35 protein-coding genes and 5 pseudogenes are annotated in these 42,833 nt (G+C 60.9%); 12 read left to right on the top strand and 28 right to left on the bottom strand.

Going from position 1 to position 42,833, the window contains the following annotated elements; translation table 11 throughout:
• The 7 genes from E4Q08_RS16890 to E4Q08_RS16860 form a co-directional block, all read right to left on the bottom strand.
• Nucleotides 1-202, bottom strand: a 202-nt coding sequence (locus tag E4Q08_RS16890; protein ID WP_372703758.1) for a hypothetical protein, incomplete at its 3' end; no start/stop codon positions are given.
• A gap of 82 nt (nucleotides 203-284) precedes the next feature.
• Nucleotides 285-1,244, bottom strand: a complete 960-nt coding sequence (locus E4Q08_RS16885; RefSeq protein ID WP_169071231.1) for a tetratricopeptide repeat protein — start codon at nucleotides 1,242-1,244, stop codon at nucleotides 285-287.
• Nucleotides 1,241-1,603: a hypothetical protein gene (locus E4Q08_RS16880; RefSeq protein ID WP_169071230.1), complete on the bottom strand. Its 363-nt coding sequence runs from the start codon at nucleotides 1,601-1,603 to the stop codon at nucleotides 1,241-1,243. The genes E4Q08_RS16885 and E4Q08_RS16880 overlap by 4 nt, the downstream gene beginning before the upstream one ends.
• Before the next feature lie 15 nt (nucleotides 1,604-1,618).
• Nucleotides 1,619-2,266: a zinc ribbon domain-containing protein gene (locus E4Q08_RS16875; protein WP_034910309.1), complete on the bottom strand. Its 648-nt coding sequence runs from the start codon at nucleotides 2,264-2,266 to the stop codon at nucleotides 1,619-1,621.
• A 151-nt stretch (nucleotides 2,267-2,417) separates the two neighbouring features.
• A complete protein-coding gene (gene fdhD / locus E4Q08_RS16870; RefSeq protein ID WP_034910307.1) occupies nucleotides 2,418-3,323 on the bottom strand; it encodes a formate dehydrogenase accessory sulfurtransferase FdhD in 906 nt (301 codons plus the stop codon).
• Nucleotides 3,324-6,101 carry a formate dehydrogenase subunit alpha gene (gene fdhF, locus E4Q08_RS16865; RefSeq protein WP_169071229.1) on the bottom strand — a complete coding sequence of 926 codons (2,778 nt, stop codon included), beginning with the start codon at nucleotides 6,099-6,101 and terminating at the stop codon, nucleotides 3,324-3,326.
• Complete coding sequence (locus E4Q08_RS16860) at nucleotides 6,094-7,794, bottom strand: NAD(P)H-dependent oxidoreductase subunit E (RefSeq protein WP_169071228.1); 1,701 nt, start codon at nucleotides 7,792-7,794, stop codon at nucleotides 6,094-6,096. The genes fdhF and E4Q08_RS16860 overlap by 8 nt, the downstream gene beginning before the upstream one ends.
• Before the next feature lie 187 nt (nucleotides 7,795-7,981).
• On the opposite strand from E4Q08_RS16860, the gene E4Q08_RS25335 reads away from it, so the two are divergent.
• From E4Q08_RS25335 to E4Q08_RS16845, 3 genes are all read left to right on the top strand, one after another.
• Nucleotides 7,982-8,638 carry an ISAs1 family transposase gene (locus E4Q08_RS25335; protein WP_252396616.1) on the top strand — a complete coding sequence of 219 codons (657 nt, stop codon included), beginning with the start codon at nucleotides 7,982-7,984 and terminating at the stop codon, nucleotides 8,636-8,638.
• Nucleotides 8,536-9,144 carry an ISAs1 family transposase gene (locus E4Q08_RS25330; protein WP_169071226.1) on the top strand — a complete coding sequence of 203 codons (609 nt, stop codon included), beginning with the start codon at nucleotides 8,536-8,538 and terminating at the stop codon, nucleotides 9,142-9,144. Before E4Q08_RS25335 ends, E4Q08_RS25330 begins: the two co-directional genes overlap by 103 nt.
• Nucleotides 9,145-9,279: 135 nt before the next feature.
• Nucleotides 9,280-9,882 carry a MarC family protein gene (locus E4Q08_RS16845; protein WP_034909841.1) on the top strand — a complete coding sequence of 201 codons (603 nt, stop codon included), beginning with the start codon at nucleotides 9,280-9,282 and terminating at the stop codon, nucleotides 9,880-9,882.
• A gap of 8 nt (nucleotides 9,883-9,890) precedes the next feature.
• Here E4Q08_RS16845 and E4Q08_RS16840 read toward each other — a convergent pair whose 3' ends face one another.
• Genes E4Q08_RS16840 through E4Q08_RS16820 form a run of 5 tightly spaced genes read right to left on the bottom strand, consistent with a single transcriptional unit; the run spans nucleotide 9,891 to nucleotide 16,167 of the window.
• Nucleotides 9,891-10,442, bottom strand: coding sequence for a hypothetical protein (locus E4Q08_RS16840; RefSeq protein WP_169071225.1), 552 nt, complete (start codon nucleotides 10,440-10,442; stop codon nucleotides 9,891-9,893).
• Nucleotides 10,439-11,926, bottom strand: a complete 1,488-nt coding sequence (locus E4Q08_RS16835; protein ID WP_169071224.1) for a serine/threonine-protein kinase — start codon at nucleotides 11,924-11,926, stop codon at nucleotides 10,439-10,441. Before E4Q08_RS16835 ends, E4Q08_RS16840 begins: the two co-directional genes overlap by 4 nt.
• On the bottom strand, nucleotides 11,926-12,759 hold the full coding sequence (locus E4Q08_RS16830) for a Stp1/IreP family PP2C-type Ser/Thr phosphatase (RefSeq protein ID WP_169071223.1): 834 nt from the start codon (nucleotides 12,757-12,759) through the stop codon (nucleotides 11,926-11,928). The genes E4Q08_RS16835 and E4Q08_RS16830 overlap by 1 nt, the downstream gene beginning before the upstream one ends.
• Before the next feature lie 7 nt (nucleotides 12,760-12,766).
• Nucleotides 12,767-14,020: a serine/threonine-protein kinase gene (locus tag E4Q08_RS16825; protein ID WP_169071222.1), complete on the bottom strand. Its 1,254-nt coding sequence runs from the start codon at nucleotides 14,018-14,020 to the stop codon at nucleotides 12,767-12,769.
• A 29-nt stretch (nucleotides 14,021-14,049) separates the two neighbouring features.
• Nucleotides 14,050-16,167: an FHA domain-containing protein gene (locus E4Q08_RS16820; protein ID WP_169071221.1), complete on the bottom strand. Its 2,118-nt coding sequence runs from the start codon at nucleotides 16,165-16,167 to the stop codon at nucleotides 14,050-14,052.
• Nucleotides 16,168-16,418: 251 nt separating this feature from the next.
• On the opposite strand from E4Q08_RS16820, the gene E4Q08_RS16815 reads away from it, so the two are divergent.
• A complete protein-coding gene (locus E4Q08_RS16815) occupies nucleotides 16,419-16,895 on the top strand; it encodes a hypothetical protein (RefSeq protein WP_034913434.1) in 477 nt (158 codons plus the stop codon).
• A 12-nt stretch (nucleotides 16,896-16,907) separates the two neighbouring features.
• On the opposite strand, the gene E4Q08_RS16810 is transcribed toward E4Q08_RS16815, so the two are convergent.
• Nucleotides 16,908-17,450: a DUF2062 domain-containing protein gene (locus tag E4Q08_RS16810; protein ID WP_169071220.1), complete on the bottom strand. Its 543-nt coding sequence runs from the start codon at nucleotides 17,448-17,450 to the stop codon at nucleotides 16,908-16,910.
• Nucleotides 17,451-17,527: 77 nt separating this feature from the next.
• Nucleotides 17,528-18,403 carry a DMT family transporter gene (locus E4Q08_RS16805; RefSeq protein WP_034913432.1) on the bottom strand — a complete coding sequence of 292 codons (876 nt, stop codon included), beginning with the start codon at nucleotides 18,401-18,403 and terminating at the stop codon, nucleotides 17,528-17,530.
• A gap of 491 nt (nucleotides 18,404-18,894) precedes the next feature.
• Between E4Q08_RS16805 and E4Q08_RS16800 the strand changes: the two genes are divergently transcribed.
• Together E4Q08_RS16800 and thrC are read left to right on the top strand one after the other, a co-directional pair.
• Nucleotides 18,895-19,545: a GGDEF domain-containing protein gene (locus tag E4Q08_RS16800; protein WP_034913429.1), complete on the top strand. Its 651-nt coding sequence runs from the start codon at nucleotides 18,895-18,897 to the stop codon at nucleotides 19,543-19,545.
• A gap of 133 nt (nucleotides 19,546-19,678) precedes the next feature.
• The gene (gene thrC / locus E4Q08_RS16795; protein WP_169071233.1) at nucleotides 19,679-21,154 is read left to right on the top strand and encodes a threonine synthase; all 1,476 of its coding nucleotides are present in this window, start codon (nucleotides 19,679-19,681) and stop codon (nucleotides 21,152-21,154) included.
• A gap of 41 nt (nucleotides 21,155-21,195) precedes the next feature.
• On the opposite strand, the gene E4Q08_RS16790 is transcribed toward thrC, so the two are convergent.
• Nucleotides 21,196-21,333 carry a hypothetical protein gene (locus E4Q08_RS16790; protein WP_169071219.1) on the bottom strand — a complete coding sequence of 46 codons (138 nt, stop codon included), beginning with the start codon at nucleotides 21,331-21,333 and terminating at the stop codon, nucleotides 21,196-21,198.
• A gap of 156 nt (nucleotides 21,334-21,489) precedes the next feature.
• On the bottom strand, nucleotides 21,490-22,350 hold the full coding sequence (gene nadC / locus E4Q08_RS16785) for a carboxylating nicotinate-nucleotide diphosphorylase (RefSeq protein WP_169071218.1): 861 nt from the start codon (nucleotides 22,348-22,350) through the stop codon (nucleotides 21,490-21,492).
• Nucleotides 22,351-22,409: 59 nt separating this feature from the next.
• Between nadC and E4Q08_RS16780 the strand changes: the two are divergent.
• A pseudogene (locus E4Q08_RS16780) lies at nucleotides 22,410-23,886 on the top strand (FMN-binding glutamate synthase family protein).
• A 2-nt stretch (nucleotides 23,887-23,888) separates the two neighbouring features.
• On the opposite strand, the gene recQ reads toward E4Q08_RS16780, so the two are convergent.
• From recQ to E4Q08_RS16755, 5 genes are read right to left on the bottom strand one after another with little or no spacing between them, the layout of a single operon-like run.
• Entirely contained in the window at nucleotides 23,889-25,703 is a 1,815-nt protein-coding gene (gene recQ, locus E4Q08_RS16775) for a DNA helicase RecQ (RefSeq protein ID WP_169071217.1), read from the bottom strand.
• A gap of 34 nt (nucleotides 25,704-25,737) precedes the next feature.
• Nucleotides 25,738-26,469, bottom strand: coding sequence for a UDP-2,3-diacylglucosamine diphosphatase (locus E4Q08_RS16770; RefSeq protein ID WP_034915291.1), 732 nt, complete (start codon nucleotides 26,467-26,469; stop codon nucleotides 25,738-25,740).
• Nucleotides 26,470-26,500: 31 nt separating this feature from the next.
• The gene (locus E4Q08_RS16765) at nucleotides 26,501-26,992 is read right to left on the bottom strand and encodes a peptidylprolyl isomerase (RefSeq protein ID WP_034915295.1); all 492 of its coding nucleotides are present in this window, start codon (nucleotides 26,990-26,992) and stop codon (nucleotides 26,501-26,503) included.
• Complete coding sequence (locus tag E4Q08_RS16760; RefSeq protein ID WP_169071216.1) at nucleotides 26,989-27,555, bottom strand: peptidylprolyl isomerase; 567 nt, start codon at nucleotides 27,553-27,555, stop codon at nucleotides 26,989-26,991. The genes E4Q08_RS16765 and E4Q08_RS16760 overlap by 4 nt, the downstream gene beginning before the upstream one ends.
• Nucleotides 27,556-27,585: 30 nt before the next feature.
• Nucleotides 27,586-28,662: a L,D-transpeptidase Cds6 family protein gene (locus E4Q08_RS16755; protein WP_034915299.1), complete on the bottom strand. Its 1,077-nt coding sequence runs from the start codon at nucleotides 28,660-28,662 to the stop codon at nucleotides 27,586-27,588.
• Between the two features lie 142 nt (nucleotides 28,663-28,804).
• On the opposite strand from E4Q08_RS16755, the pseudogene cysS reads away from it, so the two are divergent.
• A pseudogene (gene cysS, locus E4Q08_RS16750) lies at nucleotides 28,805-30,191 on the top strand (cysteine--tRNA ligase).
• Between the two features lie 11 nt (nucleotides 30,192-30,202).
• Here the strand turns inward: cysS and E4Q08_RS16745 are convergent.
• The 4 genes and pseudogenes from E4Q08_RS16745 to grpE all read right to left on the bottom strand — a co-directional run bounded on the left by E4Q08_RS16745 (nucleotide 30,203) and on the right by grpE (nucleotide 35,279).
• On the bottom strand, nucleotides 30,203-31,345 hold the full coding sequence (locus tag E4Q08_RS16745; RefSeq protein ID WP_169071214.1) for an ABC transporter substrate-binding protein: 1,143 nt from the start codon (nucleotides 31,343-31,345) through the stop codon (nucleotides 30,203-30,205).
• Nucleotides 31,346-31,512: 167 nt separating this feature from the next.
• Nucleotides 31,513-32,634 (bottom strand): molecular chaperone DnaJ, encoded by a 1,122-nt coding sequence (dnaJ, locus tag E4Q08_RS16740; RefSeq protein ID WP_034914591.1) that lies wholly within the window; start codon nucleotides 32,632-32,634, stop codon nucleotides 31,513-31,515.
• Nucleotides 32,635-32,700: 66 nt separating this feature from the next.
• Nucleotides 32,701-34,630, bottom strand: a pseudogene (dnaK, locus tag E4Q08_RS16735) (molecular chaperone DnaK).
• Between the two features lie 91 nt (nucleotides 34,631-34,721).
• Nucleotides 34,722-35,279 (bottom strand): nucleotide exchange factor GrpE, encoded by a 558-nt coding sequence (gene grpE, locus E4Q08_RS16730; protein ID WP_034910138.1) that lies wholly within the window; start codon nucleotides 35,277-35,279, stop codon nucleotides 34,722-34,724.
• Between the two features lie 177 nt (nucleotides 35,280-35,456).
• Here grpE and E4Q08_RS16725 point away from each other — a divergent pair, with 177 nt between their 5' ends.
• Entirely contained in the window at nucleotides 35,457-36,806 is a 1,350-nt protein-coding gene (locus E4Q08_RS16725; RefSeq protein WP_169071212.1) for a serine/threonine-protein kinase, read from the top strand.
• Between the two features lie 42 nt (nucleotides 36,807-36,848).
• On the opposite strand, the pseudogene hslU reads toward E4Q08_RS16725, so the two are convergent.
• From hslU to E4Q08_RS16710, 3 genes and pseudogenes are all read right to left on the bottom strand, one after another.
• Nucleotides 36,849-38,181 (bottom strand): annotated as a pseudogene (hslU, locus tag E4Q08_RS16720) (ATP-dependent protease ATPase subunit HslU).
• Between the two features lies 1 nt (nucleotide 38,182).
• Nucleotides 38,183-38,720: pseudogene (gene hslV, locus E4Q08_RS16715) on the bottom strand (ATP-dependent protease subunit HslV).
• Between the two features lie 21 nt (nucleotides 38,721-38,741).
• Entirely contained in the window at nucleotides 38,742-39,938 is a 1,197-nt protein-coding gene (locus tag E4Q08_RS16710) for an STAS domain-containing protein (RefSeq protein ID WP_169071211.1), read from the bottom strand.
• A 333-nt stretch (nucleotides 39,939-40,271) separates the two neighbouring features.
• On the opposite strand from E4Q08_RS16710, the gene eno reads away from it, so the two are divergent.
• The 3 genes from eno to E4Q08_RS26205 all read left to right on the top strand — a co-directional run.
• Nucleotides 40,272-41,681: a phosphopyruvate hydratase gene (gene eno, locus E4Q08_RS16705; RefSeq protein WP_248594973.1), complete on the top strand. Its 1,410-nt coding sequence runs from the start codon at nucleotides 40,272-40,274 to the stop codon at nucleotides 41,679-41,681.
• 390 nt (nucleotides 41,682-42,071) lie between these two features.
• Nucleotides 42,072-42,383, top strand: a complete 312-nt coding sequence (locus tag E4Q08_RS16700; protein ID WP_034917455.1) for an ArsR/SmtB family transcription factor — start codon at nucleotides 42,072-42,074, stop codon at nucleotides 42,381-42,383.
• Between the two features lie 212 nt (nucleotides 42,384-42,595).
• Nucleotides 42,596-42,833 (top strand): transposase (locus tag E4Q08_RS26205; protein WP_211203465.1); only part of this gene is annotated, 238 nt, incomplete at its 3' end.

Here is a 42,833-nt window from a genome sequence, read left to right as displayed (position 1 = left end):
ATCCCGTCAGAATCTCCTGGCCCGTCCCGCGGAGAATTTCTATCACGCGGCGCTCGGCTTCATCGGCCCGACGCAGATCCCCTTCGGCGTTCTCCACCAACTCCAGCATCTCTAGCACTTTCGCCAGTATCTTTGGATTAGCCTCCAAACGGGCCACCAAGTCTCTGGAATCGCAAGGTTCGATGTGGGAAATCTTAGGCATGGCTTCTCTCCGTGGATGGGTTCCCTACTCTATCGCAACTCTCCGCTAATTTCCTTACGTTTGCTCACGTCGCTGACAATTATCAGAGCGGGACTCGCCCAACACTTTCGTTCGCACCCCACTCCTGAGGCTCTGTTGCTTTCCCCAAACATTGTGCAGCCTCGGGGATGCCCAGATCCGCCGCCAGTTCGATCCACTGGCGGCCCGCGCTGGGGATGCCTCTACCGTCATCGAGGGAACGGTAGTACTCGAACAAGTGCCGCGCGGCGTCTCGTTGCCCCATCTGCGCTGCCTGCTGCAGGAAGTCACGGCCTTCATCACTATCGCTGCCGAGCAGATCGCCAAGCTGGTACTTGGCATCGGCATCTCCCTGATCAGACAAGACTCTCAGCCGAACGAGATTCCTGAGCCTGGCAGCGGCAGGAACGCCTTCGCCGCCGGCACGTTCGTACCACTCGATCGCCTGCTCCTCGTCGCGTGCCACAGCCTCCCCCTTTTCCAGCAGGGAAGCCAGGCGCAACATGGCATCACGATGACCGCGCGCGGCGGCTTCTGCATACCAGCGCAGCGCCTGCTCGGTATTCCGGGGGAATCCCGGCTTGCCCTCCAGCCAGAAGTTGCCCAGGTGGTGCATCGCCGCAGCTTCGCCATTGGCCGCCTCCTGGGTGAGAAACTCCTTCTCCCAATAGGCGGCTCGATGGAAATCCCGCGCCACACCACGACCCAGCGACAACAAGCTGCTTAACTGTTTCTGCGCGTGTACCAGGCCCTGCTGAGCCGCCTTTTCCGTCCAGAGATAGGCAGCGGAATCATCCGGCTGCCCTACCAATCCGCTTTCGTAATAGCAGGCAAGCTTGAATTGCGCGTGTACATGGCCGTTCTCTGCCGATCTTCTGATCCAGCACATGGCTTGGGCAAGATCGATGACATCGAATTCGCCGTATTCATAGGCTACGCCCAGATCGTACTGGGCCTGCGGGTCATTGGCTTCGGCTGCCAGGATCAGCACCTGCAATTTCTTGTTGGAGCCTGGGAGTTTCATGATGATCGGATCTCCTGACAACGAGGTGTAGGGAGGAAGACAGCATTAACGTGCTGATAGGCATTGTTTCCCATCACCAGGGCAACGCGGCGCTCTTGCACGGGCACGGCAACGGTGCGCGCAGGGGCTGGGGAGGACTCGGCGAGCGGAGCAGGCTCGGTGGGGGGAGTGGCCGATTTCGGAAGCTTGCCGAGGGCCTCGAAAAGCCCCGGTTCGCCGGACTCGGCGTGCACGACGGGCATGCAGACGGAGAGGGACAGCACCGCCACAATCGCCCAGCGCACCAAGAGGGAGGGAAGAAGGGTGTACGGCATGTCTGGCAGATCCTTTTCGGCCGGTGCGAGGTCGAACGCCGCCAAGCGGATGCAACAGACTCAGCCGCTCGTCCTGGCACCGCATTCGGGGCAGAACTTCGCGCCCGCTGGGATCCTCGTTCCACATGCGCACACACCAGGGACGCCAAGGCGCTGGCCGCAGTCGGGGCAGAACTTCGCAGCGTGCGTTTCTGCTCCGCAGGCCGGACAGACGAGTTGCCGACCTCGCCCGACTTCGCGCTGGCTGCCGCGGCGGACACCTTCGGCAACCGCGTTCTCCGTCGCACCCTGGACCTCGCCCTGATTGCGCGCGGCCTCGATCTCTACCTCGACGTCCGGCGCGCAGTTGTAGCAGAGGCCGCTAGCGGAGTTGAAGCAACGGTCGCAGACGTAGGCGTGACACTTGCCGCAGCGGTGAAAATGCGCCTTGGCCTGCTCGATCGCGCGCCGGAATTCGCCATCGCGGGCCTCGCCGAAACCATGTTGCGCGAGTCCATCGATCGCCGAACCGACGCTGCCGAGGACTCCGCCGAAAATGCTCGCGGCCTTGCCGACCCAGCCTGAAGCCTGGCCGCTGCGATAGGGAGCGAACTCCGAGCGCCAGGTATCTGAGCAGCGCTCGCAGTAGAACTCGAACTGGAAGCCTGCATCGACACCCTGAGCGTGTGACAGGTCGTTGAAGTTTTTGGCGAACTGGATTTCGGCCATGTGTCTGTCCTCAATATGTCGGTGCTTCGGCGTTTTGCACCGTCAGTGTCGTGATTTCACACTGGAATGAGCGACCGTATATTGATCCAGCGCAATACTTGCACTGGCGGCACTGCTGGCGGCACGAGCACAAGCCTGGGAATGCATGGCGTCATGGCGCCGAATCTGCCGATTTTTCCCCGGATCGCTTGCTTCTGCCTTGTTCCCGCGGATCGAGGCCATCGTCGGCCGCTGCCTTGGCGAAATCGAGGTCGTAGACCAGCCTTTCGCCGCCGGACAGGACGATGAAGCGCTGCCCCCTGGCGCGCCCGATCAGCGTCAGTCCGGCGCGCCGGGCAAGGTCCACGCCCCAGGCCGTGAAACCCGATCGCGACACCAGGATCGGGATCTCCATCTGAACCGTCTTGATCACCATTTCGCTGGTCAGGCGTCCGGTGGTGTAGAAGATCTTGTCGCGGCCGCCGAGACCGTGGCGGTGCATGTAGCCAGCGATCTTGTCGACGGCATTGTGCCGTCCGACATCCTCCATATAGACGAGTGGGCGGTCACGCTCGCAGAGGACGCAACCGTGAATCGCGCCGGCCTTCTGGTACAGGCTCGGTTGCCGGCCAATCTGCAGGAACAGGCTCTGCAGCCATGAGCAGCGTACCTCGGCGGCAGTGTCGAGGCGGATGTCGTCGAAGCGCTCCATGATGTCGCCAAAGATCGTCCCCTGCGCGCAGCCCGAGGTGCGAATCTTGCGCTGCAGCTTCTGTTCGTAGCTCGACTCGCTGCGCGTGCGAACGACGACCACGTCAAGGTCGCCGTCATAATCCACGGCGGTGACCGCATCGTCGCCGGCAAGCATGTTCTGGTTGAGGAGAAAGCCCAGGGCCAGCAGCTCGGGGTGGTCGCCGATGGTCATCAGCGTGACCACCTCGGTACCGTTCAGATACAGGGTCAGCGGTCGCTCGACGACGACACTCAGCGCCACCGCCTGGCCGCGGTGGTCGCAGCCTTCGACCTTGCGTGTGAGTTCCGGATCGTCGGGGTCGGGCGCCAGTGCGAAGGTGCTCATTCAGGCACGCTCCAGGCGTACCGCACAGTACTTGAATTCGGGAATCTTGCCGAAGGGGTCGAGTACCGGGTTGGTCAGGCGGTTGGCGGCGGCTTCGTGGAAGCAGAATGGCAGCCACAACGATCCGGGCGCGACGGCCGGATCGGCGCGGGCCGTGGCTTCGATTGCACCGCGCCGGGTGCTCAGGCGGACACGCTCGCCGTCGGCAAGTCCCAGCCGACGCAGGTCTTCGTCACTGACGGTCACCACCGCTTCGGGTTCGAGTGCGTCGAGCGTGGCGCTGCGTCTGCTCATCGCGCCGGTATGCCAATGCTCCAGCAGGCGCCCGGTTGACAAGATCAGCGGATACTCCTCGGACGGCTGTTCGTCGGGTGGCAGCAGGGCGGCGGGAACGAAGCCGGCACGACCACTGGGCGTCGGGAAACCATTCTCGAAAACGACGTCGGCACCCGGCACGTCGTCGCCGGCGCAGGGGTAGCTCACCGAACCCTCGCGCACGAGACGCTCGCGTCTGATGTTGGCCAGCGAGGGCATCGCCATGCGCATCTCGGAATAAATCGCCGTTGGGCTGTCGTAGCGCCAGTCGAGGCCGAGCCGGCGTGCCAGCTCCTGGATGATCCACCAATCGGGCCGGGTATCGCCGGGCAAGGGCAGCGCCTGCCGACCGAGCTGCACCTGGCGATTGGTGTTGGTCACGCTGCCCTCCTTCTCCGGCCAGGCCGAAGCCGGCAGGACGACGTCGGCGTAGATTGCGGTTTCGGTGAGAAACAGGTCCTGCACCACCAGATGTTCGAGAGACGCCAGCGCTTGCCGCGCATGCCCGAGGTCCGGGTCGGACATCGCCGGATTTTCTCCAAGGATGTACATGCCGCGGATGTCGCCGGCGGCAGCGGCGTTGATGATCTCGACCACTGTCAGCCCCGGCCGTGGATCGAGAGTGGTGTTCCAGAGCTGTTCGAAACGTCGGCGATTGGCGGCCACCGAGATCGGCAGGTAGTCAGGCAGGACCATCGGGATCAGACCGGCGTCCGATGCGCCCTGGACGTTGTTCTGCCCGCGCAGCGGATGCAGACCGGTGCCGGGACGGCCGATGTGTCCGGTCATCAGCGCCAGAGCAATCAGGCAACGCGCGTTGTCGGTGCCATGCGCGTGTTGCGAAATCCCCATCCCCCAGAAGATCATCGACGCTTTCGATCGGGCGTAGAGTCGCGCCACCGCGCGGATTTCGCTGGCCATGATGCCGCAGACTGCGGCCATCGCTTCCGGGCTGAAAGCGGCAAGGTGCGTGCGCATCTCGGCAAAGCCGCTGGTATGGCGGGCGATATACGCCGGGTCGAACAAGCCCTCGTCGATGATCGTGTGCAGCAGCGCGTTGAGCAGCGCGACATCGGTCCCGGGCCGGAACTGCAGCGTCTTGTCGGCAAAGCGCGCCAGACCATGGCGGCGCGGGTCGATGACGATCAGGCGGGTGCCCTGGCGTGCGGCGCGCTTGAAGAAGGTCGATGCGACCGGGTGGTTGGATTCCGGATTGCAGCCGATCAGGATCGCCACCTCGGCGTGGTCGATCTGCATGAACGATGCCGATACCGCGCCGGAACCGACGCCTTCGATCAAGGCCGCGACCGACGAGGCATGACAGAGGCGAGTGCAGTGGTCGACATTGTTGGTGCCGAAACCAGTACGTACCAGCTTCTGGAACAGGTAGGCTTCCTCGTTGCTGCACTTGGCCGAACCAAAACCGGCGAGTGCGCCGCCACCGTGTTGCTGGCGAATCGACCGCAGCCCCGACGCGGCCCGCAGCAGCGCCTCTTCCCAGCTCGCTTCACGAAAATGTGTGCCGGGCCTGGCCGGGTCGAAAGCTGCGTCGGCGACCTTGGGCGCGTCTTCGCGGCGGATCAGGGGTTTCAGCAAGCGCTGTGGCGAGTGCACATAGTCGAAGCCGAAGCGCCCCTTGACACACAGGCGCTCCCGATTGGCCGGCCCGTTGCGGCCGCTGACGGCGATGATCCGATCCTTGCGAATCTGATAGTCGACCTGGCAGCCGACGCCACAGTAAGGACAGACGCTGGGAACGACGCGGTCGACGGTCTCGCCTGCCCCGAGCAGGCCGCTGCCATCGTCGGCAAGCATCGCTGTCGGCAGCAGTGCGCCGGTCGGGCAGGCCTGCACGCATTCACCGCAGCCGACACAGCTCGATCGGCCCATCGGGTCGTCGAGATCGAAAACGATCCTCGCCGCTGCGCCGCGACCGGCCATGCCGATCACGTCGTTGGCCTGGATGTCGCGGCAAGCCTGCAGACAGAGCTGGCAATGGATGCAGGCGTCGAGCCGCACGCTCATCGCCGGGTGGCTGCGGTCGGCGCGGGCAACTCTTGTGCGTTGCGGAAAGCGGCTGGCATGCACACCCGACTGCCCGGCCCAGTACCAGAACGCCGAGTTACGGTCGTACGCCTGCGCGCGTGGCGGCTGTTCGGTGAGCAGCAGTTCGATCACCATGCGCCGGCTTTGCCGGGCACGCTCGGAAGTGTCGCTGCGCACCTGCATCCCCTCGCTGACCTTGCGGCTGCAACTGGGGGCGAGATTTCGCTCGCCGTCGATCTCGACCATGCAGGCGCGGCAGTTGTTGCCCGGCTGATAGTCTGGCGCTGTGCGCGTACACAGGTGAGGAATCGTCGTGCCGGCACGCCGCGCTGCCTGCCAGATGGTTTCGCCGGGCAGCGCCGTCAACGGGCGGCCATCGAGAACGAAGCGAAGCTCTGCCGATCCGGTCTCAGTCATCGCCGTGGCCGGTCATCAGGTGCTGTGGCAGATAGCGCAACGCGGTAATGAGCGGATTCGGCGCCGCCTGGCCGAGGCCGCAGATCGACGCATCGCGCATCACCGTGGCCAGTTCCTTGAGCAGTTCCAGGTCCGGTTCGGGTACACAGAACAAGGCCAGCATCTTTTCGGTGCCGACCCGGCAGGGCGTGCATTGGCCGCAACTCTCGTCAGCGAAGAACTCGAGCAGCGCCTGCACCGCAGCGCGCAGGTCGTCGTGGTCGGAGAGGACGATTACTGCCGCCGAACCGATCAGGCAGCCGACCTTCTCGAGTTCGCCGAACTGCAACGGCAGATCGGCCATGCTCGCCGGCAGAATCCCTCCCGAGGCACCGCCGGGCAAGTAGGCCAGCAGTTGATGACCCTCGGCCATGCCGCCGCAGTAGTCGTCGATCAGGCGGCGCGCGCTGATTCCCGCCGGCGCCTGCTTTACCCCTGGCTCGCGCACCCGGCCAGAGACCGAGTAACTGCGCAGACCAGCAAAACCCTCACTGCCCAGCGCAGCGAAGCGGGCGCCTCCGCCGGCGACAATTCCCGGTACCAGCGCCAGCGTCTCGACGTTGTTGACCAAGGTTGGTCGCCCGAAAAGTCCGGCCTCGGCGACGTAGGGCGGACGCTGTCTCGGGTAGCCGCGTTTGCCCTCGATCGACTCGAGCAGCGCCGACTCCTCGCCGCAGATATAGGCGCCGGCGCCGCGGCGTAATTCGATGAAGCCCGCTTCGACAAGTTTCAGCCGTTCGAGCAAGGCGATCTCGCGGGTCAGTATGGCGTGCGCGGCAGGGTATTCGTCGCGCAGGTAGATCCAGCAACGGGCAGCGCCAATGCAACTGGCCGCCAGCAGCAGCCCTTCGAGGAACTGGTGTGGCTGCTGTTCCAGGATCAGGCGGTCCTTGAAAGTTCCCGGTTCGCCCTCATCGGCGTTGCAGACCAGGTAGCGTGGTGCCGGCGCCTTGCTGACCAGTCGCCATTTTCGAGCGCTCGGAAAGCCGGCGCCGCCCATCCCGCGCAGCCCCGCCACTTCGACTTCGTCAAGTAGCGTTTCGGTCGGCAACACGCCGTTGCGCAGCGCCTGCAGCTGCTGGTAGCCGCCGCGTGCGCGGTAGGCGTCGAAACTCTCGCTGGCGACCGGGAGCGGTGTCAGGACCGCGGCCTCGATCAGGGCGAGCACCTCTGCAGTGCTCGCCCGATCGGCATGGCGCTTGCCGACCTGGACCACGGGTGCGAGGTCGCAGCGACCCATGCAGGGTGCCCGGAGAACCCTGGCACGCACCGGCGGGAGCAACTCGCGCAGCGACGCCGTCAATTGCAGCGCACCCTGCAGTCGGCAAGCGAGGCCGTCGCAAACCCGGACCGCAAGCGCCGGCGCTGGATCGCCATCGTCACAAAGATCGAAGTGAGCGTAGAAAGTGGCCGTCTCATAGACTTCGGCGACGCCAATCCGCAGCAGATCGGCCAGCGCCAGGAGGTCTCCCGAGCGCAGGCAGGCGTGCTCGTCCTGCAATCGATGCAGATGTTCCAGCAACAGGTCGCGGCGCAGGGGCAAGTCGGCGAGAAGCTTCGCGACGGCGTCACGCCGTCCGGCATCGACCCGTCGGCCCTGGCGCTGCCCATACCCCTTGCGCCGCCCTGCGACGGGCTCTTCGATGTTGTGCATGCCCTTCCTTCCCGATTTGAAGTAGCGATGCTAACAAATCGGCAGCGGAATGGGCGAACTCAGGGCAATCGCTTACGCAGATGTCGTACGCAGCTGAGAATATTCTTTTACTATCATGCATTTATGCCATAGTATTGATTTGCAAATAGCAATGGGGTCTACTCTCTCCTTTTCGGAGGGCGGTTTGATGACGCTTGTAGAAACGTTTTCGGGATTGCCGGACAAACGTCGAGGTCCGGCCAAGCGCTACGTCTTGATGGAAACGGTGGTGATGGCGGTTTGCGCGACTCTGTGTGGCGCCGACAACTGGGCGGAGGTCGCAGACTGGTGTCGGGATCGACAAGAGTGGTTGCGGGAGCAATTTGGTTGGGCTCTGAAGGGAGGGACGCCCTCCCATGACACGTTTGGCGATATCTTTCGGGTGCTGGATGGGAGCGTATTTGAGGAGCGCTTTCGGCAATGGGTCGCGGGATTGGTCGGTGTCGTGGAAGGAGTGGTCGCTTTCGACGGGAAGACCTTGCGTGGTTCGGGGAAGAAAGGAAGCAATGAACTCCTCCATAGGGTGACGGCCTACGCGGTAGGAAGTGGCCTTTGTCTGGCGCAGGAGGGAACTTGCGGCAAGGGACACGAGTTGGCGGGGCTCAAGAACTTGCTTGAGGTACTCATATTAAAAGGATGTATTGCCACAACAGATGCTCTGGGTTGCCAAACCGAGGTGGCGGAGAAGATCGTCGACCGGGGGTGGGGATTACGTCCTGCAGGTCAAAGACAACCAGAAGAACTTGGCCGAAGCGATTCGGGAGTTTTTTTGAGGAGGGCAACCAGGCCGGCTTTGGTCGCCTGAACGTTCAGCGTTTTGAGGAAATCGAGAAGGATCACGGCCGGATCGAGACACGCCGCTACACGTGGATCCATGACGTCTCCTGGATGGACAAGCCGATGCGCCAGGCGTGGAAGAAACTCGGGGGTGTGGGCATGATCGAGTCGGTGCGGGAAATCGGCAATACCGTCCATACCGAGCATCGTTACGCCATTGGTTCCAGCGGCGTCCAGACCGTCGCCATGTTCGCCAATGCGTCTCGCAACCATTGGGGCATCGAGAACGGTTTGCACTGGACACTCGATGTGGTCTTCCGCGAGGATCACTGCCGTGCCCGCAAAGGTCACTCAGCGCGGAACTTCTCCGTTCTGCGCAAGTTCGACTTGGCGACCTTGCGCAAGGATGAGGATTCGAAGATGGGTTTGCGCCGCCGACGCGTTCACGCCGACCGGCATCAGGATTACCGCGAATCCTTGATCAGTCTCGCTTTCTCGGCGACGGCGAGCGAAGACATCATGCTATCCGTGTAAGCGATTGCCCTGTGGGCGAACTGGCGCAGGCCTGCTATTCTGCGCGGATGCGCAGCCGTGCTGATGCAGTCCTGCCGATTTCACCCCCCCCCATCCACTGCTGCCAGCGGCGTGCTCCACGGGAACTCCTGAGTCATGAATTACACCTTTGCCTCGGCCACGATCCTGCTGATTCTGATCACCGACCCGATCGGCAACATCCCGATCTTTGCCAATGCGCTCCGACACGTGGCGCCGGAACGTCGATCACGGGTGATTCTGCGTGAGGTATTGATTGCCTTCATTCTGCTGCTGACCTTCATGTTCATCGGTGAGGGTTTTCTGCGGCTGATGAACTTGAGCGAGCTGTCGCTGCAGATCGGCGGCGGCGTGATCCTGTTTCTGATTGCGCTGCGCATGATTTTTCCACCACCCAGTGCGGACACCCCCGACCCCGCGGGTGAACCGCTGATCGTGCCTCTGGCCATTCCGGCGATTGCCGGGCCCTCGGCGCTGGCCACCGTCCTGTTGCTGGTCTCGCAGGCGCCCGACCGGCGCATGGAATGGATCGGCGCACTGAGCATCACCATGGCGATCAGCGCCATCATCCTGGTGCTCGCCGAACGCATTCAGCGCGTCGCCGGCGATCGTTTCGTGGTGGCGCTGGAGCGTCTGATGGGACTGGTGCTGGTGGCGATGTCGATTGAAATGATGTTGCGGGGAATCAAGACCTTCGCGCTGCAACTCGGACGCGCCTGAGCCGCCGGCTAGGGCCGGATGACCACCAGACTCGCGCTGCGCTGGAAGCGCAATGTGCTACTCGAAAAAGCGACTTCCAGGGAATAGGCACCGGCTGGGGCCGCTGCCGGTATACCGATGAAGGCATCGAGCTGCCACTTTCCGGGTCTGATCTCGAAGCGACGCGAAACATCTTCGAAAACCGTATTGCCCTTGAAGAGGATGCGACGGGAAAGGTCCCCCACCACCACTTCCGCAGTGCGTATCGGACACATCGAATAGATCATGCGGTGATTGAACTCTTCCCCAGCGGTGACACGAGATGGCAGGACCTCGTTCAAGTCGATGTCGATATAGGGACGTTGCAGCCTGGCGCAGTTGCGTTCCTTCCAGACGACATCGGCAGGGCTGACGAGCTTTTCACCGGGCTGGCGCGTGCCTTTCTCCATACGCGAGAACCAGGACTGAATGGCGCCGACCGGGGAGGAACCCTGACCGGTGGCACAGGCGACCAGCAGGAGCGTGCCGAAACTGAGCAGCAGAGCGCGCAACCGCGAGGTGGTTCGGAAGGCATTGATCATTTTCGTATGGTCCATCCGCCCGCCGAACCGGAATCGTCACGCTTGACGACCGGCGGGTTTGGGTCGCTGCGGACGCTGGGCTGTGGAGAAGGCGCTTCCCTTACCCTCGACTTGACTGCGACCTTTTCTCCCGAACCAGAACTGGCTCGTTCGCGACTGACGGGCGCGGGACCAGCAACAGGACCTGCTAGCGGCGCCGGGATTGAAGAAGGCGGGACCTCTGCCGGACTGCCCGGAGCAGCCGGGACGGATAGTGGGGCACTCGCCGGCAGCACTGGATCGCGCAGCGTTGGTGCGCTCAGGGCGGCAGCTGGGGACTCGCCACGCGGCGGCGAAGCCGCAGGCGTTACAGCCACCGGGGGTTTCTGTGCCAGCTCGCCAGACACCTCGGCCGGTGTCACTGGACTCTTCTTGCTGCTGCTCCACCAAGCCAGAGCACCCAGCACCAACAGCGCAACAAACAGGGCCACGATGCCTGGGTACTTTTTCCAGAGCACCTGCCCTGGCGATGCGCGTATGCTTCCCTTGGCGGCATCGGCCGAGATCCGAGCCAGCGCTGGCTCCGCGACGCCGGCAGTTCTGCCGGCGTCTGCGGCGGCGGAAGTGGCATCCTGCGGGGTGAACAGGCGCGTCGTGGGAACCAGACGGGGCAGCGTGTCGGGCATCGGAACGTCATTGAACAGCGCTCCCTCCAGCGCCCGGCGAAACGCGCCGGCATCCGGGAAGCGCTGCGCCGGATCCTTGGCCAGCGCTTGCGACAGGATGCCCTCAAGCACTACCGGCACGCCGCCGGCAAACTGGCGCAGTGGCGGCGGCGGCTCCTCGAGCTGCGCCTTCATGATTTCAAAGTCGGTCCCCTTCGAGAACGGGACACGCCCGGTCAGCAGTTCGAAAAGAACCACGGCCAGCGAGTACAGATCCGAGCGGGCGTCCACATCCCTGCCCTGAACCTGTTCGGGCGACATGTACTCGAGCGTTCCGATCAGATGACCGCTACGCGTCAGGCGCATCTTCTCGAGGATTCGTGCAATGCCGAAATCCATCAACTTCAGCGACCCGTCCACTGCCACCATCATGTTCGCGGGCTTGATGTCGCGGTGTACCACGCCGGCACGGTGCGCGTGCTCAAGACCACTCAGTGCGGCGATTGCGTAGCGTATCGCTTCCTCCCAGGGTAACGCGCCGCGTCGGGCGACGAGTTGGTCCAGCGTTTCGCCGGCGACAAATTCCATGACCATGTAGTACTGGTCAGCATGACGGAAAAACCGATAGACGCCGGCGATGTTCGGGTGATTGAGGCGGGCCAGAGCCACCGCCTCGGTTCGAAAACGTTCAAGGATATCCGCGCGCGCAGCAAATTCCGGGCGCAGTGACTTGATCGCGACATCTCGCTCAAGCATCGTGTCGCGGCCCTTGAAGACCTCGCCCATACCCCCTTCGCCAATCTTGGCGACGAGTTCGAAATCACCGATGAGATTGCCCATTACCTGCCCTCCGCCGGGTCCAGGATCATCTCACGCGTCACCGGTATCGGCCTCTCCTCGGCCTCGGGAGGCCGAACGGCAATGACGCCGACGGAAATGTTGTCGCTGCCGCCCCGCTCGCGCGCCAGTTCGATCAGCCGCCGACAGGCATCCTGTGGGTCGCACGCTTCCACCACCTCGGCAATCTCGCGCGCTTCGACACTGTCGTACAGGCCATCCGAGCAGAGTACGAAGGTGTCGCCAAGCTGTGGCGGGTCGCCGCCCTCGGCTGTAACACGCAGATCCGGATGCGTCCCCAGAGATCGCAACAGGATATTGCGCTCGGGGTGGTAGCGTGCTTGTTCGGCCGTGATCAGCCCTTCGTTCACCATCTGTTCCACGAGGGTGTCATCCTTGGTCAATTGCGTGAGCTGGCCATCCGAGCAACGGTAGAGCCGGCTGTCACCCACATGCCCAAAGCACATGCGCCGACCGATCAAGGCCAGCACCGTTGCCGTGGTTCCCATCCCCGAGAGTGCTCGATCGGCCTCGGCGTAGCGAAAGATCGCGGCATTTGCCTCGAGTAGCGCCTGCTCGATGGCACGCAGAGGGTCGTCATCATGGCTTGCGAAATATCGACGGCAGATCGTTTCCACCGCAACCCTGCTCGCCACCTCGCCGCCATTGTGCCCACCCATGCCATCTGCCACTACCGCCAGCACACCCCGCCTCCTGAGTTCCTCGGGGTCGCCCGGAGAAACGAAAGCGATCGAATCCTGGTTGCTGGTTCGCACGCAACCGATGTCCGTGGCCATGCAGGTCTCGATGGTATAGTACACAGGCGCTTCACTCATCGACGAATCACTGTCGCCCTTTCGGTCGGAGCTGCCAGGCCAGAAACTCGTTACCGCTCTGGCGAACCTCGAACTCCACTCGCTCATCTTCATGTCCTTCTCGCTTGAGCATCAATGCGACATGGGCCCCTACCGGATACGGCTTCTCGAACACCCTTGCCGTCGTGCCAAGCAGTTTGCCTTCTTCGTAGATATCTGCAGGCCCGTCGATCGTTCCAATACGCACCACCCGCAGCGCGGCACCCGGCAAGCCGGCGGGCGCCGCATGCTCCAGGCTTGACCTGGGTGGAGCGTCCACCGCGGTTTCCGGCCGCATCTTCCAGAAGAACCCGACAAACAGCACGCCAGCAAGCAAAAACCCGGCGCCGATCAGAGGCCAGTTTCCCCGCCAGGTCGACCACCCGCCTGATCGAAATCCACGCTCCGCCGCCGGAGTCAGCGCCGGCGGCGATTGCCCGATCTGCCCGAGATCGTCGAGCAGTTCGCGGGCGTCATGATAACGTTCGGCCGCATCGCTGCGCAGGCAGCGCCCGATGATGCGCTGCAGATCCGCGGACAGCGGGGAGGCCAGAGTCGGAGTACGGTACTCTGCGCGGCTAATGCGTTCACAGAGCACACCCACCGAATCGGCGGCGAACGGCATGTTGGCGGTCAGCATTTCGTAGAACAGGACGCCCAGCGACCAGACATCTGCCCGTGCATCCGCAGACTTGCCCCGGATCTGTTCGGGAGCCAGGTAATCCATCGTGCCGACACAACCGCCGACCATCGTCAGGCGCTTGCTGCCGGGATCCTTGGCAATTCCAAAGTCCAGCAGCTTGACCTGTCCACTCGAACTGAGCTTGATGTTCGAGGACTTGATGTCCCGATGGAGAATGCCGCGTCCGTGCAGATAGGCAATGGCTTCGACTACGGCACGAAAGACAGTCAGCGCTTCGGATGCCGGCATGCCGCCACGAGCGCGCTGTATCCGATCATGGAGGGTAATGCCATCAACATACTCCATGATGATGCAGGGACGTCCATCGAACTCGACGAAATCATAGAGTTCGGCAATGTGCGGATGGTGCAGCCCGGCCTGGATGCGCGCTTCGTTGATGAAGCGCTCGGCCAGACCTGGTCCCGGTTCGGCACCCGAGAGAATCTTGACTGCAACGACGCGCCCGATCCTGGAATGTATCGCGCGGTACACTTCGCCCATGCCCCCGGCACCAAGCGATTCGAGCAGACGATATTCGCCGATCGCTGCGTTGGCGAGCATGGTATGGGCCGCCGACACCGGAGGCAAAACTACTGGAGCACGGCCTTGACTTCCATCAGTTCCTTGGCGAACTTGATGGGTACCGCAAAGGTGATGGTCGGATTGCCGGCGTAGAAGAGACCGATTACCCGCCCACGATCGTCGAAGACTGGCCCGCCGCTGTTACCGGGTCCGGTGGCGTTGGCCGTCAGTTGATAGGAATCCGAGGCACTGTAGTAATCGTCTTTGCCGCCGCTGGTCGTGGTCACCGTACCACGTATGACCTTGCCGATGGCCCCTGGGGTGACGGTCGGCACCGGAATGTCCACAATATTCATTCCGCCTGGGTCGAGTATGTCTTTCGATTTGCCGGCGAAGAATACCTTGGGCGAGACCCCGGGATAGCCCAGCACGGTGATCGTATCGCCCGGCCTGACCTCCTCGTAGCTCGACTCGGGTGCGAGTACGGTCGGTTTGACTGCTGCCGGCGTGTCCACCTTGATCAAGGCCACGTCATGCTCGTCCGAGACGCGGGCGAGTTTGGCGGGAATGCGCAGCTTGTTGTTGGCGAAAGTCACTTCCAGCCGGTCATGTCGTCCGGCAACGGGTTTCTGCTCGCCGAGAGGCGTCTGCGACCAGACGCTTCTCTCGGGATACCAGCGGTGCTGTGGAACATTTTCGACGGCGATTAGTTGCTTCTTCTGGTTCAATTCGAGTCGCACTCCTGCTGGTAACACCTGGTAGGCTTTCCAGGGCGCAGCTACATGGCGATTGGTCAGGATGAACCCGTTCTCGGTGACGGCGAATCCCGAACCAGAGTGGCTGCCGCCAATCGGCGCAGCGTTTTTCTGCGCCTGTGGCGTCAACACAGGCTCCAGATCCCCCTTGTTCGTCCGCACATAGGCCGGCTTCCCCTCCCAGGATTGGTGATACAGCGGTTGCCCAGAAGCCAGGTCGATCAGCTTCCAGTTCACCTCGATGTACACCGTAGACCCCGAATACGCAGCAGCAATTTCCTTCGGCGTCATTACATTCTGCATCGCCTTGACCGTCGACGCAGTCGCTTCCGATTGCGATTTGGCCGCCTGAACCTGCGATGTCGTGGCCTCGATCTTCTTGTCCGTTTCCCTGCCCATGAAGACGAACACACCAGCCACCACTGCCACCAGAGCCAGCAACGCCGCAACGATGTTGACCATGGACTTGCGCGACTCCACCCTGGTCTCGGTAATCAGCCTTTCCACCGTTTCCTTGCCTACCCCGCGCGTGCCTGCCATGGTCGCGGAGGGCGCGGCTGTTTCGCTGCCGGCTGCAGCCGCCAGCGGGGCCACCGTCGCCTCACGGGTCTGCGCCGGCGGCGCCTGGCGCGGGTCGAACTGACGCGTCGCCCGGAGGGCGTCGGCAGGCGGCGGATCCAGTTGGAACGAAAGCTCGGGCCCTCCCGCTCCGAACTGGATGAGGTCATTATGGTGCAAGGCGACACTGTCGCGGATGCGCGCGCCATTGACAAACACGCCATTGCGACTGTTGAGATCGACCAGCGTGAAGCCCTTCTGCTGGGAATCGCGCTCGATCTTCGCATGATTGCGGCTTACCGTATCGTCACGCTCGGCGTCGTAGGACACACTGGCTGCAGGGTCGCGACCAAAGCTGATCTCCGTGGTTTGTGCGACCGGAAAAGTGACCTCCTGGTTCGCCTTCGAGCCGGTCAGGTGTCTGAGCACGACGCGTTGCGGTCGTACATCGGCATTCGCCGCCGGCCCCAGGGAAATCTCGCGGGTAGGTGCCGCCTGCCTCAGATCGATCTGGCGCGTCGCCTTCGCAGTGAGTGCCGGTGGCGGATCCATCTGGAAGCTGAATTCCGGGCCCCCGGCACCAAGCTGCACGACGTCCCCATGATGCAGCGCCGTGTTGCCGGTGATCCTCGACTGGTTGACGAAAACACCATTGCGGCTGCCGAGGTCGGTGAGGATGAAGACCGTGCTCTGTGCGGGGTCACGAGTGATCCTGGCATGGTTGCGGCTGACGGCATCGTCACGTTCCATGTCATAGGCAACGGTCGATGCGGCATCTCGTCCGAGCGATATTTCCGGCACTTGATCGAGGGGAAAGCTGATCTCCTGATTTGCTTTGGAGCCCGAAAGGTGCTTGATGACGATACGTTCCATCCGACCATCCTTCCTGTGAGTGCCACCCGATTGTATTGACTACCGATACATCACCCTGTGTGCCAGTCTACCCCAAGGCTCATCAACCTTCAATTCAATCCTGCGACATCGATGGCAGAGTTCCTGGAAACGCCTACAAACGACGTTATAATGTTATTTAAAACGTACGTTTAGACTGATCTGTAGGCTCCAGTCCCGATTGTTTCACAAGCTCTGGGCGGCGATTAGCGCTCGATGAAAGGAAGATGAATATGTGCAAAAGAACATCCTTCTGTGGCTGGCGGAGCAGCGTGTTCCTGGCTGTGGCGGTCAGCACCTCTGCCTGTTACGTGGTGCCGGCGGCAGGGCCCGATGGCACGGCTCAGTACAGATCTTACCCCTTGCCACCCGCAGGAACGCCGCTGCCACCGCCTGCAGGCGCCACGCCAGCGACGCTCACGGTCAGGCTCTATCCAAACAATGAACTGGCGACCCCCACCGGTGTCGTCAGCGGCAGCGTCACCAACATGATGACCGGCAAGGGCCGCTTCGTGGTCAACTATCTTGGCGAGGTACTGAGCGGAGAAGCGACGCGCATATCGAACGATGAAAAGCGCGGCGTTGCGAGCGCCTTCAGTTCTGGCGGCATGTACATGTCCTGTGAGTATCAGATGAACACGCCGCATCAGGGTGCCGGAACTTGTTCGTTCGCCAACGGTGCCAAATACCAGATGCACATCGGCAACTGAGCAGTCCGGCGGTCAGCGCTTCCAGGATCCGGATCTACGGCGCCGCCTGGCGTTGGCCAGGTACAGGCGCCAGGCGACCTGGGTCGCCAGATAGCCCAGGACCGCGAGAATGATGGCGAGAGCGACCAGTCCCGCTGCCAATGGTTTGCCGACGGCGAACATCCAGAGCCACACCTCCTCAGCCCAGCCGGTGATGGCGGTGATCCTGAACTCCGGCGGAACGATGAAGCCGGTAGAGTCGCCGGTCAGCAGACGGCCAAGCTGGTAGGCCAGCAGGTAGAGCGGGATGATGGTCAATGGGTTGCTGTACAGCGTGACCAATAACGCCAGTGGCAGATTGACGCGCAGGATCAGCGCGCCGATTGCCGCTCCGATCATTTGCAGCGGCCCCGGAATCAGCCCGCAGAACAGTCCGACCGCCACCGCGCCGGCTGCCGAGTGGCGATTGAGATGCCACAAGCGCGGATGCAGCAGAGATGCCTGAAACGGTCGCAAGTAGAGGTTGCGGTGAATGACCTCGCGCTCAGGGAGATATTTTTGTAGAAAGCGGCGCACGGCGATCATTATCCCAGCATCGAGATTGCCTGCCCAGGTCCGCCTGATTTCGCCAATGCCATGCACTACGCACGAGGTCAGGCGCGCGCCGGCCAGCGCAGCACCCCGGTGGCCAGCGTGGTGCCCAGCACGACGACCACCCCACCGAAAAACATGCCGGCGTCGAGTCTCTCGCCAAGAAAGACGCTGCCCCAGAGGACGCCGAAGAGCGGGATCAGAAAGGTCACGGTCACCGCACGCGAGGCGCCGACGTTGGCAATCAGGCGAAAGAACAGCAGAAAGGCGAGCGCCGTGCAGCCCAGACCAAGAATGATCGCTGCCGACCACGCCATGCCGCCGGGCTGCACGCTCGGCCAGAACCACAGCGCGAAAGGCAGCAGGATGATGGCGGCGACGAGTTGTGATCCGGCAGCACTGACCAGCGCGGGAACGCCACCGAGCAGGCGCCGCGTCAGGTTGGCGGCAAAGCCATAGGACAGCGTCGCCAGCAACATCGCGACGATCGCCCAGCCGCTGCCGCCGGGCTTGAAATCAGCCTGATCGGCAGCAAGCAGCAAGACGCCGGCAAAGCCGACGGCCAGACCCGCCGCGCGCGAAGCGCCGAGTTGCTCGTGCAACCAGAGGGCGCCGATCAGTGCAGTGAAGATCGGCACCGTGGCATTGAGTATCGAAGCCAGTCCTGCGGTGATCGACAGCATCGCCCAGGCAATCAGCACGAATGGCAATGCCGAACCGAAAAGGCCCATCACCGCGATGCCGAACACGTGCTCACGCAGTGCCCAGCCCTGCCGGCGCAGGAGCAGCAGGGGCACCAGAAACAAAGCGGCGATTGCGACGCGCAGCCAGATCAGTGCCAGCGGTCCGAAAGCCGGCGCGGCGTAGCGCATGAAGAGAAAGGAACCACCCCAGAGCGCGGCGAGAAGAATCAGATCACCCAGATCGCGTAGTCGCATCGGTTCACACCTCCCTGACGGTTGATGGGAGGCGCCGGCCACCCGGCAAGCCGGGGCCAGGTCTCAGAGCGGCGGCCTCTCCTCCTTGGCAAGGCTGGATCCCTGTGCTTGCAAACCACACATCGGTTGACATTTCGAAACCTCACTCTCGGGAACGGACTCCATGGTAAATGCCCTCCCAAGGCCGAACGATACCCCAGGTAGACAAGAACGGGACAGAATCCACAGTGATCCGTGCACACGGCTGAGACGAGATGCAAAGTCGTGAACACGACTTGCTTGTCAAATTTCGCTAATGGATACAAGACGCCACTAGTGATTCGTGAAAAAAATCTCAAGATTTCGAGCAGACATCCGTTTCTGAGGGTACTACCCACCCTCACCGGCAGCGCGACGGAGCCAGTAAAATGTTCAAGCATGACCACTTAGCCATTATGCATTCTTCCCGGCGCGTCTCCCGCCGTTTGCACCGGCGCCCTGCCCTTCATGCCATGCCGTCGGCACAGCCGTCCGATTTCCTGCAGGCAGCGGTCGGCCGTGCGCAACACACGCACATTCACCGTTTCGCTACGCACCAACGGGAAGCTGCCGCACTGGCACTGCTGGCCGCCGAACTGCGCATCGGCGACCTCGAGAGGGCCTTGAGCGAAGCGCGAGCGGCAGCCCATACCGACGCGCTGACCGGCGCACTCAACCGTCACGGCTTTGCTGAAGCCTACCAACGCGAAGCGGCGCGCGCACACCGCAAGCACAGCCCCCTGGCACTGGCGCTGATCGATCTCGATGACTTCAAGCGATTGAACGATGCCCTCGGACACCAGGTGGGCGACGAGGCACTGGTTCATCTGGTCAAGGTTCTGCGCACAGCGCTACGCCCATCAGACATCCTCTGTCGCTTTGGTGGCGAGGAGTTTGTCCTGCTGCTGCCCGAAACGGCACTGAGCCAGGCGGCAACCGCAATTTCCCGTTTTCAGCGACAACTTGCCGCGCAGGCCATCCCGGGCAAGGACATCGTCCTGACCTTCAGTGCCGGCGTCGTCGTGCAGGAAAATGGCGAATCGCTCGAACACTCGATTCTGCGTGCCGACGCAGCGACCTACGCGGCCAAGCGGGCAGGCAAGAATTGCGTCGTCACGGGCTGAGCTTTCCCTGCGCACAGGCATACCGGAAACACGGCTCCGCACCGGCGTCAGGGGAGAGCCTGGCATGGTAGACTGCTCGCCAGTCGCCATCAATCCTCCATACCCCATCCGCCTCTTCCTTACGGTCATCGCCATGCGCTATATCTCGACTCGCGGTCACACCGCCAGTTCACCGAATTCATCAGCTCACACATTTACCGAGATCCTGCTCGGCGGGCTGGCGCCAGACGGCGGCCTCTACCTGCCGGAGGCTTACCCGCAGATCGGCCGTGATGAACTTGAGCAATGGCGGGGTCTGTCGTACGCCGATCTGGCCTACGCCGTACTCTCCAGATTCATTGACGATATCCCCGCAGCCGATCTGCAAGCCTTGCTGGCCAGGACCTACACCGCCGAGGTTTACTGCAACGGTCGCGTCAGAGCACAGGCGAGCGAGATCACCCCCTTGCTCTGGCTCGAACCACCGGATCCCGCGCGCGGCGAAGGCGGACTGGCGATCCTCGAACTATCCAACGGCCCGACCCTGGCTTTCAAGGACATGGCCATGCAGTTGCTCGGCAATCTTTTCGAGTACGTACTGGCCAGGCAGGGCGAGGAAATCAACATCCTCGGCGCCACCTCGGGCGATACCGGTTCATCGGCCGAATACGCGATGCGCGGCAAACAGGGTGTGCAGGTGTTCATGCTCTCGCCGCACGAGCGGATGAGCGCTTTCCAGCGGGCGCAGATGTATTCTCTACACGATGCGAACATCCATAACATCGCGGTACGTGGCATGTTCGATGATGCCCAGGACATCGTCAAGGCGGTGTCCAATGATCATGCCTTCAAGGCAAAGTACAAGATCGGAGCGGTCAACTCGATCAACTGGGCACGGGTTGCCGCGCAGATCGTCTACTACTTCAAGGGGTACTTCGCAGCGACTGCCGGCGGCAACGCCCGACAGGTCGACTTTGCGGTACCTTCAGGCAACTTCGGCAATATCTGCGCTGGCCACATCGCGCGCATGATGGGTCTGCCGATCGGCCGACTGGTTCTGGCGACCAACGAGAATGACGTGCTCGACGAATTTTTCCGGAGTGGCGTCTACCGCCCACGCGCGGCAGCCGAGACCTGCGCCACGTCGAGTCCGTCGATGGACATCTCGAAGGCGTCCAACTTCGAACGCTTTGTCTTCGATCTCGTTGGCCGCGATCCGGCCATGGTTCGCGAGTTGTGGTCAGCGGTCGATGCGGGTCGCAGCTTTGACCTGTCCGGAACGTCGTTCTTTGCCCGATTGCCGGAATTCGGCTTTGTTTCCGGGAAAAGCTCGCACGCCGATCGTCTGGCAACGATCCGCCGAACCTTCGACAGGTATGGCCTGATGATCGATACGCACACTGCTGACGGGCTCAAGGTCGGCAGCGAGTGGCGAACACCGGAGATACCGATGATCGTCCTCGAGACAGCCTTGCCGGTCAAATTCGAGGAAACCCTGGTTGAGGCCCTTGGCCGGAAACCCGAACGGCCAGCCAGCCTGCAGGGGATCGAAAACCTGCCCCAACGGGTTGCGGTCATGGACGTCAGTGTTGATGCAGTGAGAAGCTTCATAGCGCAGCACCTGCGCTGATTCTGGGCAGCCCGGCCGAAGCGGGATGGAGAAACCGCGTTCTAGAGATAGATCACGGCCGGAAAAACGGCGACGGCGAGCACCAGGATCAGCCATTCGAGATTATGCCGCGCCAGGAATCCCGTGAAGTGCATGATCAGAATCGAAATTGCCAACACGTAAAACAGCGCAAACAGCATCGGACCACCCCCCCTTGTTGCGCAGAACCAACGGCCAGCCGGCTTTGCATCGCTCGGGCCAAATTTTATATGACCGCCTTGCTCACCGTTCCGGTCGGCGATCGCGCTGCCGGACGGCAACCCTACAGCAAAGCCGCACGCTGTGTTGGCGAACGCCTACAGCACCTGAAAACGCATCGACAGATCAAGGGCGCGAACATCCTTGGTCAGGCTGCCAATCGAAATGCGGTCTACTCCGGTCTCGGCGATGGCACGCACGCTATCCAGGCTGACGTTGCCCGACGCTTCGAGAACGGCACGACCGGCGGCAATCGCTACGGCCTCACGCATCTCGTCAAGCCCCATGTTGTCGAGCAGAATCATTTCCGCACCGGCATCGAGTGCCTGCCCCAACTCGGCCAGGGTTTCGACTTCGATCTGAACGAACTGGCAACGACCTGCCGCGCTCTCGGCGATCCGTTGCGCGGCAGCCAGGGCGGCGGCGATGCTGCCGGCGGCAAGAATGTGGTTTTCCTTGATCAGAATCCCGTCATAGAGGCCAAGGCGGTGATTGCCACCACCACCGCATCTGACCGCGTACTTTTGTGCCAGGCGCAGACCGGGAATCGTTTTGCGCGTATCAACCACCTGCGCCCGCGTACCGGCAACCAGATCAGCGTATTGCCTGGCTTTGCTGGCAACCCCGGAAAGCAGCTGCAGGAAGTTGAGCGCACTGCGTTCGCCGGTGAGCAGGGCGCGCGCCGGTCCCTCGATTTCGCAAAGCAGTTGATCCGGGTTGATGCGTTGGCCATCCTCCGCCTTCCAGACGATGGCGATCGCCGCATCGAGCCGGGTGAAGCAGCGTTCGAACCAGGCGGTCCCACAAAGAATGGCGTTTTCACGAGCAATCACGGTGGCGCGCCGGATTTCGCCGGCGGGAACCAGTTGTGCGGTAAGGTCGCCGCTCCCGACATCCTCGCTGAGCGCGGCCGCGACGTTGCGCTCGATTTCCGTATCCAGCATGGCTGCAAAGGTCATGACAATTCCCGTACACTAAGAGCTGACTTGACCAATTCTACCACCGAAGGGAGACACATATGCTTGACCTGCTGCTTGTTGGCCTGGGGGTGATGCTTGCCCTTGCATTCGCCGGCGGCCTGGTTTACCTCTATGTACAGGACGTCACGCAGGAAAAGCATGCCGTGTTGCGGAATTTTCCGCTGGTCGGTCATTTGCGCTACTTTTTCGAGACTCTCGGCGAATACTTCCGGCAGTATTTTTTTTCTCGGCGACCGAGACGAGATGCCCTTCGACCGGGCGACTCGCAGCTGGGTCTACCGCATGGCCAAGAATGAAGGTGGCATTATCGGCTTCGGCTCGACCTACCGGATCCATACGCCCGGCGCTCTGGTTTTCGTCAATGCTCCGTTCCCCGTCCTCGATGAGGAGCAACAGGCAACACCAGCGCTGGTGATTGGTGAAGGCCATTGTCGGACCCCTTTCGTCGGCCGCTCGCTGGTGAACATCAGTGCCATGAGTTTTGGCGCCATCTCCCAACCTGCCGTACGCGCGCTGTCTCATGGCGCAGCGGCGGCCGGCTGCTGGCTGGACACCGGTGAGGGGGGGCTTTCTCCCTATCACCTGGAAGGCGGTTGCGACATCATCTTTCAGATCGGTACGGCCAAGTACGGCGTTCGGGATGGCAACGGCGAGCTGTCCGACGAGCGCCTGCGCGAACTCGCCGCACAAGCGAGCGTACGGGCTTTCGAGATCAAGCTTTCGCAGGGAGCCAAGCCGGGCAAGGGCGGGGTTCTGCCGGGCAACAAGGTGACGCCCGAGATCGCACGCATCCGCGGCATCGCCGAAGGACGCGATTCACTGAGCCCGAACCGCCACCGCGACATCGCCAACATCGACGAACTGCTCGACCGGGTCGAACATGTCCGGGCCATCACCGGCAAGCCAGTGGGTGTCAAGACCGCCATCGGAGGTGATCGCTTCATCCAGGAACTCACGGCAGCGGTCGCGCAGCGTGGTCTGCAGGCAGCACCCGACTTTCTGACCATAGACGGCGGCGAGGGCGGCAGTGGTGCCGCACCGCAGGCGCTGGCCGATCACATGGCGATGTCGATTGACGAAGCCCTGCCACTGGTTGCCGACGCACTGCTGGCCAGCGGCCTCAAGGAACGGATTCGGATCATCGCTGCCGGCCAACTGGTGACGCCGGCGCGCGTCGCCTGGGCGCTGGCGACGGGCGCCGATTTCGTCAATACCGCGCGTGGCTTCATGTTCTCGCTGGGCTGCATCCAGGCCCTGCGCTGCCACACCAATACTTGTCCGACCGGCGTCACCACGCACGATCCGCGCCTGCAGCGCGGCCTGGTCGTCGAGGACAAAGCGACGCGGGTGGCGTCCTACTGCCGGAACATGAACAGGGAAATCGAAATGATCGCTCACTCCTGCGGCCTGCGCCATGCCCGCGAACTGCACCGCGAGCATGTACGCATCGTGCAGCCTTCCGGACAGAGCGTCGCACTCGACAGACTCTATCCCTATCCGGCGACGTCGCCCTGAAATCAGTCAGCCGCCGCGACGATGGCCAGCAGGTCTTCGCCGTAGCGGTCGGCCTTGGCAAGGCCGATCCCCGGTACGGCGAGCAGCGCCTGCACAGAGTCGGGCAGCAGCGCAGCGATCTCGTAGAGCGCGCGATCATGCAGGATCACGTAAGCGGGCACACCCTGTTCGCGCGCTCTCTCGCTGCGCCAGGTCCGCAGCCTGGCCAGCAGTGGCGAATCCTTGGCTCGCTGCGGCGAGCTGCCTGGCACGACCTTGCTCCGGGCTGGCTTGCCCTTTGGCCGATCCGAACGCCGTCGCAGCTTGAGGCTGATTTCCCCCTTGAGAATCGGCCGTGCGCTGTCCGTCAGCTTCAGCGCCCCGTAGGCCGCAGCGTCGGCTTCGAGCACCCCAGCGGCGAGCAACTGCCGAAATACCGAGCGCCAGCCCATGTCGTCCATCTCCGCTCCGACGCCGAAAGTCGGCAGGCGGTCGTGACCGAACTGCCTGACCTTGTCGGTAAGCTTGCCACGCAGGATGTCGATCAGATGCCCGGCACCAAAACGCTGGCCGGTTCGCAAGGCTGCGGACAGTGCTTTCTGTGCAGCCACCGTACCGTCCCAGAGCAGCGGCGGGTCAAGGCAGACATCGCAGTTGCCGCAGGGCGCTGCGGCCTCGCCAAAATAGTTGAGCAGGAGGACGCGACGGCACTGTCCCGATTCGCAGTAGGCGAGCATGCTCTCGAGCTTCTGCCTTTCGACGCGCTTCTGCTCGAGCGGTGCCGACGACTCCTCGATCATTTGCCGGTGGATGACCACATCATTCAATCCGTAGGTCATCCACGCCTGCGACGGATCACCGTCGCGCCCGGCGCGCCCGGTTTCCTGGTAATACGCTTCGAGGCTCTTGGGCAGGTCGAGATGGGCGACGAAGCGCACATCGGGCTTGTCGATTCCCATCCCGAAAGCGATGGTGGCCACCATCACCAGCCCATCCTCGCGCAGAAAGCGCTGCTGGTGACGCTGCCGGTCGCCAGCGGTCAGTCCGGCATGGTACGGCAGGGCAGTCACTCCCTGCGCATTCAGCCAGACGGCGGTTTCATCCACCTTGCGGCGCGAAAGACAATAGACGATGCCGGCCGCACCATGGTGCGCACCGAGAAAGCTCAGCAACTGCCTGCGCGGGTTGTCACGCTCGACGATCGTGTAACGGATGTTTGGCCGATCGAAACTTGCGACGAACAAGCTCGCTTCCTCGAGGTTCAGGCGGGTGATGATTTCCTGCCGGGTCAGCTGGTCGGCAGTCGCCGTCAGGGCGATTCGCGGTACCCCAGGGAAGCGCTGGTGCAGCTGTGAGAGCTGAATGTACTCCGGGCGAAAATCGTGTCCCCATTGTGAAACACAATGCGCCTCGTCAATCGCAAAGAGTGCGAGTTGCCGGCGCGCGACGAGTTGTTCGAGCAGGCCGATGAAACGCTCGCTGAGCAGCCGTTCCGGTGCCACATAGATCAGATCCAGCCCGTCGTCCAGCAATCGGCGCTCGGTATCGACCGCCGACCGGAAATCCATCGACGAGTTCAGGAAAGCCGCGCGCACACCCGCCAAGCGCAGGGCATCCACCTGGTCCTGCATCAGCGCGATCAGCGGCGAGACGACCACCCCAACGCCCTGGCGCAGCAGTGCCGGGATCTGATAGCAGAGCGACTTGCCGCCGCCGGTCGGCATCAGCACCAGTGCGTCACCGCCAGCGACGAGCTGGTCGACGATTTCCTCCTGCTGACCACGAAACGACGGGTAGCCGAAAACCCGGCGCAGGATGTCGACCGCGGGCTTGCTCATGGCCTGCGTGCGCCGTGGTAACGACCGAAGGGAATCAGATCCAGCGCTCCCGGTACAGTTCCCGGCCATCCCAGCAAAGAAACTCGCCTTGCGTCTCCTGCCAGTTCGCCAGGACCCAGCGCTCGACGTGAATGCCGTCGACCAGGTGGGCATGCGTCGCCGGACGATGTGTGTGACCGTGGATCAGCGTGGCATAGCCATGCGCACGCAGGAAATCGTCAGTCGCACCGGCATTGACGTCCATCAGGTAGTCCGCCTTGTCGCGCTTGGCAGATTCGCTTTTCTGGCGAGCCGCGATGGCCATCGCCTTGCGCTCCGGCAGGGATTTGCCCAGAAAGGTGGCCTGCCAGTCGGGCCGACGCGCCAGCGCACGAAATGCCTGGTAGTCGTGATCGTCGGTGCACAAGGCATCGCCATGCGACAGGACGAACTGCCATGCCGGCAGCGACAGGACATAAGGATCCGGCAGCAGCCGGGCGCCACTGCGGGCGGCGAAGTGGTCTCCGAGCAGAAAATCGCGGTTGCCATGCATCACCGACACGCGAACACCGGCTGCCGCCAGCGCGTGCAGTGCATCGACGATGTCAGCGGCAAAAGAATCCTCCGGATCTTCGAGGCAGTCGTCACCTGGCCAGGCTTCGAACAGATCGCCGAGAATGAACAATTGCTCGGCGGCACGCGCACGGCCACCGAGAAAATCCAGAAAAATGCGGGTGACACCCGGCGCCTGCGGCGCCAGATGCAGATCGGAAATGAACAGGATCACTACGGGGATGAATCGTGAACTGGTGCGGTCATCAGCAGACCTCGGCACGCTCGATCAGTACATCTTCGACGGGCACATCGCCATGCCCGCCGGAAAAACCCGTTTTGACTGCCTTGATCCGATCGACCACATCGCGACCCTCAACCACCTTGCCGAACACGCAATAGCCCCAACCCTGGGCATTAGGCGCACGGTAATTGAGAAAATCGTTGTTTACCAGATTGATGAAGAACTGTGCGGTGGCCGAGTGCGGTTCCGAGGTACGCGCCATGGCAACCGTGTAGGCATCATTCTTGAGCCCGTTGCTGGCTTCATTTCGGATCGGATCCTTGCAGGCCTTCTGTTTCATGCCCGGCGCGAAGCCACCGCCCTGCACCATGAAGCCGGGAATCACGCGATGGAAAACGGTGTTGTCATAATGACCGGCCTCGACGTAGTCGAGGAAGTTTCTGGCTGACAAGGGCGCTTTTTCGGCGTCCACTTCGATGGCGATGACGCCAAAATTGGTATGCAGCTTGATCATGGCTTTCCTTTCTCGGGAATGATCTTGACCGACTGGATGATGACCGGTTCAAGGGGAACGTCCTGGTGCATCGAGCGGTTTCCGGTCGCCACCCTGGCGATCTTGTCCACCACCTCCATGCCTTGTGTGACCTTGCCAAAAACCGTATAGCCCCAGCCATCGCTCGCGGGATAGTTGAGTGCGGCATTGTCGCGGTGATTGATGAAGAACTGTGAACTCGCCGAATGCGGATCCGCGGTACGGGCCATGGCGATCGTTCCCCGATCGTTTTTCAGGCCATTCTTTCCTTCGTTCTCCACCTTCCTGGCCGCCGACTTCTGTTGCAGGTCAACGGTAAAACCACCGCCCTGGATCATGAAGCCGGGAATGACGCGATGGAAAACCGTGCCGTTGTAGAACCCCTCATTGACGTACTGGACAAAGTTCTGGACAGTTTTTGGTGCCTTTTCGGAATCGAGTTCAATCACGATCCGGCCCATGCTGGTCTGCATGTCGACGCTGGGTGTAGCCAAAGCCGCCACCGACAGCAAGCCACCGGCAATCAGGGCAAGTTTCCTGTACATCAGAGAATTCCTCCAGGTAAATAATGATCTTCAGCCGATGCGTTCCTGCTGAATCAGCCACCTACCCCTGGATTTGACCAGGACGATGGTCTTGGTCACGGTGGATTTCAGGTAGGGCGAACTGTAATGCTGTCGGAGCCTCACCGTTGCCTTATCGTCGGCAAACGAGACCTTGATGTCCTCGATTTCAACCTGTAGCCTGCCGGGCTTGTTCATCGGTCGGGTACGCTCGATTTCCCATGCCTTGCGGGGAATCCCTCTGGGCGTACGAAAATCCGCTGCATAGTAAGCGAGATAGGCCTTGGCATCCTTGCGTGACCAAGCGTTGGCCCAAGCTTGCAGGGCCTTCGTCACCGCCTCCTCGTCGCCGGCAGCCGCCGCGGCCATCCTCGGCACCTCGACCCGGGCCGCCGCTGCTTGCTGTGCCGACTGGTCAGCCGCCGTCGCAGCGGCGAGTGGAGCGATGCCCTGGCCCGCGGACACGACGGCAGCCGCCGTGCTGGCAGCCGGGGCTGAGGCAACAGGCATGGCAGCCAGCTCGGTACCGCTCATCCGGCTGCTGGTCTCGCCAGCCGGCCGCATTGCCACCCCCGGGCTGCTTGTCGAGGGCTTGTTGAGTTCCCGAAGCCTGGCCAGCTTGGATTGTGTCACCCTCCTCGACGGATCGAACTGCAGCGCCTTGTCATAAGCCTGAGCGGCGAGCCTGGCGTAGACATCACCGAGGTTGTCGTAGGCAGTGGTGTAGCCCGGATGAATCCGGATGGCCATCTCGAGTGCCGTACGCGCCTTGTCGTACTGTTTCTGCTGAGCATACAGAACCGCCAGGTTGTTGTAGGGCTCGGGCAATTCCGGATAGTCCTCGGTCAGCTTGCTGAAGACGGCAATTGCTTCCGGCGGCTTGCCCATCTCGGTGAGGAGCAGGCCCTTGAGGAATCGCCCCTGGGCGTCCGCGGGTTTGCTCGCCAGGTAGGCATCGACCTTTTCGAGCGCCTGTGACTTCTGCCCCTGACGCATGAGCCGCTGTGCATCCGACAGCGTGTCGGCAGTGGCAAAGAATCCGGCGCAGCCCAGAAGGAGGCCGACGATCAGGGCTGAGGAAGTGGGCATAGACGTCGGGAGGTTCGAGTGCATGGTTATGGTATACTTGCCCACACGGCGGTTAGGTGTCACTAAACCGATCGATTCTAACAAGAAGTGCGTCCAAACCAAAGTCCTCTGCGTGCGTCCTTTGCGGAGCGCTACCGTGAGCCTGAAAATGCTGAAGATCTACAACTCGCTGACCAGAGAAAAGCAGGACTTCATTCCGATCACGCCCGGCTGCGTCCGCATGTACGTCTGTGGAATGACCGTCTATGACTACTGCCACCTCGGCCATGCACGTGTTCTGGTCGTTTTCGACATGGTGCAGCGCTGGCTGCGAGCGAGTGGGCTACGGGTGTGCTACGTCCGCAACATCACCGATATTGATGACAAAATCATCAAGCGGGCGCTGGCCAACCAGGAAAGCATCGGCCAACTGACGGATCGCTTCATCGGCTTCATGGATGAAGACGCAGCGGCACTGGGCGTGGAAAAACCCGATCATGAACCCCGGGCAACCCGATATATTCCTCAGATGCTCGACCTGATCGAGCGATTGGAGAAAAACGGGCTGGCTTACCAGGCGGCCGCTGGTGACGTGAATTTCTCGGTCCGCAAATTTCCTGGCTACGGCAAGCTGTCGGGCAAGTCCGTTGACGATCTACGCGCTGGGGAACGCGTCGAGCTTGATTCTGGCAAGGACGACCCGCTTGATTTCGTGCTCTGGAAACATGCCAGGGAAGGGGAACCTTTCTGGCCATCGCCCTGGGGCAATGGTCGCCCCGGCTGGCACATCGAGTGCTCCGCGATGAGTTCGGAACTGCTCGGCAAACATTTCGACATTCACGGCGGCGGGCAGGATCTGCAGTTTCCCCATCATGAAAACGAGATCGCGCAGTCCGAGGGCGCACATCGCTGCCCTTTCGTAAACTACTGGATGCATAACGGTTTCGTTCGTGTCGATGACGAAAAAAATGTCGAAGTCGCTCGGCAATTTTTTCACGATCCGGGAAATCCTCAAGCAATACGATCCCGAAGTGCTGCGTTTCTTCATCCTGCGTGCGCACTACCGCAGCCCACTCAACTATTCTGATGCCCATCTCGATGATGCCCGGCAAGCGCTGAGCCGGCTGTATACCGCAATCAAGGCGGCGCAGCCCGCAGTCGAAGTGGCCGCAGTGGACTGGCATGAGCGGCATGCGATTCGCTTCTGCCAGGCAATGAACGACGACTTCAATACCCCCGAAGCGTGTGCAATTTTGTTTGACCTGGCAAGCGAGGTGAACCGCAGCAAGTCCGTGGAACTGGCCAGCCAGTTGCGAGGGCTGGCAGGCCTGCTGGGCCTGCTCAAGCGTGACCCACAGGTATTTTTGCAGGGGACGCCGGCGAACGACGCAGAGATCTCCGCAACCGCCATCGAAACGCTGATCGCCGACCGGCTGGCAGCGAAGAAACGCAAGGACTACTCCGAAGCAGACAGAATCCGAAGCGGACTCCTGGCCGCGGGAGTGGTCCTCGAGGATGACGCCAAGGGAACCAACTGGCGGCGTGCCTGATCGCTGATGGATTAACGAAGAACCCGGCCACTGTTGCCAATGACCGTCAGATCGACAAAGTGGGAACCCAACCTCTCATTGGCCGAATAGCTGACGCGATAGCCCCCCAGGTCGTGGTTCTGCATGCCTTCCAGGCTGGCAAGCAGCTTGTCGCGGCTCAGGTCCTTGCCCGCTTTGCGAATCGCATCGATCAGCACTTTCGCCATGGCGTAGGCTTCGACGCCGTAGTAGGAGAATTTTCCATTCTGGCCGAGCAGCTTCTGGTATTCGCGCACCAGCGGCGTGGTGTCGTTCCAGGGATAGGGCATGACCTGTGAAATGCCGATGCCGCGCGCCTCGTCGCCAAGCTCCTGCACCAGCAGGTCCGCTCCGACCGGCGAAAGGGTCATGAACTGCGGCTTCTGACCGGTTTTCCTCATCGCGCGAACGAAGGCTGCAGTCGGCTTGTACAGGGTCACCATGATTACTGCTTGCGGGTTCACCTGGGCGATGGTCTGCACCGCCTGGCTGACCTCGACCGAGTTACGCTCCACCGTGGCCACCGCTAATGGAGCCTGGTTGTGCTTCCTGAGCGCCGTGATGACACCATCGAGGCCGGATTTGCCGAAACCATCGTTCTGGTACAACACAGCGATGTTCCTGAAGCCGAGAGAGACCAGTTGATTGACGATCGCTTCGGTTTCGTTCGCGTAACTCGCCCGCACATTGAACATGTAGCGATTTTTCGGGTTGTCCCTGGGCGACTGACGGATCGAGTCGGCACCGGAAATCGCTCCGACCAGCGGCACTTTGGCAACGCCAAAGACCTCATTCATGGCCGCTGTCGTTGGACTCGAACCATACGACGCAAGCAAGGCAAAAACCTTCTCCTGGTTGATCAAGGTGCGGGTATTGGCTACCGCACGTTCCGTTTCATAGCCGTCATCGAGTGCGCGCAACTCCAGCCTTCTTCCATGAATCCCACCGGCGTCGTTGATCTGGCGAAAATAGGCGTTGATGACCATCTTCATGTCCAGTCCGTACGCCCCGTTAGGGCCGGAAAACGGCGCAGTCATGCCGATCAGAACGCTGTTGTCGGTGACACCCACCTCAGCGGCAAACACACAGCCGAACCAACTCAAGAAACCAAACAGTAGCGCTCTGGCGATCCTCATGCCATCTCCTTCAGGTAGTGCGTGTGCCGCGACCGTTTACCGATCGCCGGCTCGCGCTAGCCCAGGATGGCGCAGCAAGCTGACACCCTCCTTACACGAAGCGACTCCGTGCTGAATAATGTGTCGCCTGGCACTGCGCTGCGCCGAGGGCGCAGCGACGACAGATCTCAGGTGGCAGCGAAGAAATCGCGCACGCGATCCATCCAGGATTTGGCGCGCGGGTTGTGGTGGGCGGAGTTCTCGCGGCTGGACTCCTCAAGCTCGCGCAACAACTCCTTCTGACGTTCGGTGAGATGCACCGGGGTTTCCACGACCACATGACAGAGCAGGTCACCGTGGGTGTTGCTACGCACGCCCTTGATGCCTTTTCCACGCAAGCGAAAGATTTTTCCGGATTGTGTCTCCGCAGGAACCCGGATCTTTGCCGCTCCATCGAGTGTCGGAATATCGATTTCTCCCCCCAGGGCCGCGGTGGTAAAACTGATCGGCATCTCGCAGTGCAGGTCGTTCTGTTCACGCTGAAAGACAGGATGCGTCTTGAGATGAATCTGCACGTAAAGATCCCCGGAAGGTCCGCCATTGATGCCGTGCTCGCCTTCGCCCGAGAGACGAATCCGGTCACCCTCATCAACACCCGCCGGAATCTTCACCGCCAGACTTTTGTGCTGCTTGACCCGACCCGCGCCGTGACACGGAACACATGGCTCGGCAACAAAGCGCCCGGTTCCGTGACATTTCGGACAGGTCTGCTGAATCGAGAAGAACCCCTGCTGCAGGCGAACCTGACCGCTTCCCTGACAGGTCGGACAGGTCTTTGGCTGCGTACCGGCCTTGGCACCACTGCCATGGCAGGCGTCGCAAACCTCCATCGTCGGAATGCGAATCTTGGTTTCCGTGCCAAAGGCCGCCTGCTCGAGGGAAATTTCAAGGTTGTAGCGCAGATCGGCACCACGGTAGACATTGGAACGTCCACCGCCGCGACGACCACCGAAAATCTCATCAAAGATGCCGCCGAAGGCTTCGGAGAATCCCCCTGCCCCTGCGGCGCCCATGCCGGCCTGTGGATCGATGCCGGCGTGACCGTACTGGTCGTAGGCCGAGCGCTTCTCCGGGTCGGAGAGAATTTCGTAGGCTTCCTTGACTTCCTTGAAGTGCTCCTCGGCCTTGGGGTTGTCCGGATTGCGATCCGGATGATGCTTCATCGCCAGCTTGCGGTAAGCCTTCTTGATTTCTTCATCGGAGGCGTCGCGATTGACGCCGAGAATGTCGTATAAGTCGCGTTTTGCCATCGGTATCTGAACAATTGGAGGGGCGGAGCGAGGCGCGATTATACGCCTCGCCTGGCAGGCAGAGGCCTACTTCTTGTCTTTGACTTCGGTGAACTCGGCATCGACGACGTCGCCGTCATCCTTCTTCGTTTCGCCAGCAGTCCCTGCGGCATGCTCGGTACCCCCCCGCGTGCTCCTGTTGTTTGGCGTACATCTTCTCACCCAACTTCTGCGCGGCTGTCCCGAGCGCCTCGTTCTTCGCCTTGATGGTGTCGAGGTCGTTGCCACGAATGGCCTCCTCGGCTTCCTGCATCGCCCTTTCGATGAGATGTTTCTCGCTGTCGGAGAGTTCCTTGCCATATTCGGCAAGAGACTTCTTGACGGTGTGGATCATGCCATCGCACTGGTTGCGGGCTTCCGCCAGTTCATGCGCCTTCCGGTCCTCTTCGGCGTGCAGCTCGGCGTCCTGGACCATGCGCTGTACTTCCGCCTCGCTGAGGCCGGAAGACGCCTGAATCTTGATCTTGTTCTCCTTGCCAGTGGCCTTGTCCTTGGCGGAAACATGCAGAATTCCATTCGCGTCAATGTCGAAGGTGACTTCGATCTGTGGCATGCCACGCGGCGCCGGCGGGATATCGGAGAGATTGAACTGTCCAAGGCTCTTGTTACCGCTGGCCATTTCGCGCTCACCCTGCAGGACGTGAATGGTGACTGCAGACTGGTTGTCGTCCGCCGTCGAGAAAACCTGTGTCGCCTTGGTCGGGATGGTGGTGTTCTTCTTGATCAGTTTGGTCATCACCCCACCCAGCGTCTCGATACCCAGCGACAATGGCGTCACATCGAGGAGCAGAACGTCCTTGACCTCGCCTTGCAGAACGCCACCCTGGATCGCTGCCCCAACGGCAACCGCTTCGTCCGGATTGACGTCCCGGCGTGGTTCGCGACCGAAGAACTCCTTCACCCTTTGCTGCACCTTGGGCATCCGGGACTGGCCACCGACGAGAATGACGTCGTCGATGTCGCCGATCTTGCAGCCGGCATCCTTCAACGCAATGCGGCAGGGCTCGATGGTCCGCTCGATGAGATCGTCGACCAGCGCTTCGAACCTGGAGCGTGTGATCTTCAGCGTCAGGTGCTTGGGCCCGGAGGCGTCCGCGGTGATGTACGGCAGATTGATTTCGTTTTGCTGCCCGGACGAAAGCTCGATCTTGGCTTTTTCAGCAGCATCCTTGAGGCGTTGCAGGGCCAGCACGTCGGCCTTCAGGTTGACACCCGATTCCTTCTTGAACTCATCGATGATATGGTCGATCAGACGCTGGTCAAAGTCTTCGCCACCGAGGAAGGTGTCGCCGTTGGTGGACAGCACCTCGAACTGGTGCTCGCCTTCGACCGCTGCGATTTCGATGATCGAGATGTCGAAAGTACCGCCGCCGAGGTCATAGACCGCGATCTTCTTGTCACCCTGTTTCTTGTCCATGCCGAAGGCCAGGGCCGCTGCCGTCGGTTCGTTGATGATGCGTTTGACTTCCAGACCGGCGATCCGCCCGGCATCCTTGGTCGCCTGGCGCTGGCTATCGTTGAAATAGGCCGGCACGGTGATCACCGCCTCGGTGACCTCCTCGCCCAGGTAATCCTCGGCGGTCTTCTTCATCTTGCGCAGCACTTCGGCGGAAACCTGCGGCGGGGCAATCTTCTTGCCGCGCACCTCGACCCAGGCGTCACCATTGTCCGCCCTGAGAATCTTGAACGGCATCAGGGAGATATCCTTCTGCACTTCCTTCTCTTCAAAGCGGCGACCAATCAGCCGCTTGATCGCGTACAGAGTGTTTTTCGGATTGGTCACGGCCTGACGCTTGGCCGGCGCTCCGCAGAGAATTTCACCATCTTCCGCATAAGCGACCGTTGATGGTGTGGTACGCGCACCTTCAGAGTTCTCGATCACTTTCGGTTTGCCGTTTTCCATGACAGCAACGCAGGAGTTGGTCGTTCCGAGATCAATGCCGATGATCTTGCCCATATCAGAATCCTTTCAATATTGTTTTTCAAAAACATTCGCCAAAACCGGAATGTCTGGTGATACGCTGCAGTTGGGGATTATCGTGACGATTTCAAGCGCCTGCCCTGGCGACGACGACCAGCGCCGGGCGCAGCACGCGGTCAGCCAGCAGGTAGCCCTTCTGCAGTACGCTGACGACGGTGTTTGGCTCCTGTGTCGATTCGACGACGCTGATCGCCTGGTGTCGATGCGGATCGAACTTCTCGCCAAGCGGATCGACTTCCGTCAGTGCCGATTTTTCGAAAGCGGCGACCAGTTGCTTGAGGGTCAGTTCGGTACCGGACCGAAGGCTCTCGACGCTGGCTGTTTCGGTCGCCAGTGCAGCTTCGAGGCTGTCCTTCACGGCCAGCAGTTCCCGAGCAAAACGGTCAACAGCGAACTTCGCAGCCTTGCTAATGTCTTCCTGGGCACGACGGCGCACATTCTCGGTTTCAGCTTTGGCGCGTAGCCACGCATCGTGGTACTCCTCTGCCTGCAGTTGCGCTTGCCTGAGAGTTTCTTCGAGACTGGGCGTGCCGCCTGCAGGCGCGGCTTCCGATGGGAAGGCAACGATTTCCGGTGTTTCGGTAGCAGCAGTGGTCTCTTCGGGTACTTTGTCGTTCGTTTGCATAGATGTTGATCTCCCTAAAACGGAAAGGAGTTTGGGGCGAGTTCTTCGATTTCAAGCTTTTTTTTACCTTGGTCGTGCCGGGCAGCGAGGCAAATCATGCATAATTTTTCATGTACAAGACGATTCTGCTGCTAGCATTTCAATTCCCGATGGTCGTCGATAGGGTGTGGTTCTGGCATGTTGGAGAAGATCGGCAAGTATGAAATCATTCGCTCCCTGGGCAAGGGTGCGACTGCTGTCGTCTATTTGGCTCGAGATCCGGACCTGGGCAGCCAGGTCGCAATCAAGCTGATCCGCTTCGGTGAAGAAAATGCAGCCATGTCGCGACGTCTGCGCAAGCTTTTCCAGACCGAGGATGCGATCGGCCGTCGTTTGAATCACCCGAACATCGTCAAGATCCACGACGCCGTGGTGGAACCCGAACAGGCGTATCTGGTGATGGAGTTCATTGATGGCACCGCGCTCGACAAATATTGTGCAATCAATCGCCTACTGCCGATGCACCGCGTCATCGGCATCATCTTCAAGTGCTGCCTGGCCCTCGATTACGCCTTCCGCCAGGGCGTCGTGCATCGCGATATCAAACCGGCCAATATCCTGCTGGATGCCGACGATAATCCGAAAATCACCGATTTCGGTTTGGGGCTCAATCTCCTCAAGGATATGGGCAAGGACTCGACTTTCGTCATGGGCGTCGGCTCACCAGCCTACATGTCCCCTGAGCAGGTCAAGAACTATCCGCTCAATCACAAGACCGACCTCTATTCGCTTGGTGTCCTGCTATTCCAGTTGCTGACCGGGCGACTACCATTTCGCGCCAACAATCCCGCAACGCTGGTCTACAAGATCATCAACATGGACTCGCCTTCGGTATGCGCACTCAACCCGACTTTGCCGGCAGGCCTTGATCCGATCATCAAGAAGGCACTCGAGAAGGACCTGTACAGCCGCTACCGCAATGGTGCCGAGTTTGCCAAGGATCTTTCCTCGGTACGCTACCAGATGCTCGAAGAAGATCAGATGCAGCAAGATCTGACACACTTCGAAAAGTTGCGCAAAGTGGAGTTCTTCACCGAGTTCGAGGATATCGAGTTGTGGGAAGTGCTGCGCATCAGTGTCTGGCGAGAACTGTCGGAAAAAGTCACGCTCATCCGTGAAGGTGAAAACCATCGCAAGTTTGGCGTGGTGGTTGACGGCTTTGTCGAGATCTCCACAAATGGACGGGTGATCTGTCGGCTCGGCGCAAGCGAGGTGGTTGGAGAAATGGCATTCCTGCACCCGACCGACCCCCGGCGTCACGCCACGGTGGTGACCTTGGAGCCGACCCTGTTCCTGGAGATCAATAGCGCAGCGCTGGACTTGAGTTCTGACGAAGTACGGGAACGCTTCAACAAGGTCCTGCTGAGCAAGCTGCTCGGCCGCTTGCGCGAAGCCAACAAAGTGCTGGCCAAGCTCGGTCAGACCGCTGTGCAGGGCAGCTCTTCGGCTTACGCTGCAGGCCTGATGCCGCCCCTGGAGTTGCTTTGATGCCGGTCCTGGTGGTAGTGAAGTAAGCGGCAGAGCTGCGGGCTAGAGAACGTAGCGCGACAGATCCTCGTTCTGCGCCAGTTCGGCAAGCCGGCTGTCCACATAGGCTGCATCGATGGCAACGCTCTCCAGGCTTCCCTCGCCGGCGGAGAACGACACCTCTTCGAGCAGCCGTTCCATGACCGTATACAGTCGTCGAGCACCGATGTTCTCGGTACGCTCATTGACCGACCAGGCAATCTCGGCCAGGCGCTTGATCCCGTCCGCGGCAAAGTCGAGGGTCACCCCTTCGGTTGCCAGCAGTGCCTGGTATTGCATGGTCAGGCATGCGTCAGTCTGCGTCAGAATGCACTCGAAGTCGGCGACCGACAAGGAATCCAGTTCCACCCGGATCGGCAGGCGACCCTGCAGTTCAGGAATCAGGTCCGAGGGTTTCGCCAGGTGGAAAGCACCGCTGGCAATAAACAGGATATGATCGGTCCGGATCATCCCGTACTTGGTCGATACCGTGGTACCTTCGACGAGCGGCAGCAGGTCGCGTTGCACCCCCTGACGCGAAACGTCCACACCGTGCGTGTCGCTGCGAGAGGCGATCTTGTCGATTTCATCGAGAAAGACGATGCCGTTCTGCTCGACATTACGGACGGCATCGTGTTTGACATCCTCATCATTGACCAGCTTCGCGGCTTCCTCCTCGATCAGCAACCTGCGTGCCTCGAAGATCTTCAGCTTGCGCGATTTCTTGCGGCCCCCACCCATGTTCTGAAACATGCCCTGAATCTGCGAGGTCAGCTCCTCCATTCCCGGGGGTGCGAAGATTTCGGCCTGCATCAACGGAGCGGCGACATCCACCTCGATCTCCTTGTGGTCCAGTTCGCCCTCGCGCAGTTTCTTGCGAAATTTCTGCCGAGTCGCACTGTCTTCCGTCGATTGCGCATCGTTGAAGAAATTGCCGCGTGCCGGCGGCAACAGGGCGTCGAGAATGCGGTCTTCGGCAGCGTCTTCGGCACGTATACGAACGCCCGTCATTGCCTGTTCACGAGCACTCTTGACGGCAATCTCGACGAGGTCACGGATAATCGTTTCGACATCGCGGCCCACGTAACCGACCTCGGTAAACTTGGTGGCCTCGATCTTGATGAACGGCGCGTTGGCCAGACGTGCCAGCCGGCGCGCGATTTCGGTCTTGCCAACACCAGTGGGTCCGATCATCAGGATATTCTTCGGCGTGATCTCCTGGCGCAGCGGCTCGGCGACCTGCGCGCGCCGCCAGCGGTTGCGCAGCGCAATCGCCACGGCCTTCTTGGCCTTGCCCTGACCAACGATATGTTTGTCCAGTTCGTGAACAATTTTTCTGCGGAGTCATCGACGACATATTATTCGAGCACCTCGATGGTGAAGTTCTGATTGGTATAGATGCACAGATCGCTGGCGATCTGCAAGGACTTGCGGACCACCTCGGCCGGATCGAGTTCGCTGTTTTCTACCAGTGCGCGTGCCGCCGCTTGCGCATAACGCCCCCCCCGAGCCAATGGCGACGATGCCATACTCCGGTTCGAGCACATCACCATTGCCGGTGATGATCAGTGAATTCTCCTGATCAGCGACCGCCAGCATGGCCTCCAGCCGACGCAGGGCACGGTCGCTGCGCCAGTCCTTGGCGAGTTCAACTGCCGAGCGGAGCAGATTGCCCTGGTGCTTGTCCAGTTTGGCTTCGAAACGTTCAAACAGGGTAAAGGCATCCGCCGTCCCACCCGCAAACCCGGCGAGAATCCGCCCCTGATGGATGCGCCGAACCTTGCGGGCAGTGGCCTTGATGACGATATTGCCCAGGGTTACCTGGCCGTCTCCACCCATGGCAATGCGCTTGCCGCGGCGAACGGACAGGATCGTCGTGCCGTGGTACTGGTCCATACAAAACTCCTGTTGGTGGTTCTAGTTTCTGGCGAGAACGATTTCCGCCACGGCTTTCAGCCCGACGACGCGGAACAGTTCGGCAAGCAGGTAATGGGGATGACGGAAAATGATCTGCCGGCCCTTCCGCTTGACCATGGTCAGGATGTTGAGCAAGGCGCCGGCACTCAGGAAGTCCATACGCGTCACGGCAGCGCAATCGATCAGCACCGGATCGTTGGCTTCAGCGTACGCCGGCAAGTCAGTGAAACGGGAAGCCTTGACATCGCCCTTGATGACATACGCCTCGGTCACCAACTGATCGGCGACGGCCAGCACCAGTGGCGGCGGTTCGGCCTCCATCACCCGTCTGGGCTCCCAGGAGGGTGGGGAAATCTCGAAGGTCACTGCATAGTTGACCGCCAGATCCTCGAAAGCCTCCAACTGCCCGCGCAACTGACATACCTCGAGCTTCAGCAGCCAACAGGCCTGGTTTTCTGTTCGACCGGGCATGATCAGGGGGTCAAGCAGGGCCGCGAGGTGATCACGACCCAGCAACTCGATCTCGCGCCGATCCTTGTGCGCCTGCTGCAGCAGATCCAGAAGCCACTGGCAACCGGCAGCATCCAGTCTACGCAGCTTGGACAAATCGAGACGAAGACGCGGGTTCCTCGCGAGAGCCTGGCGTACCGCCGTAAATCCGGCATCGTTATCACCGGTCAACTCACCCTTGAACAACACCGACCCAACCACTTTGGCGTGTACCGGCGCGGCGACAGCGGTATCGCGCCAGCCTGGCGGCGATTTCTCGAAAGACTGTGCGTAGTCGATTCCCAGCGCCTCAAAAGGGGCTTTCTGGCCAGTCAGCCGGAAGAGGTCGAAAAGCATCAGCCATAAGCGCTCGCCCGGGCCGGAACGGTAGGAGCGGGTCGAGTTCTCGAGCAGCGAGCGCACCGCACTGTCCTGGCCATTGGCAAAGAGCATGGCCGCCTCTTCAGCCTCGGCGTCTACCGGATCAATCTCAACCTCGATCGGAATATCATGCGCGTGCTCACTGAACACAAACTCGCTGAGATCCAGAGGCTGCCCTTCGATCTTGGAAACCGGAGTGGCAAAGGGGAGGTCAGCCCGCAACAGGCCGACTGGCGCGGCGGCGGCCGGCTTATCATCCGGCGCCTGACCCAGGGCTTCGCCCCGCTCGTCGCGGGCGCGGGGAGCGGCGGCTGGCCGGGCAACCATTTTCTTTTCCGGTGGCTGCTTCTTGAAAAACGAAAAAACCATTTGGCGAGAGGGACTGCGGTTGAATTCGTGAATCCGCGATGAGTTTACCTTGTAACACATCGTCCAGCACACTGCAATTTCCTTCCGGAGTCCATTCATGCTGGATGCCTGTGTTTCGCTGAAGATCTTCTCTGTGACACACAAGTGACCGATTCTCCACGCTTTATCTGGATGGACGAATTGACCCTGATTTCGTTGTCAGGCATTGCACCTTGTCATCTGAATTCGGTATGATCACCGGGAGAAATTTCCCTCGATCTTTCCACCGAACCACTCCTACGGAGCTCCATCATGGCAAAAGCCAACAAAGTCAAGAAAGCAGAAAAGGCCGAGAAGGCCGAGAACGTCGAACAGCCCGAGCAAGCCGAGGCAGCGTCTGACGTCACCCCTGAATTCGTCAAGATCACCAAGGTCGTCGGTCGACAGATCCTTGACTCGCGCGGCAACCCGACCGTCGAGGTCGACATCACGCTCGACAACGGATTCATGGCCCGCTCCGCAGTCCCATCAGGTGCGTCGACCGGGGAATTCGAAGCCTGCGAACTGCGTGATGGCGACAAGAACGCTTATCTCGGTAAAGGCGTGTTGAAGGCGGTCGAAGCCGTCAACACCAAGATTGCCAAACTGCTCAAGGGCAAGAACCCTCTCGACCAGCGCGCACTCGACGAGGCAATGATCGCTCTCGATGGCACGCCCAACAAGTCGAACCTGGGAGCGAACGCGATCCTCGGCGCTTCGATGGCGATCACGCTGGCTGGTGCCCATGTCAGCAAGCTGCCGCTCTGGAAATACATCGGCAAGATCCACAAGAATCGCGACTTCACCTTGCCGACACCGATGGCCAACATCATCAACGGTGGCAAGCACGCCGACAACCTGATCGACTTCCAGGAGTTCATGATCATGCCGGTGGGTGCGCCGACTTTCTCGGAAGGGCTGCGCTGGATCACCGAGGTTTTCCATGCACTGAAGTCGATCCTCAAGAAGGGCGGGCATGTCACAGCCGTTGGTGATGAAGGCGGCTTTGCACCCAACCTCACCAACGACGAATCGCTCGAAGTCATCATGCAGGCGATCGTTGCGGCCGGCTACAAGCCCGGCAAGCAGATCAGCATTGCCCTCGACTGCGCATCTTCCGAACTTTTCGACGAAGGTGGCCGCCAGGGCTACAAGTTCTGGAAGTCGAATCCCGACAAGCTGTTCACCGACGACGAGATGATTGCCGTCTACAGCGAATGGTGCAAGAAATACCCGATCGTCTCGATCGAAGATGGTCTCGACCAGAGCGACTGGGAAGGCTATGTCAAACTGACCAAGGCGCTCGGTGACAAGGTGCAGATCGTCGGCGACGACTTCTTCGTCACCAATCCGGTACGTCTCAAGCAGGGCATCGACATGAAGGCAGCCAACGCGATCCTCATCAAGGTCAACCAGATCGGCACCGTCACCGAGACGCTCGACGCCATCAAGATGGCCCAGAAAGCCGGTTATGGCGTCATCTCGTCGCATCGTTCCGGTGAAACCGAAGACTCTTTCATCGCCGACCTGGCCGTCGGTACCGGCGCCGGGCAGATCAAGACCGGCTCGCTGTCGCGTACCGACCGTATCTGCAAATACAACCAGTTGCTGCGTATCGAGGAGCAACTCGGCAACAAGGCCGTCTACAAGGGTCTGAAATCGATCAAGGGTGCCGGCTTCTAGGCTAACGGTCATGACTTTTCCAGACACCCCCGATCATGAAAGTCATGACCGTTTCCCTCTCCCCCCGACCCCTCCCCCCGCGAGGGGGGAGGGGAGATTCCTGAGTCGCATACGCGACTTTCACATTAAGCAGCCGCAGCTTGAGAAGGGCATCGCCGTGGCGATGCCCTTTTTTCATCCCGCCAGCAAGCTGACGATTCGCGCATCGCAATGGACTTCAGCTTGCGAAACATTTCCATAATGCTAGAATGCTAGAAGCAAGTGAAACTCCGGTTCACCTGCTCGGTAAAAAACCCGGATGATGGTCGCAAACCCGATAGGACCAAGGCAATGCCCAGGCTGGCTGCAAATGCTTTACGAGATCGGCAATATTTCGGTATTGTGGGAACGATGACCAATACCGATGCCGTCACCGCGCTGGCCGCACTGGCACAAGACAGTCGCCTCGCCATTTTCCGGCTGCTGGTGCAGAGTGCGCCGGCGGGCCTGACCGTCGGCCTGATTGCCGAGCAACTGCAATTACCGGCACCCACCCTTTCCTTCCACCTCAAGACCCTGACCCATGCCGGTCTGGTCAACACCACACAGGAAGGCCGTTTCGTTCGCTGTCATGCCGCGCTGGACAGAATCGACGCCCTGCTCGGTTTCCTGACCGACAACTGCTGTGGAGGACATCCCGAAATCTGCAAACCGCAGCCCTGACGGTGATGACTCTTCCAGGCACCGCCGATCATGAAAGTCATGACTCATGGCAGGATTCGTGAGTCGCTGACACGACTTCCACATTAATTCTACTTTGCCACATTTCTAAAATGGTTGAAATACAGGCTATTGAGCTACATATCTAATGCTCTACCACATAAGGAGTATGACGATGAAATCGCCAAATTTATTTATTTGGGATCGGGCGTGCGGTGGCCAGCTGCTGCGAGAATCTGACCAGCCATTTTCAGTCGTTCCGGGAGTGTTTCCGCAGTAAAACGCGAAGCACGGCCGAGCAAGCTGAACAGTACTTGCGGGGCCTTTTTCAAAGCCCTCGTGCGAACCTGGAACAGATGAGCGAGACGGTGGCGGAGACCGAGTATTACAGCCTCCACCACCTGTTGAGCGATGCTGCATGGGACTTTGAGAATGTGCGTCGGGAGACGGCGC

This window comes from Candidatus Accumulibacter contiguus (assembly GCF_012940005.1).
GTDB lineage: Bacteria > Pseudomonadota > Gammaproteobacteria > Burkholderiales > Rhodocyclaceae > Accumulibacter > Accumulibacter contiguus.
The sequence above is the reverse complement of the archived record's forward strand: the minus strand, read 5'-3'. Positions and strand labels throughout refer to the sequence as shown.

Excerpts from the sequence above, each read along its gene's own strand:
- nadC (WP_169071218.1), bottom strand. The coding sequence starts at position 22,350 with ATGACCTTTGCAGCCATGCTGGATACGGAAATCGAGCGCAACGTCGCG.
- eno (WP_248594973.1), top strand. The coding sequence starts at position 40,272 with ATGGCAAAAGCCAACAAAGTCAAGAAAGCAGAAAAGGCCGAGAAGGCC.
- E4Q08_RS16875 (WP_034910309.1), bottom strand. The coding sequence starts at position 2,266 with ATGGCCGAAATCCAGTTCGCCAAAAACTTCAACGACCTGTCACACGCT.
- E4Q08_RS16845 (WP_034909841.1), top strand. The coding sequence starts at position 9,280 with ATGAATTACACCTTTGCCTCGGCCACGATCCTGCTGATTCTGATCACC.
- E4Q08_RS16885 (WP_169071231.1), bottom strand. The coding sequence starts at position 1,244 with ATGAAACTCCCAGGCTCCAACAAGAAATTGCAGGTGCTGATCCTGGCA.
- E4Q08_RS16790 (WP_169071219.1), bottom strand. The coding sequence starts at position 21,333 with ATGCTGTTTGCGCTGTTTTACGTGTTGGCAATTTCGATTCTGATCATG.
- E4Q08_RS16835 (WP_169071224.1), bottom strand. The coding sequence starts at position 11,926 with ATGGGCAATCTCATCGGTGATTTCGAACTCGTCGCCAAGATTGGCGAA.
- E4Q08_RS25335 (WP_252396616.1), top strand. The coding sequence starts at position 7,982 with ATGACGCTTGTAGAAACGTTTTCGGGATTGCCGGACAAACGTCGAGGT.
- dnaJ (WP_034914591.1), bottom strand. The coding sequence starts at position 32,634 with ATGGCAAAACGCGACTTATACGACATTCTCGGCGTCAATCGCGACGCC.
- E4Q08_RS16800 (WP_034913429.1), top strand. The coding sequence starts at position 18,895 with ATGCCGTCGGCACAGCCGTCCGATTTCCTGCAGGCAGCGGTCGGCCGT.
- E4Q08_RS16765 (WP_034915295.1), bottom strand. The coding sequence starts at position 26,992 with ATGATCAAGCTGCATACCAATTTTGGCGTCATCGCCATCGAAGTGGAC.
- thrC (WP_169071233.1), top strand. The coding sequence starts at position 19,679 with ATGCGCTATATCTCGACTCGCGGTCACACCGCCAGTTCACCGAATTCA.
- E4Q08_RS16725 (WP_169071212.1), top strand. The coding sequence starts at position 35,457 with ATGTTGGAGAAGATCGGCAAGTATGAAATCATTCGCTCCCTGGGCAAG.
- E4Q08_RS16755 (WP_034915299.1), bottom strand. The coding sequence starts at position 28,662 with ATGCCCACTTCCTCAGCCCTGATCGTCGGCCTCCTTCTGGGCTGCGCC.
- E4Q08_RS16805 (WP_034913432.1), bottom strand. The coding sequence starts at position 18,403 with ATGCGACTACGCGATCTGGGTGATCTGATTCTTCTCGCCGCGCTCTGG.
- E4Q08_RS16700 (WP_034917455.1), top strand. The coding sequence starts at position 42,072 with ATGACCAATACCGATGCCGTCACCGCGCTGGCCGCACTGGCACAAGAC.
- fdhF (WP_169071229.1), bottom strand. The coding sequence starts at position 6,101 with ATGACTGAGACCGGATCGGCAGAGCTTCGCTTCGTTCTCGATGGCCGC.
- E4Q08_RS16820 (WP_169071221.1), bottom strand. The coding sequence starts at position 16,167 with ATGGAACGTATCGTCATCAAGCACCTTTCGGGCTCCAAAGCAAATCAG.
- grpE (WP_034910138.1), bottom strand. The coding sequence starts at position 35,279 with ATGCAAACGAACGACAAAGTACCCGAAGAGACCACTGCTGCTACCGAA.
- recQ (WP_169071217.1), bottom strand. The coding sequence starts at position 25,703 with ATGAGCAAGCCCGCGGTCGACATCCTGCGCCGGGTTTTCGGCTACCCG.
- E4Q08_RS16840 (WP_169071225.1), bottom strand. The coding sequence starts at position 10,442 with ATGATCAATGCCTTCCGAACCACCTCGCGGTTGCGCGCTCTGCTGCTC.
- E4Q08_RS16860 (WP_169071228.1), bottom strand. The coding sequence starts at position 7,794 with ATGCACAACATCGAAGAGCCCGTCGCAGGGCGGCGCAAGGGGTATGGG.
- E4Q08_RS16815 (WP_034913434.1), top strand. The coding sequence starts at position 16,419 with ATGTGCAAAAGAACATCCTTCTGTGGCTGGCGGAGCAGCGTGTTCCTG.
- E4Q08_RS16745 (WP_169071214.1), bottom strand. The coding sequence starts at position 31,345 with ATGAGGATCGCCAGAGCGCTACTGTTTGGTTTCTTGAGTTGGTTCGGC.
- E4Q08_RS16710 (WP_169071211.1), bottom strand. The coding sequence starts at position 39,938 with ATGGTTGCCCGGCCAGCCGCCGCTCCCCGCGCCCGCGACGAGCGGGGC.
- E4Q08_RS16825 (WP_169071222.1), bottom strand. The coding sequence starts at position 14,020 with ATGCTCGCCAACGCAGCGATCGGCGAATATCGTCTGCTCGAATCGCTT.
- E4Q08_RS16760 (WP_169071216.1), bottom strand. The coding sequence starts at position 27,555 with ATGTACAGGAAACTTGCCCTGATTGCCGGTGGCTTGCTGTCGGTGGCG.
- fdhD (WP_034910307.1), bottom strand. The coding sequence starts at position 3,323 with ATGAGCACCTTCGCACTGGCGCCCGACCCCGACGATCCGGAACTCACA.
- E4Q08_RS16830 (WP_169071223.1), bottom strand. The coding sequence starts at position 12,759 with ATGAGTGAAGCGCCTGTGTACTATACCATCGAGACCTGCATGGCCACG.